Raw genomic sequence first — 57,671 nt, 5'->3', positions numbered from 1 at the left:
AACAACCAAATTCCGTGGGATGACTGGCGTGCTTTTGAGTTGGTCGCAAAAGCAATGAAACAAGCGGCAAAAGAGATGGAGCTGCCACTGCAATGGGGCGGAGACTGGAAAACCTTTAAAGATGGCCCGCATTTTGAACTGCCGAGAGAAATCTACCCATGACCAACTTACGCTGGGTATCCGGTATTGCTAAAACCGTGCTGTCACTGCTGGTGGTCGCCGTCGCTATTTGGATGGTCAATCTTGGCCGTGAACTGGAACAACTTAATCAGGAGAATAATGAACTCAACCGGCAAATAGTGAATCTCGGTGACATTAATAAGCGACTTAATAGCCAAATATTGGCGACAACAACCCAACTGCAAAAAGTTCAGGAATTGGAACGGATAAGCAGTGAACTACAGCAGCGCCTACAGACAGTCCAAAAGGGCCTCCCTTGTGTTGATGAGCCTGTGCCTGCTGATGTTATCCGCATGCAGCAACCCGCTATCAGTAGCGGTAAATGAGTACTTAACTTTGCCGTTGTAATAATCGCCGCGAGTCTGCGCGTTTTTTTACAACAGCAAGATCCTTTATTTAAGGAATAATATTATGCCGAAAACGTTATTTACTTCACTTTGTGAACAGACCCCCACCCTCACCATCAGCGATAACCGCGGGTTGGCGGTTCGCGCACTGGCTTATAACCGCACCAATGCCAATGATGTTGCCGATGAACTTATTAGCCGCAATCGCTATAACCCACTGGGGCAACTGATTGCCAGCCGTGATGCGCGGCTTGAAATCGATAACTTCCGTTATCAGCACAACCTCGGTGGCGCGGTGTTGCGCACTGAGGGCGTCGACAATGGCCACTCAGTGCAACTCACTGATATTGAAGGCCGAACGGTAGAGAGTTTGGATGCCAAAGGCACCCGCAGTTGGCTGACTTATGAGCCGGAACTGGGCCGCCCACTTGAGCATCATCAGCAAACTGAAAATGGCCTGAAAACCATCACCGACCGCTTTTTCTATGGCGATAATAGCCCTGAACATACAGCCGCCAATCTGAACGGCCAATGTATTCGCCATTATGATACCGCCGGATTACAGCAAATTGTTAGCCTGTCCATCACTGGCACCCCACTGCAACAACAGCGCCAGTTACTCACTGATACCCGCGGGCCAGTGGACTGGTTTGGCGAGGAGCAAAGCTGGGCATCCCGCCTGAGTAATGAGCCTTTCATCACCCGCGGTATCACCGATGCTCTCGGCCAACCCATCACCCAGACTGATGCCAAAGGCCATACCCAGCGCATGGCTTATAACCGCGCCGGGCAATTAACCGCCAGTTGGCTGACAGTGAACGGCGGCAGCGAACAAGTGATTGTGCAGTCCCTGACCTACTCCGCCGCCGGGCAAAAATTGCGGGAAGAAAGTGGCAATGGCGTGGTGACCCAATATCGCTATGAGGCTGAAACTCAACGCCTTATTGGCATTAAAACCACCCGTCCGGCACTGAAAGACCGGCCAAACCTGCTGCAAGACCTGCGCTACGATTATGACCCGGTCGGTAACATTCTCGCTATCCATAATGATGCCGAAGCCACCCGTTTCTATCGCAATCAGAAAATCGTGCCGGAAACCACTTACCGCTATGATGCTTTGTATCAATTGATTGAGGCCACTGGCCGTGAATCTGACAACAACGGCGCACAAAATGCCCATCTTCCGGCGCTAAGTTCACTCACCGACGGCAACCAATATGTCAATTACACCCGCCGTTATACCTATGACCGCGCTGGTAACTTACTGAAAATACAGCATACCGGGGCCAGTCAGTACAGCACAAATATCACCATTTCCGATAGCAGTAACCACGGCATTCAGCAGCAGGATGGCGATGGGTTAACTGCCGCCGATATCCGCAGCCAGTTTGATACCGCCGGTAATCAGCAGCAATTACAGCCCGGCCAGCCACTGCAATGGGATACCCGCGAACAGTAGCAGCAGGTCAACACCCTCAGACGCGTGGCTGAAAAACCCGCCAATGATGACAATCAAAACTATCTGTATGCCAGTGACGGCATGCGGGTGATGAAGCAAAGCATTCAGCACACCAACAGTACCCGCCAAACCAGTGAGGTCATTTACCTGCCGGGACTGGAACTGCGCACTCAATACAATAACGATAATCTGACGGAAGATTTTCAGGTGATTACCCTCAGCGCTGCCGGGCGGGCGCAGGTGCGGGTTTTATTGTGGGAAAAAGGCCAACCGGAGGGCATTGATAACGGCCAATTACGCTACAGTTTTGATAATCAAATTGGCTCCAGTTTATTAGAACTGGATAATAACGGCGATATTATTACACAGGAAGAATATTACCCATTCGGCGGCACGGCGGTATTTTCCACTCGCAACACCCTGGAGGCCAAATATAAAACCATGCGCTATTCCGGCAAAGAGCGCGATGCCACCGGCCTGTATTATTACGGTTTCCGCTATTATATGCCGTGGCTGGGTAGGTGGTTAAGTAGCGATCCGGCGGGCACCATTGATGGGCTTAATTTATATCGCATGGTCAGGAATAATCCGGTTAATTTAATAGATAACTATGGTCACGGAGCTGCACTACCAAAACAAACACAAAATAGCCCATCAACTAGAGTCACTAATCATCAGAATTATAAAAAACCAAGACCCCCAAAGATGACCCGAGAGATTGGAGTTGAATATATGCCATCAATAGCCATGAGGCTTAGTTATAAAGGAGAAAATAAAAAAGGCGTTATTTATTTAAATCACAAAAAAAGGGAAGAGTTTGAGGTAGAGGTATCTGATGATGGGCGCTTACGATATAAAAGTGGTGACAAAGAATTTTTAGATAAAGATGCGCCGACAGAAGGGGATTATACCGTTTGGAAACGATACCTTAAAGCCTATGTTATTGGGACGGATAACAAAATGTATGTTCATAACCATAAAATAGATGAATTCCATCATTCGAGTTTTTTTTCTGGAAAAAATGTTAAAGATGCAGGCATGATCGCCACCGCAAAGGGACAGATACTGTATATAAATGCGAAAAGCGGACATTATCAACCAGACAGCCGTCAAAAGTTGGCTACCACAGATTTTTTATATAATGAAAACGCCGATATGAGCCAGGCAGTTACTCACCTGAGTTTTAAAGAGGGGCCAGATTATAACAATACACTTTATAGTTTATCTGACTTTCACCTCCATAGTTTTAATATAAAACCAATTTCTAATTTCTTTACTTCAAAGTTAAGTGAAAATGAGAAAATAGAAATATTCAAAAAAGTGACACACTATAAATTACCTGCTAATAGCATAACAAATGAAAGGAGAACATTAATCAATACAATGAATTAATTATATTGGAAAAATCAAGCTTATAAGTTAAAAGAGCCATTAAAAACACTTTAATGGCTCTTTTCTCTAAAAACCTTACGCCGTACCGCCCACCGTCAGATTATCCAGTTTCAGGGTCGGTTGGCCGACACCAACAGGTAGGCTTTGCCCCTCTTTGCCGCAAACACCGACACCTTTATCCAGTGCTAAGTCATTGCCGACCATGGAAATCTGCTGCATAGCTTCAATACCGGAGCCAATCAAGGTGGCACCTTTCACCGCGTGGGTGATTTTGCCTTGCTCAATTAAGTAAGCTTCGGAAGTTGAGAACACAAACTTGCCGGAGGTGATATCCACCTGACCACCACCAAAGTTAGGCGCATACAGGCCATATTCCACACTGGCGATGATCTCTTCCGGTGTCGATTTGCCCGCCAGCATATAAGTATTGGTCATGCGCGGCATCGGCAAATGGGCATAGGATTCACGGCGACCATTACCGGTCGGCGCAACACCCATCAGACGGGCATTCAGCTTATCCTGCATGTAACCTTTCAGAATACCGTTTTCAATCAGTATGTTGTACTGACCCGGCACCCCTTCATCGTCAATGGCCAGTGAGCCACGGCGACCTTGCATGGTGCCATCGTCCACCACGGTACAGAGTTCTGAAGCCACCAATTTACCCATTTGGCCGCTGAATACAGAGCTGCCACGGCGGTTAAAATCGCCTTCCAACCCGTGACCTACCGCCTCATGCAGCAGCACGCCCGGCCAGCCAGCGCCTAATACGACCGGCATAGCACCGGCCGGAGCGGCAACGGCAGACAAATTAACCAGTGCCATTCTGACCGCTTCATTGGCAAAATTATCAGCCCGCACTTCGCCATCTACGGTTTCCAGGAAGTAGTCATAGCCGAAACGGCCACCACCACCGCTGGCACCGCGTTCGCGTTTGCCGTTATCTTCCACCAATACACTGACAGACAACCGCACCAGTGGGCGCACATCCGCCGCTAATGTGCCGTCGGTGGCAGCCACCAGAATTTGTTCATATACGCCGGTCAGACTGGCGCTCACTTCTTGCACGCGTTTATCGGCAGCACGCGCCACTTTATCGACGCGATGTAGCAAGGCGATTTTATCTTCCCGAGACAAACTTTGTAGCGGGTCGAGCAGCGGATAAAGCGCTTGATGGCGAATCTCGCCTAAGGTATGCACTTTGCCGTTGCCGGTATCGCGCACGATACTGCGCGCCGCATGGGCACTTTGCTGTAAGGCATTCAGGGTGATTTGATCGGCATAGGCAAAACCGGTTTTTTCACCGCTGACTGCTCGCACGCCGACACCCTGATCAATATTGTAAGAGCCATCTTTGATGATGCTGTCTTCCAACACCCAGGCCTCGTGGTAGCTGGACTGGAAATACAGGTCAGCATAATCGAGGCGGCGTTCAGCCAATTGCCCCAATACTGAGAACAAGTCCTGATGGTTCAGCTTGTTAGCAGCGAGTAACTGCTCACTGACAAACGAGAGGCTCATAGTTTTCACTCTTTATTTAGATGATTATCATGAATTAGATGATAGTTTATGCGACTGCGGCACCAGCGGCGGTAGGAAGCGATTATGCTGCAATACCGGCATCTGATTACGAATAGTTTCTAAGCCTTTAGTGTCAATTTTGACTTTCAAGGCAGCCACCGCATCTGGATTTTGGGCTAATATTTTACCCCAGGCATCGACTGCCATGGTGTGGCCCCAGGTACGGCGGGTCGCGCCATGACGCCCGACCTGCGCGGCGGCCAGTATCACACACTGGTTTTCAATCGCCCGTGCGCGCAATAATATTTCCCAGTGGGCCTCACCGGTCATTTTGGTAAAGGCCGCTGGGACTGAAATAATCTCGGCCCCCTGCGCCCGTAGCGCTTGGAACAAGCCGGGGAAGCGCAAATCATAGCAAACCGCCATACCCAAGCGGCCGACCGGCGTATCCACCACGGTCAGCTGTTGCCCCGGCTGATAGGTATCCGACTCACGATAGCGGCCATGGGCGTCGTTTATATCCACATCAAACATATGGATTTTGTCATAGCGCGCTTTCAACTCGCCTTGGTTGTCAAACAGCAAGCTACTGGTGGTGATAAGCTCCGGTGATTCCCGGCTTATCATCGGCATTGAACCCACTTGAATCCAGACACCATATTTGCGCGCCATCTCGCGGACTTCTTGCTGCAATGGCCCGTCATTATGCTGTTCAGCATGGTGTCGGTATGAGGCGGCATTGGCAAATAGCAATGCATTTTCCGGCGTCATAACCAGTTGAATGCCTGAGTTTAACTGTTTGATCTGCTGCTCAATTTGAGCCAGATTGTCACGGGTATTTTCACCGCTGCATAACTGTAATAATGCAACATTGGCATTTTTCATGGCGCCTTACTCTCCTTTAGTTGGCGTAATACTTCATGGATAGTTGGTTGATCCAAACTACCGGTAATCTGGTAGCGAATCAGCGAAACCTTGCTCCATAACGGCCCTAAAATCTTCGAGGCCGCAAAGACTGCCGCCCCGACCACCGGGTTAATGGCAAAAGCAGTTGCAACACCGACAGTGGCAGAAATCTCTGGCGTAATAACCGCTTCCATGGCTATCTGGCGTTGCGCCAAATCGACATTACCGCTCATGGCAATATCAGCCGCTAGCCCATCAGCAACTAAATCATTGGTATGCATCACGCCATTTTTGATATTGGCAGTGCCGCGAATAGAATCAAACGCGAAGTCACGACTGAACGTATCACTAAAATCGAGCTGGAGTTTACGCAATAGTGCGTCAAAACTGACCAGCCGCAATAGTTGGCCCGCACGCCCGCCACCAAGATCCGTCAGTAGCCCTCTACCCAATTTACCCTTTAATGTGCCATTGAGGGTATTTATCTGCGGTTGCCACGGAACACCATGCCAATTGACATCAGCATTGATATCAAATGAAGCCTCTTTCATTGGCGTCGTCAGGCCAAAGAACGAGATAGTTTCGTCAATTTTTGGCCCCGTCAGTGCCACATTGAGCGCGGTTTTATCACTGTCACCCTCTTGTTGCCATTGCCCGGTAACTTTAGCCCGCCCATTACCCGCCTCAATAAGGCCATTGGTCAGCGCCAGAATATTGCCTTTCGGGGTCAAATCCGCATTAACCCGCCCAACATTCTGCCCCAAAATCCAACAGGATTTACAACGCAATTGCAGGGCTGGCCAGTCATGGAACGAAATTTTACTGGGGCTTTGTGGCTCCTGCAATGCCGCTTGCGCCAGTGGGGTTTTCTCTGCACTTGCCGCCCATTGCGGGTTGTAATAAAGATAATCGAAGTTAGCCTGCCATGGCCCAAATTCAGCCATTAGCAAACTTCCGTCCACTTCCTGACCTTTTGCCGTGACTTTGGTCCCCGCAGGCAACGGCTCTACCATTAAAGCCAGATCGTGCCAGGCTTGCCCACCAATCAACAGCTGCGGAGTCTGCAATGTCAGCCGTTTAGGGAGAATGACATTGGATTCGCCGCCTTTTAGCGTCGGTTGAGCGGATGAGGCAAGAGGCGCACTGACTGCCGCAAGCTCAGGCCCGAGCAGAGTCAACCAGCGCTCGCCATCAAGGGCCGGTAATTTGAGGACTAAACCTTTATCCTCCGGCAATGGCGGTATTTTTTTGCTATCTGTTTTACTCTCTGTTTTCAACATCGCGGCGGTCTGCCAGATTGCGCGAGCTAACTCCACCTGCTGTTTTTGCATCAGCCACTGGCTGTTAAAGGCATTATTACCGCCCGCCGTGCCCGATAAGGTAAAGCTCTCCAGCCCACCGACCGCCTGTATCTGTAGCGGTAAAGATTGACCACTTGATTTATCTAGCGGTGACGGTAAGTGACTGCTCACTTTCTTGAGGTCAGCGGTGACATCAATCTTATAATCTGGTTTACCCTGTTTGGGTAATTGCACCGCGACTTTACCTTGCCAGTTGGCGCTGCCACTCAGCAATTTCGCCACATCGGCGGGTATGCCCGGTAATTTAGCCGGTAACCAATCGCCGTGTAGCCCAACATTGACCAAAAAGTTTTTGGGCTGTTCTTCGGTAGTAAAATCAACAGTTAGCGGTTGCCCAAACCAGTTGGCTGATAAAGTATCACTCTCAAGATTGCCATCATTGAAGCGGAATTTACCGCTGATATTCTCCAATTGGCTTTGCAGCGGCTTCACCAACAGGCTGTTATTTTTCAGTGTTACTTCACCGCTGGCATGCGTAATGCGGTTTTCTTCCAAGGGAATATCGAGGTGTAAGCGCCCACTAACATTACCCCCGACCTGCAATTCTTGCAGTGTTTCCGCCACTGAATCCTTAAGGGGGGTGTCAATAAAGTAGTCATGGACGGCGCGCCCAGCACCGGCAACTTCAGCATCGACATACAGTTTTTCTTTCAGATAATCTGGAATGATAGCGCTGATATTACTGCCGGTAACCTTGCCCAGCATGGCGTGAGGCGCGTTCATCCACAGACCTTCATTGAGGAAATTGAGGTCAATCGCTAAATTGTCTAATGCTGGCCAATCGGGTTGGAACTGGAAAGTGGCGTTACGCAGCGGGACATAAACCTGGAACTGGCCTTCTTTATGTTTATAAGGGAAATCATGGGGATTACCGTTATAAATCAACGTGGCATTATCCACTTGCCCACCCTGTAACGCCTCAGTCAGATAATCGGCCAGTTTCTCGCCCATTAACGGCACCGGGAAGTAGCGCCAGGCATCAGTAGCATCATACAGGCGGATACCACTCAGAATCTTGAGCCACGGCTGACCACTATTTTGCTGCATATAGTTTGGCTGCATATAGTGGAAACTGCCATTGCCCCACAGTGATTTAGCCCGGACATCCAGCTTATCACTCCACAACTCCCAGCCTTTATCATCAACTTGCCAGTTCACTGCACCGCTGGCCTGACTCACCTCCAGTGGGGCGCGGAACATATTACCATAAGGTAATAGGCTGTTTTTTAAGTTGATATCTAGCCGCCCTTGCTCGACAGAGCCACTGAGCGCACCGGCAAAATTATTTACCCCCGGCAACAGATCCCAATGCTGCCAACTGATATCGTGCCATTTGGCCTGAAAACGGGTCTTTGGCAGTTGGTTGATGGGAATATCCAATGCCAGCACATCGACGATCCCTTGGGGCTGCAAATCAGCCAAATGATTCATTAACTCAGGAGTAAAAAGTGACAACGTGGGCAATATCGGCCCCACTCGCTCTAGCTGAAGATTAGTGGCACGAATTCGTAACTCTTGAGATTGGTCTGGCCCAATAAACTGAGTATTTTCCGGCAACCACAGCGCAGACAGATGCCCTTTTGGCCAAGGTTGGCCGTCAGTTTTGAGACTCAATTCCGGCGCATCAATTTGCCAGCCATTACCATGGCGACGGCCTTCCAGTACAAAATTATCCACCGCGAGTTGATGGGATTCGCCCCCCACCGTCCAATTAGCCTGCCCCTGACTGAGCAGCACATTGCCACTGTAGATTTCGCCATTTTTGATACTCAACCAGGCCGCCAGACTGAACTCGGCACTGTCTAACCCCGTATTATTATGCAGCCAACGGCTAATCCAAGGTTTCAAATCAATATTATCGGCCTGCATATAAACAGTGCCGTTGCTCAAAATCCCCTGATTATCATGCAGATCCATCCGCACCATCAGCACGCCGTGCTGACCATTGATGGTCGACAGACTGATTTGCCCTTCAGCGCGATGCCGGCTTGGGGAGTTAAGCCAAGTCAGTTGTGGGATTTCTAATTCGGCGCGGGGGCCTGAGGGGGTAAGGAATGAAATACGACTGTTGCGCAGATCAAAACTTTCTAGCTGGCGTAAGAAGATATCAGTGAGGGTGCTGGCTTCAAAATTGCTGCCATTGCTTTGCTGCCGATCCAATGTGGTGTTGAGGTCCAACTGCAACTGATAGAAAGTCATATCGCGGAATTGCCAGCGCCAATGCAGCAATGACTGCCATACATCAAGCGCCAGGGTCACCCGCTGCACCTGCCAATTGGCTTGCGGCAATTGAGCGCGAATATCACGCAATTCCAATGTTGGGCCAAAGGTTTCCCACGTCCCTTGCATGAACCCCACTTCCAGTGGAATACCGCTAATGGACTGAACCTTGGCCACGATTTGTGCGCGATAATCGTTGATAAGAGGCAGCATCATGCGTAGCCCACTGACCAACAGTGCCACCACAACAATTATTGTGGCGCCTGTCGCAAACATTATCTTGGGCAGTCGCCTCACACTTCTCTCCTTGCCATCCGCTGCATGTGTGTCAGCGGAGATCGATAGATCCCATACCCAAAGACCAGGGGGTGCTTACATCATCACCACATCAAACTGTTCTTGGTTATACAGTGGCTCAATCTGGACTTTCACTTGCTTACCGACGAAGATTTCCACTTCAGCCAGCGCATGAGACTCTTCGCCTTTCAGCGCTTCACCCACTGCCGGAGAAGCATAAACCAGGAAGCGGTCAGAATCATAAGCATGGTGAACACGGACAATCTCGCGCAAGATTTCATAGCACACGGTTTCCACTGATTTGACCGTGCCACGGCCACGGCAGGTCGGGCACTCATTGCACAGCACATGCTCGATGCTCTCCCGCGTGCGCTTGCGGGTCATTTCAACTAAGCCTAGCTGAGAGAAACCGTTAATACTGGTTTTTACCCGATCTTTACTCAGCGCTTGTTCCAGTGAATGCAAAACGCGCCGACGGTGTTCTTCATTGCTCATGTCAATGAAATCAATAATGATAATCCCCCCCAGATTCCGCATCCGCAACTGGCGGGCGATAGCTTGAGTGGCCTCAATATTGGTATTGAAGATAGTTTCGTCAAGATTACGGTGACCAACAAATGCACCGGTGTTGATATCCACGGTGGTCATAGCTTCTGTCTGGTCAATAATCAGGTAACCGCCTGATTTTAATTCAACTTTTCTTTCTAAAGAGCGCTGTATTTCATTTTCGACATCAAAGAGGTCAAAAATGGGTTGTTTGCCCGCATACAGCTCCAGTTTCTCAGTCATTTCTGGAATATATTCACGGGTAAACTCCACCAGCAAATCATAAGTCAATTTGGAGTCGACACGGATTTTATCCAGCGCAGCACCAGCAAAATCACGGAGTACCCGCTGTGCCAGTGCCATTTCACCATATAGCTTATATTTGGTGATATTGCGTTTTTTACGTTCCTGAACTTTCGCCCATAAGCGCTTAAGGAAGGCGGCATCAGCGGCCAGCTCTTCTTCACCAATCCCCTCCGCGGCGGTACGGATAATAAAACCGCCTTGCTCATCACAATACTCTGCCACGGTTTTTTTCAGGCGTTCGCGTTCAGCTTCACTTTCAATACGCTGGGAAACACCGACATGGGCAGCCCCTGGCATTAAGACCAGATAGCGGGAAGGTAGCGTGATATCGGTGGTCAAACGTGCGCCTTTGGTGCCAAGCGGGTCTTTCACCACCTGCACCATTAAATCCTGCCCCTGACGAACCAGTTCAGCGATATCGCGCACATTGAAATTTTTCTGCTCATCCCCTGCCACGCACTCGGTGTGGGGCATGATATCGGAAGCATGAAGGAAAGCGGCCTTATCCAGCCCGATATCGACAAAAGCCGCCTGCATGCCCGGTAATACCCGGCTAACACGGCCTTTGTAGATATTGCCGACGATGCCTCTTTTCGCTTCGCGCTCAATGTGAATTTCTTGTAAGATGCCACCATCAATGTAGGCAACCCGCGTTTCAGACGGTGTGATATTGACCAGTAATTCAGCTGTCATGACTTCCTCTCACATTACGCAGCGCAATGAAATGACTTAGTAATTCATGGGTTTCAACTAACGGCAGCCCCACCACAGCATGGTAACTGCCGCTAATGGTTCTGACGAAACAACCACCTTTCCCCTGAATACCGTAAGCGCCCGCTTTGTCCATGGGTTCACCGGTAGCAATATAGTCACTGATTTCCAACTGAGATAACACGCGGAATGTCACATCTGTCACCACCATGGTAGATAACACCTCTTGTTTATCCGCCAGTGACACCGCAGTGATCACTTGATGTTGCTGCCCGGACAGCGCACTGAGTATTTCCTGCGCATGGGCTTTATCTCGTGGTTTTTCTAATACTTGCCCATTTAACACCACAATGGTGTCTGCTCCAAGTACCGGCAGATCCCGTGGAGCGACCATCACCCCTGCTCGTGCTTTGTCCTGTGCCAAACGCTGGACATATTCTTGCGCACTTTCCTCTGGTCTACGCAGCTCTTCAACTTCTGTTTTCAGCACCTCAAAAGGGACATCAAGCAGGGTCAGTAATTCACGGCGGCGTGGAGAACCAGAGGCGAGATACAGGGCGGTCATGAGTCTTAAATCCTTATTGCACCGTAAATCGACGGCGAATTTTACGCATTAACAAAAATAGCCACGGCCATAGAATACCGTTGACCACACTACTCCAGAAGACTTCGGGGCGGAATGAGACATTACTGACTAAAAACTCAGACCAAAACACCACGACATCCATGGTCAGTGACAGTAATATCACAATGAGCGCCTGTTGCCACAGCGCCATATTGCGAAATAGCTGAAACTTAAACGCGACCAAATAAGCAATAATACTGAGTGCCAGCGCCCGCACCCCGAGAGTAGACCCCAAAATAAGGTCCATAATCAGCCCGAGAATGAACCCCGTTCCCACATTCACCCGGTGCGGTAAGGCCATCACCCAATAAATTAAGACTAATGCTAGCCACGAAGGCCGGAACATATAAATTTGTTCGGGCCACGGCATAATTTGCAACACCATGGCAATCAGGAAAGATAACCAGATAACCCAACGGCCATTGCTGCTGTAGCGGTTCATGGTGATACTCCCGGAACAGTCACTGCTGTTGGTGCCGTGTTTGCAGGCGGTGCCGGAGGGCCCATCTCATCGGCGGCAGGCAATACTTGCGACATCATGGGAGCCAAACGTTCATTCGCGACCCGGCGAACTTCATCGGGGGGGAGTGGAGTATCGCCATTGCGATCGGCGCCCCACAATAACAGCAGATAACGTAAACGTTGCAAATCGGCGGTCGGGCGTGCCTGAATCACCGTATAAGCGCGCTGGTTATCAACTTTGACCGAAGAAACCACGGCTACCGGATAACCCTCTGGGAAACGTCCGCCCAAACCGGAGGTCACTAATACATCACCAACACGAATATCTGTATTGCTAGGTAAGTGCTCTAATAATAAGTCATCGGTGCAACCGCTACCGGCGGCAATCACCCGAATATCATTTCGCAGAACCTGAATAGGAAGCGCGTGGGAGGTATCACAAATCAATAAGACGCGGCTGGTTAATTTACTGACCGCAACAACCTGGCCCACGACCCCCCGGTCACTGATAACCGGCTGGCCTTCATACACGCCATTGTTAGAGCCTTTGTCGATAACGACTTGGTCACTATAAGGGTCTGTCCCGCTGGACATCACCTGAGTCACCATTTTTTGTTCATCCTGACGCAGCGGAGAACCGAGTAATTCACGTAACCGGTTGTTTTCCTGCTTAAATTGCCCAAGCAACTGTAGGTCAGTATTTTTTAGCAATAGCTCTTGGCGTAACGCACGGTTTTCCAGCTCTAACTGCTTATGAGTAGCCAGAGTTTCAGAAACGTTGTCGAGAACTTTACGTGGCCCATTGGCCAGAAAATAGAAAGGGCTAACGGCGGTGTCCATGTAGGTACGGATTTTAACAAATGTACCTAATCGGCTATCCGCAATAACCAAAACAATGGCTGCAAGAACGGCAAAAAACAACCGCAGTTGCAGAGATGGACCCCGGCTAAAAATCGGCTTCATAAATTATGCGTATTCCTTGGCGGCATGAAGGAAAAAGCGCCAAATCTAAATCTCCCTTTCGTACTTGACGTTACAGCACTCTGCACGGCTTTCACTCACTCGAACAACTGACCGGTGTCAGCGCATCCGAATTCGTTCCTTTGCCTGGCTGCAACGCCAATGACTTTTACCTTGGGTATAGATTTATCCGACCGGCCCTTCTCCCTTTGGCTAACTATTCTTCGCTGAACAAATCGCCGCCATGCATGTCGATCATTTCCAACGCTTTACCACCACCGCGAGCGACGCAGGTCAATGGATCTTCTGCCACCACCACTGGGATGCCGGTCTCTTCCATCAGTAGGCGATCCAGGTTACGCAGCAATGCGCCACCACCGGTCAACACCATACCGCGCTCAGAGATATCAGATGCCAATTCTGGTGGGCACTGTTCCAGCGCCACCATAACTGCACTAACGATACCGGTCAGTGGCTCTTGCAGCGCTTCAAGGATCTCATTGGAATTTAGCGTAAAGCCACGTGGCACACCTTCTGCAAGGTTACGGCCACGGACTTCAATTTCCAGAACTTCATCACCCGGATAGGCAGAACCGATGCTGTGCTTGATACGTTCAGCTGTCGCTTCACCAATCAGAGAACCGTAGTTACGGCGCACATAATTAATGATAGCTTCATCAAAGCGGTCACCACCGATACGCACGGAAGAAGAGTAAACCACACCGTTCAGAGAGATAACGGCCACTTCTGTGGTACCGCCACCAATATCCACAACCATTGAACCGGTTGCTTCAGAAACCGGTAAACCTGCACCAATTGCCGCAGCCATAGGCTCTTCAATCAGAAACACTTCACGGGCACCTGCGCCCTGAGCTGATTCACGGATCGCACGGCGCTCAACCTGAGTTGCCCCGACCGGTACGCACACTAATACACGCGGACTTGGGCGCATAAAGCTGTTGCTGTGAACTTGCTTGATAAAGTGTTGCAGCATTTTTTCAGTGACAAAGAAATCGGCAATAACACCGTCTTTCATCGGGCGAATAGCTGCGATATTGCCGGGGGTACGCCCAAGCATCTGTTTGGCATCATGGCCTACAGCCGCAACGCTCTTCGGTGAACCGGCACGATCCTGACGAATAGCAACCACTGAAGGTTCATTCAGTACAATGCCTTGTCCTTTAACATATATAAGGGTATTGGCGGTACCCAAGTCGATGGACAAGTCGTTGGAAAACATGCCACGAAATTTCTTAAACATAACGAAAGGATAATCCTGCAAGCTGGGGGCGAAAAATAAAATCCGCCTACTTTACCAACCACACGAAGCAGCGACAAGGCGCAAAAACGTCCTGATTCGGTGAAAAAGTAGCTGCGTTATTGACATCTCGTTTCATTCAGCCCCCATGTTGCTTGAAAAGGTTGAATAAACCCTCGACACAACACAGAATCTGCGCAACGACCGGCGTAACACAGCACATAAAATCTAACATTTAACCTGATTCTCGTCGGAAGTAAGTGCCCACCAACGATTTACGGAAATGACTAACACATTCTACGTTAATTTTTGCTCAACGATCAGGCTAAACATAGCCCTAATACGAATATTTTTTCTTTCCGGGGTTTAAAAGCGTTGGCGGAGCAAAAAAATTGCCCTGTCCACCGTAAACACCCTTTTCCTTCAGCGTTTGCCATTCTTCACGGGTAAGAACTTCTGCCGCAAAAACTTTTGCATGCGTTCCCGCACAGGCACCGGTCAGGCTTTCGACAAACAGCTGATTTTCATAACGTAAATTAATGCTTCTGACTAATCCTGGATGAAGTTTAATCATTTCAACCCGGAGAGACTTAATGTATGACGTACTGACAACTGTCAATCCGGCCTGTGACACCATAACCTTGCAGCCTACACCGAGTAACAAACGCATCATCGGACGGATTTGGCTGATATATTGACACACATCTGCCTCTGCAAGTTCAAAGATAATTCGCTCTCGATCAGATTTTCTGCATTGCAACAGCGTATCCCGCAGCCAGCGCTGGAAAGGACGCTGCAATAATGAATCAACGCTGATAGAAAATGCCAGAGTTTCGTCCGGCCATAAAGCTAATAAAGGAATTATCCGATCAATTTTTTGACGGTCATATCGCTCACCCAGACCGAATAATTGTACCAGCGGTGTAAATTCCGCAGCCCGTAATTCTTGTTCACCATCATATATGCGGCTCATTATTTCACGATGGTGAATTTTACCATCAACGGTAACAACCGGTTTCTGATAAAGCCGTGGGCCACCATTAGCCAGTGTTTGTTCCAACAAAGTGCGCCATTTGACACTGCCACGCCCTTTTTCAGCTACTTTGGTATCGTAAACATACCAGCCATTCCCCCCATACATCGCCGCATTTTTGGTCGCTTGTCCAGCATTATCCATTATTTGTTCGGCTGAATCGCCATTGCGATACGCCACAATACCAATATGCAGCAATGACTCACGGTCAATAACATGTGGCTCGGGTAACGACCCGACCGCATGAACTAATTGTGCGGCCATAACTGCAGCATCTTTTAGTGTTTTATGGGGCAGTAAAATCGCGATGTCACTCTGATGGTAACGCGCCAATAATACAGAAGGATTGCGAGTAACAAAGGTAGAAAGCAGGTTAATCAGCGAATGCATCAGTTCTTGAACCTGCTGGTGATCACCCGTTTCAATTAGACTATCAAAGTCCGGCAACTGTACCATCATAACCACCCCATGAGCGCCGGATTCCTCCATTTGAGTCGTCAACTGATTATCAAAAAATTGGCGATTACTGAAGCCGGTTTCGGCATCCTGCGCGGCAAAAGCACGAATCAAAGTATCAACACGATTACGCTCTTCCCGAACTTCTATCAGCTCAGCCAATAGATGATCAATTGCGCGGCTGGCGCAAGGTGGCCATTCATGACCTTCGCTATGAATAGCGTGTTCACGTTCGCCATTCAGAATACGTTTGGCCCGCCACTCAAGTTTTTCCTGGCCTGCGGTCTGCTCACGCAGCCAACGGAAACTTAGCAGGAGCGTCATCGCAACAATCACGACCACCAATGACAAAATCGCGACAGCATAAAGGGAGCGGGCATAGCTGCTTAAAGGGTCAATATAGCTGAAATGCATGGAAGCCCCTGGTTGATGCAACATAGGTACCACCAGGCTACGGTAGCGGCTTTGACTGTTCCAGGGAGCATAAATGGCGGGGAGTTTTAGTTGATACAATGTGCTGTTTTCATTCTGGACGCTAACTTCCAACACGCCCAGCGTTCGCATCATGATAGGCAGCCATTCACGTTCTTTATCAGCAGGTTGCAGCAACAATGACTGATCATAAGCTGTCACGATGCTCTGGAGGCGATGCTCCATTTTTTTCTGACACAAATAGAAAAAACTGGCCGTACTGCCCAGTAACACTAAACACATAGCCAATACGACCAGCAAGGTCATAAACACAGAAAGTTTGGTTGTAAATCGCATCCTTTAACCTTGCGAAGCGCAATTCAGTGAAAAAAATGCCTCTGTTCCTTCGAGGAAGACACTATATGACAAACCGCCATCATAGTACTGATTTTTTACCTCATAATACGACCAGAACCCTATAACTCAGCCTTTTTCCCAGAACTTCGGGTAAATCCTCTTTCAAGGATAGTCACGGACGAAATCATCGGCCTCATTTTTGTTCTTGATCAGGCTAGAAGGTTGATGTTGTCGCTATATTGGCTCACTCTTAATCCATACCTTTCTGCATTCATACTATCTATAGGTGTTATATGCGAGCGCTTGTTCTTGAGCAAACTGAAGGCCGGACTACCGCAGAAGTGCGCGAAATATCCCCATCACAGTTGCCAGCCGGTAATGTCACCGTTGATGTTAATTGGTCCAGCTTGAATTATAAGGATGCACTGGCTATCACGGGCAAAGGGAAGATTATCCGTGAATTTCCCATGGTACCTGGTATCGATTTTGCCGGCACCGTCCACAGCAGTGAAGATCCGCGTTTTCATGTCGGCCAGTCGGTTTTACTGACAGGTTGGGGCGTGGGGGAAAATCATTGGGGCGGATTGGCAGAGCAGGCTCGTGTCAACGGCGACTGGCTGGTGCCTATGCCTGACGGGTTAGAGCCGCGTAAGGCTATGATTATTGGTACGGCTGGTTTTACCGCAATGCTGTGTGTCATGGCGCTGGAAGAAGGTGGCGTGACACCAGAAAGTGGCGAAGTGGTGGTCACCGGGGCCAGCGGTGGCGTCGGTAGCACAGCAATCGCCCTACTTGCAGCTCTGGGTTATAAAATCGCCGCCATTTCTGGCCGTGACAGTAACAGTGACTATCTAAAAGGCCTCGGCGCTCATCGAGTATTGTCACGTAATGATTATCTTGATGCTTCCCGCCCATTGGAAAAACAGTTATGGGCGGGTGCCATTGATACTGTTGGCGACAAATTGCTGGCTAAAGTCTTGGCTCAAATGAATTACAACGGCACCGTGGCCGCGTGTGGTTTGGCTGGCGGCTATTCGCTCCCGACGACCGTGATGCCCTTTATTCTGCGCAATGTGCGGTTGCAAGGGGTGGATTCAGTGATGACACCGCAACATCGCCGTCTGCAAGCTTGGCAACGTTTACAGCAAATTTTGCCTGAAAGCTTCTATCAACAAGCTTCGCAAGCTATCACACTCGCCGATGCCCCGACCATCGCTGCTCGCCTATTGGCGAATGAAATTACCGGTAGAACCTTGGTAAAAGTTCGCTGATTCACCGCCACTGGGGGGCATGCTCCCCAGCTTATTATTCGTATTGTAATGATTTTCAAATTTCTCTCCGCCCCCTAGCACTTGTCCCTATAAGCCGCCATGATTAATATCAATAAAGTCGATATGCTTCCCCCTGTTTGATGGAGTCATTTTATGCGCAACTTTTCATCCCATTCCCTGCGTAATGCTGCCACGCCACGCAAGCTAACCGAAGCGGATGTCACCCCAGAAAGTGTTTTTTATCAGCGCCGTAAGGTATTGCAAGCATTGGGAATTACTGCTGCCACACTGGCATTGCCTACATCTGCACAAGCTGATTTGCTGGCATGGTTTAAAGGGAATAATCGCCCCAAAGCCCCTTCTGGCAAGCCGCTGGATTTCACTCAATCAACGGTTTACCACCCAGATTTGGCGCTAACACCGGAAGATAAAGTCACCGGCTATAATAATTTCTATGAATTCGGCTTGGATAAAGCCGACCCTGCCGCCAATGCCGGCACACTGAAAACCGAAGGCTGGCAGATAAAAATCGACGGTGACGTCGCCAAGCCCATGACACTCGATATTGATGACCTGATAAAACGCTTCCCATTAGAGGAGCGCATTTATCGGATGCGCTGTGTAGAAGCCTGGTCAATGGTGGTGCCGTGGATTGGGTTTGAATTGGGCAAATTGCTTAAGCTGGTTGAACCCACCAGCAATGCTCGCTATGTCGCATTCCAAACACTTTATGCGCCGGATCAGATGCCGGGGCAGCAAGATCGTTTTATTGGCGGCGGCTTGAAATACCCTTATGTCGAGGGATTGCGGCTGGATGAGGCAATGCACCCATTGGCCTTTATGACACTGGGCGTGTATGGCAAAGCCCTGCCGCCACAAAATGGCGCGCCGCTAAGGCTCGTCACCCCGTGGAAATACGGTTTTAAAGGCATAAAATCCATTGTTCATATTCGCCTGACTCATGACCAGCCCCCAACCACTTGGAACCTGAGTGCGCCCAACGAATATGGTTTTTATGCCAATGTGAACCCTCATGTCGACCATCCGCGCTGGTCGCAAGCAACCGAACGCTTTATTGGCTCAGGCGGTATCCTGGATGTTCAGCGCCAGCCGACACTGTTATTTAACGGTTATGCCGATCAAGTCGCATCACTCTACCGTGGCTTGGATCTGCGGGAGAATTTCTGATGCGGCTCAGTTTACGGCAAATTAAGTGGCTAAAAGTGGCTATTTGGTTGGCGGCCACACTCCCCTTTCTGTGGCTAATTTTATCTGTAGATCAAGGTTGGTTCAGTGCCGACCCGGCTAAAGATATTCAGCATTTCACTGGGCTAATGACCCTAAAATTATTATTGGCGACACTGCTGGTCACGCCACTGGCGCGCTATGGCAAACAACCGCTGTTAATCCGCTGCCGCCGGTTGTTGGGTTTATGGTGTTTTGCCTGGGGAACACTACATTTGGTCAGTTACTCGGTACTGGAACTTGGGCTGAGTAATATTGGCTTACTGGGGCGTGAGCTGGTCACCCGCCCTTACCTGACATTGGGCATAATAAGTTGGTTATTGTTACTGTCACTGGCGGTGACATCCACCTTGTGGGCGCAACGAAAAATGGGAGCCAACTGGCAAAAATTGCATAATTTGGTGTATGTTGTCGCCATTCTTGCACCAATTCATTATCTTTGGTCGGTCAAAACGCTATCGCCATTCCCAATTATTTACGCGGTGATAGCAGCAATATTATTGGCGCTACGCTATAAAAAATTTCGCCAATGGTGCCGCTAAAAACCTGAACTTTTCATTGGTCATTATCTTTTTCTATTGAATATCTTCGCTGATAAGACCAGTATTTAGCTGCTAATTGCTACGATATCATTATAATGCCCGACCTTAATGCCGATCGCAGTGTCAAATTCGTCGTAAAAAGGTGACAAATCGGTGACATCAGGTTATTTTTTACGATGATGGACTAATTGCCGGAGATACCAGCACAATGTCGGATAAGTTTCACATTTTGCTTCTGAATGGCCCTAACTTGAATCTGCTTGGAACACGTGAACCGGAAAAGTACGGTGACACCACATTGGCTGATATTGTCAGCCAATTAGAGACTCAAGCTCAGGGAATGGATGTGGTGCTATCCCATTTGCAGTCAAATGCAGAGCATGTGCTGATCGATAGAATTCACCAGGCACGGGGTAATACTGATTTTATCTTGATCAACCCGGCAGCGTTTACACATACCAGTGTTGCACTGCGCGATGCATTGTTAGGTGTGCAGATCCCGTTTATCGAGGTCCACTTGTCTAATGTGCATGCCCGGGAGCCTTTCCGTCATCATTCATATCTCTCTGATATCGCGGTTGGCGTAATCTGTGGACTTGGCGCAGATGGCTACAACTTTGCTTTACAGGCAGCGGTAAATCGCTTGTCAAAATCCAACTAGACCCGAAACAGATGGGTATAATTGCAACACACAAAGAGTACGGAATCACACTCATGGATATTCGTAAGATTAAGAAACTGATCGAACTGGTTGAAGAATCCGGCATTTCAGAGCTGGAAATCTCAGAAGGCGAAGAGTCAGTACGCATCAGTCGTGCTCCTGCCGCACCAAACTACCCAATGATGCAACAGCCGTATGCTTTTGCTGCTCCACAGCAACAACCTGCTCTGGCCGCTGCCGTCGCTCCAGCACCTGCTGAAGCCGCTGCCCCTGCTGCTATCAGTGGCCATATCGTGCGCTCCCCAATGGTCGGTACTTTCTACCGCACCCCGAGCCCGGATGCTAAATCCTTCATTGAAGTAGGTCAGAAAGTTTCTGTTGGTGACACTCTTTGCATCGTTGAAGCGATGAAAATGATGAACCAAATCGAAGCAGATAAATCCGGTACTGTAAAAGCCATTCTGGTTGAAAACGGTCAACCGGTTGAATTCGACGAGCCTCTTGTCGTCATCGAATAACGAGGCGTTCCATGCTTGATAAAATCGTAATCGCTAACCGCGGTGAGATTGCGCTGCGTATCCTGCGAGCTTGTAAAGAGCTGGGGATCAAAACTGTGGCAGTTCACTCTGTTGCAGACCGTGATCTTAAACACGTGTTATTGGCTGACGAGACTGTCTGTATCGGTCCCGCACCTTCTGTTAAAAGCTATCTGAACATTCCGGCAATCATTTCTGCTGCTGAGATCACTGGCGCGGTGGCTATTCACCCCGGCTATGGTTTCTTGTCTGAAAATGCTGATTTTGCCGAACAGGTAGAACGTTCAGGTTTCATCTTCATCGGCCCACGTGCCGAAACCATTCGCCTGATGGGTGACAAGGTTTCTGCAATAAATGCCATGAAGAAAGCTGGCGTACCTTGTGTACCTGGCTCTGATGGCCCACTGGATGACGATACCGCCAAGAATAAAGCCTTTGCCAAACGAATCGGTTATCCGGTCATTATCAAGGCATCAGGCGGTGGTGGTGGTCGTGGTATGCGTGTGGTTCGTCACGACAAAGATCTGGAGCAATCCATTAACATGACCCGTGCGGAAGCCAAAGCGGCTTTCAATAACGACATGGTTTATATGGAAAAATACCTGGAAAATCCACGCCATATCGAAATTCAGATTTTGGCTGACGGTCAGGGTAATGCTATCTATCTGGCTGAACGCGACTGTTCTATGCAGCGCCGCCACCAGAAAGTGGTTGAAGAGGCACCAGCGCCAGGTATCACCAGCGAAATGCGCCGTCATATCGGTGAACGCTGCGCGAAAGCCTGTGTGGAAATCGGCTATCGTGGTGCGGGGACTTTCGAGTTCCTGTATGAAAACGGCGAGTTCTATTTCATCGAAATGAACACCCGTATTCAGGTTGAGCACCCGGTTACCGAAATGATCACCGGTGTCGATTTGATCAAAGAACAGCTGCGGATCGCTGCGGGCCAACCTCTCTCCATCAAACAAGATGAAGTGAAAGTCCACGGCCACGCAGTAGAGTGCCGTATCAACGCCGAAGATCCGAATACCTTCCTGCCGAGCCCGGGTAAAATTACCCGTTTCCATGCGCCGGGCGGTTTTGGGGTGCGTTGGGAGTCTCATATTTACGCCGGTTATACCGTGCCACCATATTATGACTCCATGATCGGTAAGCTGATCACTTACGGTGAAAACCGTGATGTGGCGATTGCCCGTATGAAAAATGCGCTGGCAGAACTCATTATCGATGGCATCAAGACCAACGTTGAGTTACAGCAGCGCATCATGAACGACGAGAACTTCCAGCACGGTGGCACCAATATTCACTATCTGGAGAAAAAACTCGGGTTGCAAGAAACCTAATTTTTTCGCCTTTCATGCGCTTTACCTTTTATATCAAGGCCGGTTAATCATCGGCCTTTTTTCTTTTTAAGCTTTGTTTATGCTTTTATACCCAAAATCATGGGCATTACAACCTGCTGACTAACAACGCTGTAGCGCTAAAGAGAAATGACCCAAAGTAATTGGTGCTACAGCTAGGCTGCAAATGAGCTTATCCCGATGAGCTTACATAAGTAAGTGATTCGGGTAGGCGAGAGCAGCTAACAACGCTGTAGCGCCAAGTATGAAGGGGATTGGAGAAAATATGGATACAAGATTCCTACAAGCCAATAAAGAAGCGCGCTGGGCCTTTGGCTTAACCCTGGCTTATCTGGCTGGGTGGATAATAACGGCTTATTTACCGGGCAATATCCCCGGTATAAGCGGCCTGCCAGCTTGGTTTGAAGCGGCTTGTATTGCATTGCCACTGCTGTTTATTGTGCTGTGCTGGCTAATGGTGCGTTTCGTCTTCCGTGATATCTCGCTGGAGGATGACAATGCAAACTGATGTCATTCTGCCATTAGTGGGCTATCTGGCCATGGTATTCGGCTTATCCGTTTATGCTTATACCCGCCGTAAAACCGGGAATTTTCTTAACGAATACTTCATCGGCAACCGTTCGATGGGCGGATTTGTCCTGGCAATGACCTTGACCGCCACTTATATCAGTGCCAGTTCATTTATTGGCGGGCCGGGTGCCGCTTATAAATACGGCCTGGGCTGGGTGTTATTGGCAATGATTCAATTGCCCGCGGTGTGGCTGTCTCTGGGAGTATTGGGTAAGAAATTTGCCATTCTAGCGCGCCGTTATAATGCCGTGACCCTCAACGACATGCTGTATGCCCGTTATCAAAGCCGCCTATTAGTGTGGTTGGCCAGCATCAGTTTGTTGGTGGCGTTTGTCGGGGCCATGACGGTGCAGTTTATCGGTGGCGCGCGCTTGTTGGAAACCGCAGCGGGCATCCCTTATGACACTGGCTTATTGATTTTCGGTATCAGTATCGCGCTATATACCTCTTTTGGTGGTTTCCGCGCCAGCGTGCTGAATGATGCCTTACAAGGCATGGTGATGTTGGTCGGTACCATTTTACTGTTGGTGGCGGTTATCCATGCCGCAGGTGGGCTGCACAAAGCCGTCGAGACTCTACAGCATATTGATCCGGCGCTGGTCTCCCCTCAGGGTGGCGATCAAATCCTCGACTTGCCGTTTATGGCATCATTCTGGATCCTGGTGTGCTTTGGGGTGATAGGTCTGCCGCATACCGCCGTGCGTTGTATTTCGTATCGTGATAGTAAAGCCGTGCATCGCGGCATAATCCTCGGCACCATTGTGGTGGCTATCTTGATGTTCGGTATGCATCTGGCCGGTGCATTAGGCCGGGCGATCCTGCCGGATCTGAAGATCCCGGATCAAGTGATCCCCACACTGATGATCACCGTGCTCCCGCCCTTTGCCGCTGGGATCTTTCTGGCCGCACCGATGGCGGCGATAATGTCGACCATCAATGCCCAGTTACTGCAATCCTCCGCGACTATTGTGAAAGATTTATACCTCAATCTGCGGCCGGAAGAGCTGAAGAATGAACGTAAGTTAGCGCGTATTTCCAGCATGTCGACACTGATCCTCGGGCTATTATTGCTACTTGCCGCCTGGCGGCCACCCGAAATGATTATCTGGCTGAATCTATTGGCCTTTGGCGGTCTGGAGGCGGTATTCCTCTGGCCATTGGTGCTGGGGTTATACTGGGAGCGCGCCAATGCCCACGGTGCCCTTAGCTCAATGATTGTCGGCGCGGTATGCTATACAGTACTGGCCAGCTTCGATATTAAGATAGCCGGCCTGCACCCAATCGTGCCCTCGCTGGCGCTTAACCTGCTGGCGTTCTATATCGGGAATCAGTTTGGCGACAGGGCACGAGCGCAACAGCCCGTGGTTGCCAGCACTGAATAAATGACTATTTGCAGGTATTATTTACCGAAACCCTATTGATAAAAACCGATCGTGAGACCTCAGTTGAAGATCGGTTTTGGAAGAGAAAGCTATGCCTTGGATCCAACTAAAACTAAACACCACCGGTAACCAGGCCGAATCTCTTGGTGATGTCCTAATAGAAAGTGGCGCGGTCTCTGTGACCTTCCAGGATACCCACGATAATCCGGTGTTTGAGCCACTGCCGGGGGAAACCCGCCTGTGGGGCGATACCGACGTAATTGGCCTGTATGATGCAGAAACCGATATGGCGGAAGTGGTCGCTACGCTGGAATATAACCCGCAACTCGGTCAAGGTTTCATCCATAAGATTGAGCAGTTGGAAGATAAAGATTGGGAACGTGAATGGATGGATAATTTCCACCCAATGCGTTTTGGTGAGCGCCTGTGGATTTGCCCTAGCTGGCGTGATGTGCCCGACCCAACAGCCGTGAACGTGATGCTCGACCCCGGTTTGGCATTTGGTACCGGTACTCACCCGACGACCGCATTGTGTCTGCAATGGCTCGATAGCCTCAACCTACAGGATAAAACCGTTATCGATTTCGGTTGCGGCTCCGGCATCCTGGCGATTGCAGCTCTAAAACTCGGTGCTAAGCGCGCTATTGGCATTGATATTGATCCGCAAGCCATTCAGGCCAGTCGTGATAACGCGCAGCGTAACGGCGTTTCAGAGCGTTTGGAGCTGTATCTTGCCAAAGATCAGCCAGCCGACTTATCCGCTGACGTGGTAGTCGCCAATATCCTGGCAGGCCCATTACGGGAACTCGCGCCGTTGATTAGTGTTTTGCCGGTTGCGGGCGGCCATCTTGGCTTGTCAGGTGTGCTGGCAACACAGGCAGAGAGTGTCGCACAAGCTTACGAGGATAAATTCGCTCTCGACCCAGTGGCTGAAAAAGAAGAGTGGTGCCGCATCACCGGTATCAAGAAGTCATAGCGACTCCGCCAATAATAGCTATCCATGTTGTAGGCGTTGCAACACTCACGGTTGTAACGCCAAATTCGCAGAATGCACTAGCATTTCCTGGTAGCAGCTAGCAATCCATCAAGCACTTTTTTTAACTGAAATGAGATGTCTGACTCATTTATATCTGTTCTTTATCATTGATTTGATGAATAAATCAGCATTATCAACCTTAACCATGTTGCATAACTAGTCGAAAATTATGTTGTTTAGTAGAAAAAACTAAAGCGCACAAATTAATCATATTAACTTAACCTAATGTTATATATGAATAAATAATTAATTATCCAAGATTAGTCTGCAATTTATCGCGCTTTTTTCATCAATTGGTCAAAGTTTGGCCTTTCATCTGAGCGCAAAAATGCGTAATATACGCGCCCTTACGGACACAGTGTGGTCATTCTTTGTCTATGCGTATTGGACACATCCAGCTTACAAATTGCCTGATTGCCGCCCCGATGGCGGGCATCACAGATCGCCCATTCAGAGCGCTATGTCATGGTATGGGGGCTGGGATGGCTGTATCTGAAATGCTCTCCTCTAATCCAGAGGTATGGCGGACGGATAAGTCGCGTTTGCGCATGGTTCATAGTGATGAGCCGGGGATTCGTGCCGTGCAGATTGCTGGTAATGACCCGGATGAGATGGCAGCAGCCGCCCAAATCAATGTGGCGAATGGTGCACAAATCATCGACATCAATATGGGATGTCCGGCCAAGAAAGTGAATCGCAAACTGGCAGGATCCGCATTATTGCAGCATCCTGAATTGGTCAAACAGATCCTCTCCGCAGTCGTTAACGCGGTAGATGTCCCAGTAACGTTGAAGATCCGGACGGGTTGGTCGACCGAACACCGTAACTGTATAGAAATTGCCCAATTGGCCGAAAACTGTGGTATACAAGCCCTGACGATTCATGGCCGAACCCGTTCTTGTTTGTTTAATGGCGAGGCGGAATACGACAGCATTCGGGCAGTTAAGCAGATTGTTTCCATTCCCGTTATCGCGAATGGTGACATCACTGACCCGCATAAAGCCAGAGCGGTACTGGACTACACTGGGGCTGATGCCCTGATGATAGGACGTGCCGCTCAGGGAAGACCTTGGATCTTCCGGGAAATCCAGCATTACCTGGACACTGGGGAGCTGCTGCCACCGATGCCACTTGGCGAAGTGCAGCGCTTGTTAAACGGGCATATACGGGAATTGCACGACTTTTATGGTCCAGGCAAGGGATTTCGTATTGCACGTAAGCACGTCTCTTGGTATCTCCAGGAGCACGCCCCTAACGACCAGTTTCGGCGCACATTCAACGCCATTGAGGATGCCAGCGAACAGCTGGAGGCGTTGGAGGCATATTTCGAAAATCTTGCGTAAACAGAAAAAAGAGCTGACAGAACTATGTTCGAACAACGCGTAAATTCTGACGTACTGACCGTTGCAACCGTAAACTCACAAGATCAGGTGACTCAAAAGCCTTTGCGTGACTCGGTAAAACAAGCACTGAAGAACTATTTTGCTCAACTGAATGGTCAGGATGTGAGTGACCTGTATGAGTTGGTACTGGCTGAAGTTGAACAGCCATTGTTGGACATGGTGATGCAATACACCCGTGGCAACCAAACCCGTGCTGCCCTGATGATGGGCATTAACCGTGGCACGCTGCGTAAGAAATTGAAAAAATACGGCATGAACTGATACTAGTCAGTTAAGTTGTTGTTTAAAAAGGCGTACTCCACACGGAGCGCGCCTTTTTTGTTAGGTGATTTCTAGGCTACTTCTACCCAATTGCGGCCCTGCTGCTTCGCTCGGTATAAAGCTTCATCCGCCCGCTTCAGCGCATCCTCTGGTGTCCCGACCCCATTCCAGAATGCTACCCCCAATGAAATCGTGATAGGTCGGATGCCCGGCATCACCATCATTTCTACATTGTGCCGCAGCCGGTTAGCAACCTGTATAGCAACATCCGGCACAGTACCCGGCAGCAACATCAGAAACTCTTCACCGCCACTGCGGCACAGAATATCGCTGTCACGGGAGCTATCACGAATTTGTATTGCCAATTGCTTGATAACCTCATCACCGACATCATGACCATAAGAGTCATTAATTGATTTAAAGTGGTCAATATCCAGTGCAATGACAGAAAAATGCTGCCCGAGCTGGGCGATAGGCTCAAGCGTCGTCGCCAGCCCGCGCCGGTTATACAGGCCAGTCATGGGGTCGGTATGCGCTTCGAACCTCAATTTGCCTATTTTCTTTTGCAATAGACTGATGCCTATCAACAAGGCCCGTTTAAGCTGCGTCGCCTCGAAATACCATGAGGGAATTTCTTTGATGCTACTGGCAATATCCGGCTTATCCATATCATTGGCGCTGCCTGCCAGTAACCACAGCGGGCGAGCAATTAAGCGCGATAATAACCAAACGCCCAACAATGTGAGTAACGCCAGCGGCGCAATGTGCCCTAGCCCTTTCAACATCAACCCTTCCAGCGGCTTCAAAGTGGAGGATTCTGGCCGCAGGGTAATAATTTCCCAACCTGACGGCTCCACAACGGCATAGCCCGCCAGCATCGATTCGCCATTGGTGCTGGTCACCATCAAGCTACCATTGTCACTTTTTTTGGCCGCCTCCGTAATCGGCTTCGGCTCGAGTATCTCCCCGATACGATTAACATCACGGTGATAAAGAATGCGCCGATCGCCGTCGAGCACCACAATGTAAGAACCATCGCGATAGTAATGTTCACCCAGTAACTCATTTAAAATACTTTGCTTACGCAGATAAATAGTCCCACCTATATATCCGCGATAGCGTCCATCCGCCGTGATAATGGGTGTCGATATATTGATAACCAGATTGTTAGCTGCTGATACATATGGCTTGCTGATAATAGGGCGCCGGAGCTTGAGTGCCTCCGCCGACCCTGGTGATGTGAGAGTGTGCCCCAAGAGTTGGAGGCTGTCTGGCGACGTAGCGCGGATAATGCCATGGGCATCAGTTATCACCACCGAGTTAAAACTGTCCGTCTGATATTTAAGCCGTGCAGTTTCCGCTTTCAGAATGGCCTGATCGTCAAAATGCTTTGCGGCGATCATGCTGCTGTAGTGAAGCTGCTTTTGTGCACTCCGCAGAAAAATCTCCGTACTGGACGCCAGCTTAGCGGCATAAACACGGTTAGCTTCCAGTGTATTATCGATCAATAGCTGCCGTTGAACCCGATAACTCGCATAGAAACTGTTTGCCAGCGTCACAAAGGCGCTCATGACAGCCAGAATAAGGATTAAGCGACCTAAGTCGAGGCGGAAAATCTTGGTTGAAATCATCGAGCGTAACAAGACAACATTCCTGAAGATATAAATGGGCGGTAATTAGCCATGACGGTAACATGAAAAGTCAGCAGGAACTCGCCTATCTCTATAGGCGCTTATTATTTATCTCCTCAAATGAATCATTATCACGCTATAGTCATTGTTAACAGCTATCTATACCCTAAATAATTCGAGTTGCAGGAAGGCGGCAAGTGAGTGAGTCCCGATGAGCTTACGGTGTTGTAAGTGATTCGGGTGATTGAACGTAGCTAACGCACATGTAGCTTGAAGTATGACGGGGATATGGCTTTAGTGATTGTTAGCTGACGTCTGACTTATACTGATAATTAGGGGTTAATTATGAATAAAATGATCATTGCCGTAGCACTCGCGGCGACTGTATTAAGTGGATGCGCCAACAACAGAACCGCGTCGGGTGATACCTTTACCGCCGCTCAGGCACGGCAGGTACAAACCGTCACTTATGGCACCGTAGTTTCCGCACGTCCGGTCACCATTCAAGGTGGCAGTGAAAATAATGTAGCGGGTGCTATTGGCGGGGCCGTAGTCGGGGGCTTCTTGGGTAATACAATCGGCGGAGGCCGAGGTAACAGCCTGGCGACAGCAGGTGGTGCCGTTGCCGGTGGTGTGGCGGGTCAGGGCATACAAAGCGCCATGAACCGCAGTGAAGGTGTACAACTGGAAATTCGTCGTGATGATGGCAGCAGCATTGTTGTCGTGCAGGCGCAAGGGCCAACCCGTTTCAGCGCAGGTCAACGCGTCATCATTGCCAGCGATCGCAGCGGCACTGTGACAGTTTCTCCTCGTTAAACTTAAACGCGCCGGGGGATTCGCCCCGGCATTTAGCGCTTGAATACAAAAAAATGCGCCGTTTTGTTTATTGTCCTAATTGACTGTTTCGTAACATTAAAATGACGTCGATTTATACGATTTTAGAGCAAGAAACTATTGACACTAGCTATAATAGTCAAATATTAGGTTGCCACGGGGAATGTGTTGTGGTTAAATAGCTTCATCGGTTTGGAACACAGACCTTATGAAAGCAGTTTTAGTAAAGCAGTCCTCAGTTCAAGCGCTATCCATAGATATCCCTTCTCCGTGAGTCTCCTCCTAAGTGCCCAATAAGTTATCCTCTGAAAAACAGACCACGTTCGCTACGTTATTGTGGCAAAAAATAATTGAAGGAAGTATCTCTATGTCTAATAAAATGACTGGTTTAGTAAAATGGTTTGACGCTGGTAAAGGTTTTGGTTTTATCACTCCTGCTGATGGCAGCAAAGACGTGTTCGTTCACTTCTCTGCTATCCAGAGCAATGATTTCAAAACCTTAGATGAAGGCCAAAAAGTTGAGTTCTCTATCGAGAGCGGCGCTAAAGGCCCATCAGCGGTAAACGTAGTCGCTCTGTAATTCAGTGTGATTAGGGGAGCTGGCTACCGACAGCGATGACGGCCAGGCCCGAGCAGTGTAGCCGCTCCCCAAGTAAATGAAAAAGTAGTACCCGGTTGACAGTAACATTTATGCAAGCAGTTTTAGTAAAGCAGTTCCCCGTATTAGCGCTATCAGACAGATACCTCTTCTCCGCGAAATTCCTTCTAAGTGCCCCATAAGTTGTGCCCAAGCCTATTCGCTCGCCTATGGCGGCAATCAAAAATAATTGAAGGAAGTATCTCTATGTCTAATAAAATGACTGGTTTAGTAAAATGGTTTAACGCTGATAAAGGTTTTGGTTTTATCACTCCTGCTGATGGCAGCAAAGACGTGTTCGTTCACTTCTCTGCTATCCAGAGCAATGATTTCAAAACCTTAGATGAAGGCCAAAAAGTTGAGTTCTCTATCGAGAGCGGCGCTAAAGGCCCATCAGCGGTAAACGTTATTGCTCTGTAAGAGTCAATAATAAGTACCGAGGTCTTCGAAGCTGTAGCTTCAAGATCTCAGGTATATCGGAATGATTTACGATAGCGATGAAGGTGATAGTCCTGAGCAGTTAAATCACTCTGAATAAAAATAACCCGCCTTTGTGCGGGTTTTTTGTTATTGGGAATAAGGTCTATCCTTAACAATATAAACTCCCACCATCCCATAATGAAATATTTAATACACGAAATTTATACGCCATCATTATTTTTAACTAATGCATTCAAGTTTTATAAATCACAAAAAAAAACACTATCATATTGTAAATTAAGGATAAATAACGCTTACTTAATAGATTAAACCCCGTAAAATATAATTAATAAAGTAAAGTAATCGCCAAACCTTGTCTGAATTACTCAGATTAGAACAATATATCCCTCTCGCCGCACTTTCCCACTCCGTATAATACAAAAATAACTTTAAACAAAATGATGGCATTATTTTCCTTATACAGTTGCCTCATATAATTACAACATTAATAAGTTAACTATTTTCTATTACTGCTGGCGAAGATTGCTGTATACAAAATAGCTTCAGGGTAAATAATCATGTCGATACTCAAAACACGTATAGGAAGAATGCTGCTTATCCTATTAATTGGGATAAGTATCTGGTTTAGCCCAGTACCAGAATCTATTGATCCACGTGCCTGGCACCTCATGGCGGTCTTTGCCGCGACAGTTATTGGCCTGATTATCTCGCCTTATCCATTAGGCGCCCTGGCGATATTCAGCCTGACAGTCGTCGCAGCCACCGGCTTGTTGAGTATTAAAGAAGTGCTCGCCGGCTTTGCTGACCCTATAATTTGGATGATAGCCTGTGCTTTCTTTATCTCACGCAGTTTTATTAAAACAGGTTTTAGCCGCCGAGTAGGCTACTTATTTATCAGTAAGTTAGGCCATAGCTCATTGGGTCTGGCTTACGGTTTGATACTCACCGATTTACTGTTTGCACCCGCGATGCCATCAACTGCTGCTCGTTGCGGTGGCATCATTACACCGCTATTTCGCTCGATATCTGATGTATATGAATCAAATCCCGAGCAAAGCACTGAACGCAAAATCGGGGCTTTTCTGGTGCAATGCATTGTTCAGTGTGATGCCATTATTTGTGCCATGTTTCTGACGTCAATGGCCGGTAACCCGATGATAGGTAAGCTGGCTGGCGAGATGGGAATAACCATTACCTGGGTCAGTTGGGCGCTGGCCGCGATTGTCCCAGGTTTACTCTCTCTGACGATCATCCCATTGCTGCTGTATCGCTTTTATCCGCCGGAACTGAAGAAAACCCCGGAAATGCGCACACTGGCCCTCGTGAAACTGAAAGAAATGGGGCCAATGAGCTGGTTTGGGGCCTCAATTGCAGGTTCAGTACAGGGTATGAATTGGCTGCCGATGATGGGGATTCTACTGCTGGCGTACTATTACAGCCACTATATGATGGCCAGCGCCATTGCCCATATCAGCGCCATGTATACGATTTTTGTTTCTATCACCATTGCCGCGGGTGCACCGCCAATGCTGACAGGATTGGTGTTTGGCATGTTCAGTAACCTGTATATGGCGACCACACATTACTCCGGTGGCCCTGCCGCGATACTATTTGGTTGCAACTTTATCCCCCTCACCACCTGGTGGAAAATCGGTTTTCTGATCAGTTTGGTGGTCATTCCTATCTGGCTGATTATCGGTAGTGCCTGGTGGAGTGTCTTGGGTTTCTGGTAAAAATATCAAACAGATAGCCGCGCTGTTATACCGGTGCGGTGTATAAACAACATCTTCGGCCCTCATCTTTTTATATCATTTACCGCGGTTATGATATAATTGGCGAAAAGCTCACCTCGCTTACCGATAGCCCCTCTTTTGTGACCATTCACTACGCGAACACCGCTTTTAATGTAAATATTGCGTCAATTATCGTATTCACGAAAACAATAATTGACCTAGGGTGTCTGAAGATATGTATCGCTATCGAGTTATATCCTTATGCGTTACAAGCTCGCACTTAACGCATAACGATAGAGTTCATATGATAAAGCCGCAGAAATTCCATATTTCACTGCTCCACCCGCGCTATTGGCTAACTTGGTTTGGCCTTGGCGTACTGTTTCTATTAGTCCAACTGCCCTACCCGCTGCTCAATAAATTGGGAATTTGGCTCGGACGTAGCTCAATGCGCTTTCTCAAGCGGCGGGTTTCCATCGCCCGACGTAACCTCGAACTGTGCTTCCCTGAGATGGACACAATCACCCTCGAGCGCACGATTGTGGGTAATTTCGAATCCTTGGGCATGGGGTTGCTGGAAACAGGTATGGCATGGTTTTGGCCCGATGCGCGCGTCAAGCGCTGGTTTACCGTCTCCGGTCTGAATAATCTGAAAAAAGCGCAGGAAGGCAAACGCGGTGTCTTGGTGATTGGCGTCCATTTTATGTCGCTGGAACTGGGTGGCCGAGTCATGGGCCAATGCCAACCGATGATGGCAATGTACCGCCCACACAATAATAAAGTGATGGAATTGGTACAGACTTGGGGCCGAATGCGCTCCAATAAGGCGATGTTGGATCGTAAAGACCTACGCGGCATGGTGCACGCACTAAAGAAAGGTGAAGCCGTTTGGTTCGCCCCAGATCAAGATTACGGCCCACGTGGCAGTGTTTTTGTGCCCTTGTTTGCCGTTGATCAAGCCGCCACTACCAGCGGCACCTTTATGTTGGCCCGCCTGGCAAAACCGGCATTGCTGCCGTTAGTGTTATTGCGCAAAACAGATGGCAGTGGTTATGACCTGCTTATTCAACCGGCATTGGAAGATTATCCAATAGATGACGAATTAGCCGCCGCCCGTTACATGAATAAAGTGATTGAAAAAGAAATCATGCGCGCACCCGAGCAATATCTTTGGTTGCACCGCCGCTTTAAAACCCGCCCTGTGGGTGAAGCGTCACTCTATTAAGTACAACATAATAAAAAACCCGGTCTATGCCGGGTTTTTTATTACCTAAAATCCGCTCAATCCGCCGCCACCGCTGTCTCTGTCTGCGCTGCATTTTCTATTACAACGAGATTTCGCCCCGGCAATGTTTTACAAGCCGCCCCACCAATCGGGGGAGCTGTGGTCGGATAACTCTCTTTTGGTGAGATATAAACTGGCGTGGTTGCGACAAAACCATCACTGAAAGTTGCCTCAACAAAAGTGGCCTGCCACCCAGAGGCTGGTGCAGTCAGCGCAATCTCAAGGGTATTTTCCGGGGTTACCGCCAGTGGGAATGCGGCGTAGCTCACATCACAGGCATAGCGGAAGTCACGCGCCTCATTATTTGCCGCAGTCCATAGCAGCACTTTATTCGGCGTCTCGGACAGTTTTACCGTCAATGTTTGCAACTTTTCTTTCATTTCGATGCTGCTATCCACTTGCGGCAAGGCCGTGGATTGCCGTAGGCGATTAACAAAGGGAATCAATGACTGTTCGCTGAAAGCCTTAATACCATAGTGGCTGGAATTGGGTGCCACTCGCAATACTTTCTCGCCTGGTAATTTATCGTAATAAAAATCTGTATTATCAGGCACATAAAAATCGTCGCCACTGGCATTGATAATATATTTCGGAATACTCAGCCGGGATTGATACTCAGTTCCCATATATTGCATGGGATCAATAATCTGCATCAATTTGGAAAAGCCAGGTGTCTCCAACTTTTTATCAATTTCGTCCTGATAATAAGGAGTGAAGGCTATGGGCCAATTTCCCCCATAAGATTTATACATATGTTCCAATGCAGCGCGAGTATCAAGCAGATCAATAACAAAGGGCACCATGGCCACAACCCGGGTATCAGCAAGTGCCGTGAGCCAGGTTGTCCAACCCCGTTTGGATAAGCCGGTAACAATAAAACTGTCTAATGCCTTTTGCGGCAAAGCTTGTTGGGCCAGAGTCATGGCCTGAGAAACTGCCGCCGCCATGGGGACCTGCAAGGGCAAGGTAGAACGAGACTCCGGTGCATCCATAAATAAAGTCCAGCTACGGGCGACACTGAAATCCTCCTTGCGTGGCACGCCATCCTGCTGATATTCAAGATATTGATTGGGAATAGTGCTGATTGATATCACCAGGGTATCCGTTTCCCGGGCAATTTTTTGCAATAAGTCGATGGAGAAATCAGTCGGGCCAGAGGCAGGATCCGTGCTGGTTGCATGGTTAATACCATTATTAATCACCACCAGCGCTTGCGTCGAGGTACTGCCAGTCGGAATAAAGATCTCTACTTCATGCTGCCAGGCAGCAGGGGAGACCAAATTCTCAGGTGCCCACTGTTGAGAAGTCAGTTGGTAACGACGCCATTCTAGCCCCGGTAAATTCTCCTGACTCAGTAAATTGTAAATAAGCGGCTCGCTGGACAATTTATCCTTATAACAGGATAAAACCTGAGAAAAATCCGGATTGCTGCATTTTGTTGTTTCGACATCCGCTTGTGCCAAACAACTGCCGGTGAACAACCAGGGTAATCCACAAATCAAAGGCGTTAAGTAATGAGGCATAATCCCTTTCCTTTTATCTAATATACGAGGTAAAAACTTTCTCAGAGGAATTAGATAACGAATTGGGAATTCAAAAAATCCGAATTTCACCGGTATATGCAGTTTTTTATATTACGACCCTGACAAAATACGGGCCTCAATCTTATTCAACCTTTCTATTGATAGGGTTATTTTTATGCATCGCGGAAAATTATTGAGTAAACACCGATAATTTTGGCTCCGATTATTCACTCATCCATAATGAGTTATTATCATTACCACAGCACGTGCCCAATCAGCGGTGCGCCGATAACGGTAATAATACCGGCCAGCATCATCACCAGGCTGGATACCACACCCTCTTGCTGCCCCATCTCATAGGCTTTGGCAGTACCCGCCCCGTGGGAGGAGGCCCCAAGGCCCGCGCCTTTTGCCAATCCGCTGCGCACAGAAAGGCGCAGAAACAGCAAATCCCCGACCGCCATGCCGAAGACCCCGGTAATCACCACAAACAGCGCGACTAAATCCGGCTGTCCGCCCAACTGCTTGGCTGCTTCCAGCGCAAACGGTGTGGTAATCGAGCGCACCGCTAAACTGCGCTGCACTTCTTCCGAGAGAGTCAATAACTTCGCCAGCCACACCGAACTGACCACCGCCACGGTTATCGCCGTGATAACGCCCGCAGTGAGAGACAACCAGTGACGGCGGATAATCGACATATTCTCATAAACCGGCACGGCAAACGCGATAGTCGCCGGCCCTAAAAGCCACAGTAACCAATGCGTCTCACCAATGTAATCCTGATAAGAGATATGGGTGACCACCAACAGCAACACCAGTACCATCGGGGTTAACACCAAGGGCATCAGCAGCAATGATCGGCGGCGGCGATAGAGTTTTTTGTTGGCGAAGTAAAGTCCCAGTGTGGCCAGGAAACACGCGATGCTGATAATAAAATCATTCATGATGATTAGACTTGCGGCGTTGCAGCCACACCTCAAAACGGTAAACCCGGTCAACCACTAAGCCCGTCGCCGCGAGTGTCAGTGTGGTACTGACCGCGATGACAGCAAAAATTTTCCAGCCATCCACCATAATCAATTGCGCGTAATTCACCACCGCCACCACCGCAGGAACAAAGAACAGCAGCATTTCAGCCAACAGCCAGCGCGAACCGGCTTGAACCCAACGCACCGGCAGGATCCGCAGCATAATCATAGCCAACAGCAATAACATGCCGACGATATTGGCGGGCAACGGCAGGTGGAAGAGACTCACCAGTTGGTCAGCAATAATAAACAGCCCGGCATACAGCGCCACCTGAAGCGGCACTTGTAAACGCGAGAGAACAGACGGCGCAAAACTGCGTAACGCCAATGACATGAGAAACCCCAGTGCGAAATTTTACCAGTGCTCAGTATAGGCCGCAGGAAACCTTGCGAAAAATGAATTAAAATCATTGGAATCATGCCTAAATGGCATACTTTGCGCCTCCAGGCCTCACTCATTGATAGGAAAACTGATGGATATCAGAACATTGCGTTATTTCGTCGAAGTGGTGCGCCAGCAAAGCTTCACTCGGGCGGCGGAGAAGCTGTTTGTCACCCAGCCCACCATCAGCAAAATGCTACGCAATTTGGAAAATGAATTGGAGTGCAGTTTACTGACTCGTGAAGGGCGACGCCTGCATTTGACTGACAGCGGACAGGCGGTTTATCAGCGCGGGCTGACTATCCTCGACCAATTTCAACAGTTGGAAGCGGAGCTGGAAGACATCAGCTCATTGAAGAAAGGCAAGTTACGGCTGGGCATTCCGCCAATGGTCGGCACGCAAATGGCGGTACTTATCAGCGAATTTCGCCGAAGTTACCCCGGTATTGAGCTACAAATTGCCGAATTCGGTGGTCTGACCGTACAACAAGCGGTGTTATCCGGTGAGCTTGATTTAGCCCTGACCGCCCTTCCTGCGGATATCAATTTGCCGCTGACATCATTGCCGCTGTTCAGTCACCCATTGTGTGTGGTGGTGCCGCGCACTGCATTTTGGCTTAACCGCACCACCATTAGTATCCCCGAGTTGGCGAACCTTCCTATCCTGATTTATAACGAGGATTTTGCTCTTTACCGTCAGTTAATGGATGCTTTTACCACCGGTGGTTTTACTCCCCAAATCGCCGTGCGCAGCGGTCAGTGGGACTTTCTTGCCGCCATGGTGCAAGCCAATATTGGTATCGCCATTTTGCCAGAACCTATTTGCCAGCGGCTGGATAAAAACGCGCTGTTATGGCTCCCATTGGAACCGCTGATGCCCTGGCAGTTAGGATTGATATGGCGTCAAGGAAGTTATCTTTCTCACAGTGCTCAAGCATGGATTAGCCGCTGCCGTGAATTTTGGCCCAATGGTTCATTGGTTGAGATAAAACCGGCCACTGATGAGTGGCCGGATTAAGGCGAATTAACCTTCTTTTTCGATTAACAGCGCTTCCAGCAAATCTAAATCATGCAGCAGTTTTTGCAGGGTTTCGTTGCTGATTTTCTGTGTGGCGCGCAAGTGATATAGCTCGCCACGTTCGGCCCGCAGAGCCGTTAAGCGGAAACGCCGCTCCAGATTTTCTATCAATAACGTGTTCTCGATTTCATCTTTGCTGCCAGTTCGCCGTCGTAGAGTACCAATCACCCGTGAACTGACTTCTTTCAGTAATTCAGGGTCGATATTCTCCTCACTGCTGGCGGCCAGGCGCTCTTCCATCTTATTCAAGCTGACAATCGCCACTTCCGCCGCCGCCGCCCGCGCCAAACGAATCTCTTCGCGGCTGGCACTTTTATCGGCCATCACCACACCGCGCAGCAATGGTGGCAAAGCAATGACCCCGACAATGACTGATAGCAAAATCACGCCGGTGGCGATGAATACCAATTGGTAACGGGATGGGAAAGCCGAGCCATCACTGAGGAATAACGGAATGGACAGCACACCGGCCAATGTAATTGCCCCGCGCACCCCGGCGAACGAAGCCACCCAGAGTTCACGGGTGGTGTAATGACTAAATTCCAATGGACGCTTGGTCAGCACTCGCTTGCTGATTTTCTTCATCGACCACAACCAACTAAACCGCAGCACCAGCAAGGCACCATAAATGATGGCGACATCAGCGAACAGGTTCCAGGTTTGAATCGTCGGGTCCAGTTCCGCCTGCACAATCGAGGTTTCCAGAATGCCCGGTAATTGCAGGCCCAGCAGGATAAACACCATGCCGTTAAACACGAATTCTAGCATCGACCATACACTGTCGGCGCGTAACCGCATGGTCAGCGGCGCGTTACGGATCACGCCAGACTGACTGATGGTCATCCCCGCGGCCACTGCGGCCAAAATGCCGGAAACCCCAATATGCTCGGCAATCAAGTAAGAGGCGAACGGCAACAGCAGCAGCAAGACGATTTGTGTTGCCGGATCATCACCACTCCAGCGGCTCATCAAACGCAGCGATTTACTGTAGAGCCAGGTGACAGCCACACCGGCCAACAGCCCACCAATCGCCACTTTCAGGAATTCTAGCGTCGCCCCGGAAACCGTAAACACCATGGTGCCCATCGCCACGGCAATGGCAAATTTCAGCGCCACCAGACCGGAAGCATCATTCATCAATGCCTCCCCTTCCAGTACGCCCATAATCGATTTAGGTATGCGCCCTTTCCCCACAATACCGGACAACGCCACGGCATCGGTTGGCGACAATACCGCCGCCAGCGCAAAGGCGGCGACCAGCGGAATACCCGGCACCATCCAGTAAATCAGGTAGCCGACCCCCACCACCGTGACCAACACCAAGGCCAGGGCCAGACCAAATATTTCCCGCCCATGGTGAATAAATTCCCGTGTCGGTGTTTTCCAGCCGTCAGCAAATAACAGCGGCGGAATAAACAGCACCAGGAATAATTCCGGGTCGAAATCAACATGCAAACCAAAGTGGGGAAAAGCCAATAAGGCACCACAAACAATCTGCATCAATGGGAGGGGGATTTGAAACGGCAACATCCGAGTGACAACGCCGGAAAGCGACACCACCAAAATCAGGATGAGGATTGTAAAAAAGATTTCCATGCTTTCCTTAGACTCGACTCAACTTAACTCAATTTATCTCAACTTAAAACCTGAGCGCCTCCCATAGACAGGGCCGGAGCGTAGCTTTTGATAGTAGATCAATTTGTTGTGGAACGGGGAAAAAAATCGCGGACTGAAGGCAGGAAAAATAAAGAAAGTAGGGATATTAGTCTGGTGACAATATTGGGGGCAGGATACCCCCAATATCAGAGAGCTTAGATTGCCCAGCCGCCAGCATAGAATGCCACCAGCGCCACCGCGATAATCACGGTGCCGAGGTTCAATTTACGCCATTCACCAGAGAAAATGCGGCCAATCACCAGTGAACTGAAGCCCAGCATAATACCGGTGACGATATTACAGGTCAGCACGATAAACACCGCGCAGAGCAGGCCGGACATTGCATCAACGAAATCTTCGAAATCCAATTTCGCGACATTGCTCAACATCAACAAACCGACATACATCAGCGCCGGTGCCGTCGCATAAGCCGGAACCAAATAGGAAAGTGGAGAAAGGAACAGCATAAACAGGAACAAAATACCGACGACAGTGGCCGTCATACCGGTTTTGCCGCCCGCCGCCGTGCCAGCAGCGGATTCAATGTAAACAGCCGCAGGTGCCGCACCAACCAAACCGGCGAAAATGCTGCTGACGGAGTCAGAGGTCAGCGCTTTGCCGCCACTGATAATCTGGCCTTCTTTATCCAGCAAGTTAGCTTGCCCGGCTACCGCGCGAATAGTGCCGGTAGCATCAAAGACCGCCGTCATCACCAACGCCAACACACTCGGCAGCACCACAGGATTCAGTGCGCCCATGATATCAAGACTGAAAATCAAGGAGTTACCGTTAGCATCTGCCAGACTTGGCATGGCGAACAGCCCTTGGTAAGTCACACTTGGGTCAAAAATCAGGCCGATAATTGAGATGGCAATAATCACCAACAGAATACCGCCCGGCACCCGCAGTTTTTCCAACCCGAAAATCACCGCCAAGCCCAATAACGTCATAATGACTGGGAAAGAAGTAAAAGCGCCCAGCGCCACTGGCAAACCTTCAATCGGGTTTTTGATGACCAAGCCGACACCGTTCGCGGCAATGAGCAGCAAGAACAAACCAATACCAATGCCGGTACCGTGCGCCACGCCCATCGGCAAATTACGCAATATCCACGAGCGGATACCGGTGACGGAGATAATGGTGAACAGCACACCCATCAGGAATACCGCGCCCAAGGCGACCGGAATACTGATATGCTGGCCCAATACCAAGCTAAATGCTGTAAACGCCGTCAATGAGATGGCGCAGCCAATGGCCATTGGCAAGTTCGCCCACAACCCCATCAGCAAAGAACCCAAGCCAGCAACCAGACAGGTAGCAACAAACACCGCGGTTGGGGGAAAGCCCGCTTTACCTAACATGCTCGGTACAACAATGACCGAATAAACCATGGCAAGAAAAGTCGTCAGGCCGGCCAGCACTTCCTGGCGTACATTACTGCCACGTTCACTAAGCTTGAAAAACGCATCAAGCGAACCTTTTGGCTTGGCTGCCTGGTTCGCCTGAGGATTGGTGCTAGACATGGTTATGTCCCCTGTGTGTCATTTTAAAGTAGTCAACAAGCCCGCGCCCTTGCCAAACGTAATCGTTTCCGTCCCTGCCGATTAACTCGTCAATTCCCCCAACACTGATATGACGGAGAAAATAGCAAACGATTAGCTGGAAACACGCATGACTGAAAAAAATCGAAGAAAAACTACAATAAGCGTCATTGTTGCAGGCAGTTTGGACGCGGCCAGCGCGCAAAAACCAGAGCGTACACTCGGTACGTGAGGATTTTTAGCACTGCCCAAGTTCAAAATGGCAAATAAAATAGCCTTATTGTAAGGCAAACGATTATCTAGCTATTCGTAGCGACTAATCAACATCAGAAAGCGACATTTAATGCATTTTCTTACATTAATTTGTCTGGGAGCATTAATTGTGACGGGAAATGAAAGTGTGAGCAGCCTCACACCCATTGTTCTTGCGCGGCTCTTGATAGCCCATTGTAGCTTTATCCATTTTCTAATTTGAAAGCGCCGCCCTTTTCAATCGCCTGCTGATAAGCCGGGCGCTGATGGATACGCACCAAGAAATTTTGCAGTTTTGGGAAGCCCTCAAGCCCATTGCGGGTGTTGATGGCCTCGAGAGGAAAACTCATTTGAATATCTGCGGCACTGAAATCACTGCCTGCAAACCATTGATTTTTTGCTAAATGTTGTTCCAGATAATCGCGATGAGTGGCTATTTGCTTATTCAGATAACTTTTTTGTACTCCATCACCCAATGCCTTGGCTACCGGGCGAATAATCCACGGCACTGGCGGCCCACCAAAGCGGCTGAAAATAAGCTTCATCACCAGCAACGGCATCAATGACCCTTCGGCATAATGCATCCAATAACGGAATTGTTGGCGATCATAATGGCCGGTGGGCTTAAACAAACCCTGTGCATCATAGGTTTCCTGTAGATACTCGATAATGGCCCCTGATTCCGCCAGTGTCAGGTCGCCATCAGTAATCACTGGCGATTTCCCCAACGGATGGATTTTTTTCAACTCCGGTGGTGCCAACAAGCTGCCGGGGTCGCGCTGATAGCGCTTTAACTCGTAGGGAATCTGTAACTCTTCCAGCATCCACAGGATTCGTTGCGAACGTGAATTATTCAGATGGTGAACAATGACCATATCAAGCTCCATATGATGAATGACCGAGAAAGTTATAACAGTACAGAAGTTAGTATAGTCGAGTGCCCGATAACGCTTTATTATTCTAATATTACCGTTAAAACAGCCTTTAGTCTGTAACAGACAATAACACCTTAAAGACTGTATTTTTCAATTACAATCTAAAGGCTGTATTTATTATTTACAACTTATAGCCTGTATTTTGCTTTTACAACTTATTAGCTGTATTGTGGAATTACAGTTTATACGCTGTATTATGCTATCGCGCCCAATTCCCTGCCGAGAGGTCTTGATGGACTATCCCATTAAAATTTTGAGTCAATTGCGCCCTACGTTGATTGGCTTTCGCAAGAATAAAGGGCTGACTCAGGCCAATCTGGCACAGCTGTTAGGCATCACCCAGCAGTCCTATGCAAAGCTTGAGGCTGATCCCACGTCGGCCAGTGTTGAACGGCTTTTTAAAGTATTACAACTTTTAGACGTAGAACTGATCCTCAGTGAGAAAAAAAACGCCAGGCCGCATCCCAGTAAAACCCACCAGCCCAAAAATAGTCCGACGATAAACTTACCGTCAAAACAAGAGGATTGGTAATATGGCTCGTCGCATTCAACGGCTCAATATCTGGATGAACGGTCAGCGCGTTGGCTACTGGGAAAAAAGCCGGGGTGAAGAATCACTGGTTTATGCTCAGGAATGGCTCGAAAACGAGCAAGGCCGCCCGCTGTCATTATCATTGCCTTTTACTGCTAATAATCAGGTTTATCGAGGCAATATTGTCCGGGACTATTTTGATAATTTATTACCCGATAGCGATGATATCCGGCGGCGTCTGGCAACCAAATATCACGCTGACAGCATCAACCCTTTCGATCTACTCTTTGAATTAGGGAGAGATTGTGTCGGTGCAATACAATTACTGGCCCATGATACCCCCCCCTCCGATCTGTTCTCTATCCAACAACAGCCACTAACAGAGAATGATGTGGCTCGCATCCTCCGAAACTCATTGTCTGACCATGCATTTGTGCGCCCTGAGCACGATGAGGACCTCAGATTATCTATCGCCGGGGCACAAGAAAAAACAGCGCTTTTATTTCACGGCGACCGATGGTGTCTCCCTTTGGGCAGCACTCCTACAACCCATATCTTCAAACTTCCGTTGGGCTTAGTCGGCAATATGCAAGCTGATATGAGGACCTCTGTTGAGAATGAATGGCTGTGCGCGAAAATTCTGGAAAGTTATAACTTGCCGGTTGCCCGTTGTGAAATTGGCCAATTTGAAGACCAAAAAGCATTGATTGTTGAACGTTTTGACCGACGACTATCGAATGATAGCCGCTGGATTGTCAGGTTACCGCAAGAGGATATGTGCCAAGCGACTGGGACTTCTCCCTTAAAAAAATATCAAACGGACGGTGGCCCCGGTATTACAACCATCATGGAGATTTTAAGTGGCTCGGATAATGCCAGTGAAGACAGAAAAGTCTTCTTTAAAGCACAAATTATTTTCTGGTTACTGGCAGCAACGGATGGACATGCAAAAAATTTCAGCATTACACATCTGCCCGCCAGCCATTACCATCTCACCCCACTTTATGATGTGCTATCAACCCATCCGATTATCGGGGCGGGCCGTAATCAAATTGCGGCCCAGAAAACCAAGTTAGCGATGGCGGTGCAAGGGAGTAAAAATTACTATTTAATTAACCAGATACAGCGACGCCATTGGCGAAAACAGGCTGAGCTTGTTGGGTTAGGAGCCGCTCTTGCTGACACTATTATTGATGACGTTATTGCTGCAACGCCACCTGTTATCACCCAGATACAGGCTCTACTTCCCGCTGATTTTCCAGCTGACTTAGCAGAAAGTATCCTGACAGGTCTTCAGCGACAATGTGACAGAATAGCGGCGATGCCTTGACTGGTCAGCATAAAAAACCCAGCTATTACACTGGGTTTGATTTCTCTGTTTTAAATGATAGGGATCAGAACGGAATATCGTCGTCAAAATCCATTGGTGGCTCATTGCCGCCTTGTGGCTGTGCCGCTGGAGCAGACTGAGCTGGCCGCGAAGTCTGGCCGCCACTGAACTGATTGCCACCTTGTGGTTGCTGAGGTTGGCCCCAACCGCCTTGTGCGCCGCCCTCTTGTGGTGCACCACCACCCGCCGGAGCGCCACCGCCTTGACGGCCACCCAGCATTTGCATGGTGCCGCCCACATTAACCACAACTTCTGTGGTGTATTTCTCAACACCAGCCTGATCTGTCCACTTACGGGTCTGTAGAGCACCCTCAATATAGACCTGAGAGCCTTTGCGCAGATATTCACCCGCGACTTCTGCCAGCTTACCGAACAACACCACACGGTGCCATTCCGTTTTTTCTTTCTGCTCGCCAGTGGCTTTATCACGCCAGCTTTCGGAAGTCGCCAGGGTGATATTGGCAACAGCGCCGCCATTCGGCATGTAGCGGACTTCCGGGTCTTGGCCCAAATTCCCGACCAAAATCACTTTGTTTACGCCTCTGCTGGCCATGTGAACTCTCCTGATGAAATAAATTTTGTACAGTATAAACGAGTAAGTTTAACACGCTAATAGGTAAACGGCACAACTGATCATAACTGCGGAATGCATAGCAGATTTATCGCAATAACAGCCTTGATTGCACCCGGACACTGGATATCCATTCAGGTTTTTTTGTGTCATAATTATCCGTTTCGTACTGGCTGTGTCCTTTTGGGGTGTTGCAAAATACACCGATATATCACCCAAAATAGGCGCAGTGAGAGGCTCAGTTTACATCCGGGAAGTGTTTGAATGGATAATATCGAAGTTCGGGGCGCTCGCACCCATAATCTTAAGAATATCAACCTGATTATCCCGCGCGACAAACTGATCGTGGTCACCGGTCTATCGGGTTCAGGCAAATCCTCACTGGCTTTTGATACCCTGTATGCCGAGGGGCAACGCCGCTATGTTGAGTCTCTCTCCGCCTATGCTCGCCAATTTCTGTCGCTGATGGAAAAACCGGATGTCGACCATATTGAAGGCCTCTCTCCGGCGATCTCCATCGAGCAAAAATCAACCTCCCATAACCCGCGCTCCACCGTGGGAACTATCACTGAAATCCATGATTACCTACGTTTGCTGTTCGCCCGTGTCGGCGAGCCGCGCTGTCCGGATCATGATGTCCCACTGGCGGCCCAAACGGTCAGCCAGATGGTGGATAACGTCATCAGCCAGCCAGAAGGCCGCCGCCTGATGTTACTGGCACCAGTGGTAAAAGATCGCAAAGGCGAACATACCAAAACGCTGGAAAATCTGGCGATGCAGGGCTATATCCGGGCGCGGATCGATGGCGAAGTTTGCGATCTATCTGATCCACCGAAATTAGAGCTGCAAAAGAAACACACCATTGAAGTGGTGGTCGATCGCTTTAAAGTACGTGAAGATCTGGCACAGCGCCTGGCCGAATCATTTGAAACAGCCTTGGAGCTTTCCGGCGGTACTGCCGTGGTCGCCGATATGGATGATCCACACGCCGAAGAATTGTTATTCTCCGCCAACTTTGCTTGCCCAATTTGCGGCTATAGCATGAGTGAGCTGGAACCCCGCCTGTTTTCCTTTAACAACCCAGCCGGTGCTTGCCCAACCTGTGATGGTCTGGGCGTGCAGCAGTTCTTTGACCCAGACCGTGTGCTGCAAAACCCAGAGCTGTCACTGGCGGGTGGCGCAATTCGTGGCTGGGATCGCCGCAACTTCTATTACTTCCAGATGCTACGTTCATTGGCGGATCATTATAAGTTTGATATCGAAGCGCCATTTAACTCGCTAGATGCCGCAACACAGAAAGCTGTGTTATACGGTTCTGGAAAAGATACCATTGAATTCAAATACATAAATGATCGCGGTGATACCACCGTGCGCCGCCACCCTTTCGAGGGGGTGCTGCACAATATGGAGCGCCGTTATAAAGAGACCGAATCTAGCGCGGTGCGTGAAGAGCTGGCTAAATTTATCAGTAACCGCTCCTGTACCTCATGCCACGGCACGCGTCTGCGCCGTGAAGCGCGTTATGTTTTTGTCGAAAAAACCACATTGCCGGAAATCTCGGAACTGAGCATCGGCCATGCGCTGAGTTTCTTCCAGAATATGAAACTGAGCGGCCAGCGGGCGCAAATTGCCGAGAAAATACTGAAAGAAATTGGTGACCGGCTAAAATTCCTGGTGAACGTCGGGCTGAATTATCTGTCACTGTCCCGCTCGGCGGAAACCCTCTCCGGTGGTGAAGCGCAGCGTATCCGTCTGGCCAGCCAGATTGGGGCCGGTTTGGTTGGCGTCATGTATGTGCTTGATGAGCCGTCCATCGGCTTGCATCAGCGCGATAATGAGCGTTTGCTGGAAACATTGATTCACCTGAGAAATCTGGGTAATACCGTCATTGTGGTGGAGCATGATGAAGATGCTATTCGTGCCGCCGACCATGTGATTGATATCGGCCCAGGTGCCGGTGTACATGGCGGAGAAGTGGTTGCAGAAGGGACGGTGGATGACATTATGGCCGCCCCTAATTCATTAACAGGTCAGTTCCTGAGCGGCAAGCGAGCAATCGCTATTCCGGCGCAACGTGTTGCTGGTGATCCGAGCAAAGTGTTGAAGTTAATTGGTGCCAGCGGCAACAACCTGAAAGATGTAACGCTAACCCTGCCGGTCGGGCTATTTAGCTGTATTACCGGGGTTTCTGGTTCCGGTAAATCCACTCTCATCAATGATACTTTATATAGTATTGCGCAGCGCCAGTTGAACGGGGCGACCAGTAATGAACCGGCTCCGTATCGTGATATCCAAGGGCTGGAGCATTTCGATAAAGTTATCGATATCGACCAAAGCCCGATAGGCCGGACTCCGCGCTCTAACCCGGCAACTTATACCGGCATCTTTACCCCCATTCGCGAGCTATTTGCCGGCGTACCTGAGTCACGCGCTCGAGGTTATACGCCGGGCCGCTTTAGCTTTAACGTCAAAGGTGGCCGCTGCGAAGCCTGTCAGGGTGACGGGGTGATTAAAGTTGAAATGCACTTCCTGCCGGATATTTATGTCCCTTGCGATCAATGTAAAGGTAAGCGCTATAACCGCGAAACACTGGAAGTGAAATACAAAGGCAAAAGTATTCACGAAGTGTTGGCGATGACTATCGAAGAGGCGCGCGAGTTCTTTGATGCAGTTCCAGCATTGGCGCGTAAGCTGCAAACCTTGATGGATGTGGGTCTGTCGTATATTTGTCTGGGCCAGTCAGCTACCACTTTATCGGGCGGGGAAGCGCAGCGAGTCAAATTATCACGCGAACTGTCAAAACGCGGCACCGGCCAGACGTTGTATATTCTGGACGAACCGACCACCGGCCTGCACTTTGCTGATATTCAGCAGCTATTGGCAGTCTTGCATCAGCTGCGCGATCAAGGCAATACCATTGTGGTCATTGAGCATAATCTGGATGTGATTAAGACCGCAGACTGGATTGTCGATTTAGGGCCAGAGGGCGGCAGTGGCGGCGGCGAGATATTAGTTTCCGGCACACCAGAGACCGTCGCAGAATGCGCGGCATCACACACGGCCCGATTCCTCAAACCGATGTTGCAACGTAAATAGCACATCAGACTAGCACTCTGGGGCAGGAAACTATCTGTCCCAGAGGCTCTTTTTAGCCCTCAGACTACCAACTCCTGTCTTCTATGCTCCGGTAATCCCTGCAAAACCAATTGATAAGAGCGGTCAATGAGTGAATAGAACTGTGAATTCGGTAATTCTCCATCCAGAAACACCGTGTTCCAGTGCGCTTTATTCAAGTGTTCACTCGGCACGATCTCCGGATGTTGATCTCTTAAGCTTTCTGCTAATTCAGGGCTGGTCTTCAAGGAGATAGAGGGCCGTCCGCCGGTGTCGCACACCATAGCAAACATGACATCGGCCACTTTAATCTGATTTGCCTGCCACTCCTCGTGGTCACTCTGTTCTGCCCCCGGTTTGGACATACAGTATTCCAGTAATGCCGAATGATTCATGGGGATATCTCCTGTAATGGGCCGGTAGCGTCTCGCACAAGGGCCTCATAAGTTGTTTATTCCATAAAAACTTCATTTCATCAGTTACAGCAACAGACTGAATTGCTAGCTTGCGCCTATAGCAATAGATTTACTGTGAGTGATGAATGATCGTTTGGCATGTATCTACTACATTAATTAGTATATTCTTTAATCGATTTACAGCCATTGGCCGTGGAGAAAACAAGCGGAATATGGAGATAAGTCGCGGAAAGGTGGCGAAAAAAACAATAAAAAAAGGCGATATTGCTATCGCCTAAGGTTATTGACAAAGTGCCCGCAGCGGTGAAAACAGGCAGATCGTAAAGACGCCGTCAATACATCCTTGTAGGCTCGAGCCGCGCCATCCCTGGCGCGGACGCTTTACTCTTCTGCCCGTCCTCACCACCATAGATCGAGTCGTCGGGGTTTGTCAGCAGTCTGAAGCGATATTGCTATCGCCTTAGATTGCTGACACTGTCAAATGAAGGAGAATCGTGCCGTGGGGGCCGTAGTCGCGTAAGCGACCGGAGCGCCCCTAGGTGCGGTAAATCCTTCACTCACAGGGCGATAAATCACGCAGATATGATATTACTGCACCGCAGCAAACGCCGCCGCGACGCGCTGAACATTGCTGTGATTGACGCCCGCCATACACATCCTGCCGCTGGCAATCAGATACACACCAAACTCTTCACGCAGACGGTCCACTTGTGCTGCACTGAAACCGGTGTAGCTGAACATGCCGCGCTGTTGCAGCAAGTAATCGAAATTACGATGAGGTAATGAAGCTTTCAAAGCCTCGACCAACGTGCTGCGCATTTCAATAATACGCAAACGCATTTGCTCCACTTCAGCCTGCCATTGTGCTTGTAATTCAGTGTCATGTAGCACTTTAGAAACCACTTGCGCACCAAAATTTGGTGGACTGGAATAGTTACGGCGAACAGTGGCTTTCAGTTGCCCTAATACACGGCCTGCCGCTTCTTCACTTTCACACACTACAGACAAGCCACCGACCCGCTCGTTATACAGGGAGAAAATTTTAGAGAAGGAGTTACTGACTAAACAGGGCAATTCTGCTGCCGCCATCGCGCGGATAGCATAGGCATCTTCATTCAGCCCGGCACCAAAACCTTGATAAGCAATATCCAGGAACGGGATCAGATCCCGGCCCTTAGCCACTTCAATCACTTGATCCCATTGCGCATTAGTGAGATCCGATCCCGTTGGGTTATGGCAACAAGGGTGCAATAACACAATGCTTTTGCCCGGTAACTGCTGGAGTGTTGCCAGCATTTGATCAAACTTTACGCCCAGCTTGTCATTATCAAAATACGGATAGGTATTCACTGTAAAACCTGCGCCGCTAAAGATAGCAACGTGGTTTTCCCAAGTAGGGTCACTGACCCAAACCTGCGAATCAGGGAAATAATGATTCAGGAAATCAGCACCGACTTTCAATGCACCAGAGCCACCCACGGTTTGAATTGTCGCCACCCGCTTTTGTGCCAACATAGGATGTTCTGCACCAAATAATAGCTGCTGGATAGCACTACGATAAGGTTGTAAACCTTCCATCGGCAAATAGACCGGTGTACCGTGTGGCTGAGTGCTCAATTGCGCTTCGGCAGCTTTTACTGCCTGCATCAATGGGATTTCGCCCTGCTCATTGTAATAAAGCCCAATGCTCAAATTCACTTTATGTGCGCGGTCATCGGCTTTAAAACTTTCCATCAGCGACAGGATCGGATCACCTGCATAGGCGTCAACATTTTGGAACACGGCGCTACTCTCCTTTATCGGTAATAATTATCCAGCTTACCTTATTCGCCCAAATATTCCATCGCCACACGGGAGGTCAGCTTAGTAATCAATTCATAGGCGCTGATACCGGTCTGTGCCGCGATTTTTTCAACCGGCAGTTCAGCCCCCCACAGCAACACTTCGTCACCCACTTTATCTGTAGCGTCCGGCCCCAGATCAACAGAAATCATATCCATTGAAACCCGGCCAACAATACCAACCTCGCGGCCATTCAGCCACATTGGCGTGCCCGAAGGGGCGCTGCGTGGATAACCATCGCCATAACCAATCGCCACCACGCCCAGACGTGTGTCCCGCTCACTGACCCAAGTACCGCCATAGCCAACAGGTTCACCGGCTTTATGCTCACGAACCGCAATCAAGCTGGATTTCAATGCCATTGCGGGCAACAAATCAAAGTGGCTGGCATAGGGTTCGTCCATCGGCGAAACCCCATACAGTATGATACCGGGGCGAACCCAATCACGGTGCGCCTCTGGCCACAGCAAAATCCCGCCAGATGCGGCAATAGATTGCTTGCCGGATTTATCAGCGGCAAAGGTATCAAAACAGTCAAGTTGCTGGCGGGTGGTCGCCACTTTTGGCTCATCTGCACGGCTAAAATGGCTCATAATATTGACTGGCTGGATGACATTGCGGCACGCGCTTAAGCGCTGATAAAAAGCCTCCGCTTGTTCCGGGCGCACGCCCAGGCGGTGCATGCCGGTATCCAGTTTCATCCAAACATGAATGGGGGCCGAAAGATTAGCCGCTTCCAGCGCTTCCAGTTGTTCAATGCTGTGTACCGCGGTTTCAATGCGGTTAGCCACCAGAATCGGAAGATCTTCTGCGGCAAAGAACCCTTCCAACAGCAAAATCGGTTTAACAATTCCGCCGGATCGCAACATTAGCGCTTCGCCGATCCGCGCAACACCGTAGCAATCAGCATCCTGTAAGGTATGCGCTGTTTCTAATAACCCGTGGCCATAAGCGTTTGCTTTCACAACAGCAATCAGGCGACTTTGCGGCGCCATACGCCGAACCTGTTGCAAGTTATGTCGCAGAGCGCGGCGGTCGATTACTGCTGTTGCCGCTTTCATTTCTTATCCTTAAAGAGAGGTTATGCCCAAACAGATAGGCCGCAAGCTAATAATCCTGCGGCTTCAAGTACTAAAGGGGATATTATTCGTCGTCGTATTGCGGGCCAGCGTAATTATCAAAGCGCGACCATTGGCCATTAAACTTCAGCCGGACGGAACCGATCGGGCCGTTACGCTGTTTACCCAAAATAATTTGTGCAATCCCTTTTTCATCACTGTTTTCGTGATAAACCTCATCACGATAAATGAACATGATTAAGTCAGCATCCTGCTCAATAGAACCTGATTCACGTAAGTCGGAGTTAACCGGCCGTTTATCGGCACGTTGCTCCAAACTACGGTTAAGCTGAGACAGCGCCACCACCGGCACTTGTAGCTCTTTTGCCAATGCTTTCAGGGAACGTGAGATTTCAGCGATTTCCAAGGTGCGGTTATCCGAAAGCGACGGCACCCGCATCAATTGCAGGTAGTCGATCATAATCAAGCTCAACCCACCGTGTTCGCGGAAAATACGCCGCGCACGGGAGCGCACTTCCGTCGGGGTCAGGCCGGAGGAGTCATCGATGTACATATTGCGCTTTTCCATCAATATGCCCATGGTGCTGGAAATCCGCGCCCAATCCTCATCATCAAGCTGGCCAGTACGAATGCGGGTCTGATCGACATGTGACAAGGACGCCAACATACGCATCATTATCTGATCGCCGGGCATCTCCAAACTGAAGATTAATACCGGTTTTTCCTGCATCATCGCGGCGTTTTCGCATAAGTTCATCGCAAAGGTGGTTTTCCCCATTGATGGACGCGCGGCGACAATGATCAAATCCGATTTTTGTAGCCCGGCGGTCTTTTTATCGAGATCAGTAAAGCCGGTCGAAACCCCGGTAACCCCATCATGTGGCCGCTGATAGAGCTGTTCGATCCGCGCAACAGTAGCTTCGAGGATCTGATCGACACTTTTCGGCCCTTCATCTTTACTGGCCCGGCTTTCGGCAATTTGGAATACTTTAGATTCCGCCAGATCCAGCAGATCTTCACTGCTACGCCCTTGCGGATCATAGCCGGCATCGGCGATTTCATTCGCCACCGAAATCATTTCACGAACCACCGCACGTTCGCGGACGATGTCAGCATAAGCCCCGATATTCGCGGCACTTGGCGTATTTTTTGATAACTCGGCCAGATAGGCAAAGCCCCCCACCGAATCCAAATCACCTTTTTGTTCGAGCGACTCGGACAAGGTGATCAAATCGATCGGTTTGCTGTTTTCCAGCAAACGCTGCATTTCAGTAAAGATCCGGCGATGCGGGCGACTAAAAAAGTCATTGCTGGCTACGCGCTCAGAGACGTTATCCCAGCGCTCATTATCCAGCATCAAACCGCCCAACACGGACTGCTCTGCCTCCAGCGAATGAGGCGGGAGTTTCAGCCCTTCCATCTGGCGATCGCGTGGCTCTGTCATCTTGTTGGTTGGTTTTTTTGCTGCCATGAAAAGTGCTCTTTACCTCTGTTGCGATAGGATAATTGTAACGATAGGAAAATAGTGCCGCCTAGTATACGCGATGATACCCGATGGGTAATTATGAATTCCCTATTACTTATCGGTATTAGCAAGAAGTGGGCACCTCGTGTAGAACTCTGTAAGGTGAAAATACACTTATTGTGAGGAGCTAACATGGCAAAGCATATTCAATTTAGCACCATTGGCGGGCCGGAAGTATTGCAATACCTTGATTTCACGCCGGTGGACCCTGCGGCATATGAAGTTCAGGTAGAAAACAAAGCTATCGGTATTAACTATATCGATACCTATGTTCGTACTGGTCTCTACCCACCGTCACAGTTCCCCAGCGGCTTAGGAACTGAGGCTGCCGGGGTGGTCACTAAAGTCGGTTCGGCGGTTAACACGATAAAAGTGGGTGACCGAGTAGTATACGCTCAATCAGCCCTTGGCGCTTACAGCGAAGTCCATAATGTCGATGCGGATAAAATCGCCCTGCTCCCTGTGGAAATCTCTTTCGAACAAGCTGCGGCCTCTTTTCTTAAAGGGCTGACAGTCCAGTATTTATTACGCCAAACCCATGAAATCAAACCCGGCGAAGTGTTCTTATTCCACGCGGCGGCAGGCGGTGTCGGGTTGATTGCCTGCCAATGGGCAAAAGCTCTGGGCGCAAAACTGATAGGCACCGTTGGCTCCGATGAAAAAGCTGAATTGGCAAAAGCCAAAGGGGCTTGGGCCACCATAAACTATCGCACCGAAAATATCGCCGAGCGAGTGGCGGAGCTGACCAATAGCGAAAAAGTGAGTGTGGTATATGATTCGGTTGGGAAAAGTACCTGGCTGGATTCGCTTAATAGCCTTAAACGCAGAGGGTTGATGGTGAGCTTTGGTAATGCCTCTGGCCCAGTAACCGGGGTAGACCTTGCCATACTGAATCAAAAAGGCTCATTGTTTGTGACTCGCGCTTCCTTAAACGCCTATGTGACTAATCGGCAAGAGTTAGAAAGTGCTAGCCGTGAGCTGTTTTCATTGATTATCAGTGGTGCCATTAATGTGGATGTGGCTAAAGCTCAACAATTCCCCCTGAGTGATGCGCGCCGCGCCCATGAAATATTAGAAAGCCGCCAGACAACCGGCTCTAGTCTGTTAATCCCTTAATCCCCTGCTACAATAATGGATAATAAATATTATTATCCATTATAAATTATTAAAAAGTTATTTTTTTATTATTTTCAGACCGCTGACAACTGAAGCCCAATTGCTCTAACTGCATTATCTATATACTCTCAACGTGTAATACTGAAGCAACATTATTCATTACATATACTGAGGTTTTAATTATGCATGATTCAGAAATTAATAGAGATATAAAGACACTATTGAACGCTTTTTATTGTGATAATAAAATCAACAATGAAGAATTCCAGATACTGCGAGATTTTGCTGATGAAAAGTTTGATTTATTACTCAATAAATTAAACAAAAACAACAATTTGTCGGCATTTCAAAAATCTGCTGATGTTACCGTTCAATTGATGCAACAAAGTTTCTTTGATGTAAAAGAAAAATGTCAAAATGAAGAAGATAAGAAATTGGCCAAAGAAGCATTTGTCGCACAAATAGTTTATATTATCGCCAACTACAATCGATTTTTTACTAACCTTTAATATTAGTGATCGATTCTTTCATTTCTGCCGTTAAATTATTCAATATATTGACTATTCCTCATTTGATATTTATATACTGAGTATCTGGTCATCTATCTTACGCTATAAAAGTAATAATCAGAGCCTCTATTATTCGAGGCTCTGATTTTACTGTTTCATTGATGCACTTGTAGGGGTACGGCTAGGTATTCTGTCAGAGCCATGTTCACTTAAATGAACCTGCCGTTTATACGGCTATTTTACCTCTGACAGGGATGAAAATGTGATAACAAATCGTGTCGGGTAGCATCCTAGCAAGCCCGTTTAGGAAAAAACACGTTTTCCTAACAATTCACGCAACTAAACTTTCAGCCTGTGATCACTCCCGCAAGAAAGCAAAATAATCAGTAACGGCGTATTGCCGGTTTCTGCATTGAACGCCAGATCCAGACCACCACCACGGCTAAAATCAACCATGGCAACAACTTAATCATCATCACAAATAAGCCGCCCAACATCATAAAAGCAGCGGCTACCAATAATGCAGCGAAAATACCCAACAAGGAGATGCCGGTTGCCATCAACATGATGAAAAAACCAATAACAAAGAGAATTTCTAACATGGCTAGCTCCTTAATTGCTGTTTAATTCCCTGTAAATGCATCACCCACACAGTGATATCGACAGAGATTTTATCAACGGTTTTACCAAGATACAGTACAAGAAACGTGCCAACCTAAAGAAAGTAGATAACAGATTGAATTTATTACTTATAGACAAAAACGTGCCTGCCAGAGAAATAGGCAGGCATGGTCAATTTCGCTAACTTATAGCTAATTTTATTACAGTGAATTGTGCTGCGGGCGGGTCACTAGGGCTAGCGCCTGTTCTACCACAGAAACATCAGCACCGTGTTTATGCGCATTTTCACTCAGATGACGACGCCATTGGCGTGCGCCAGGAATTCCTTGGAAAATACCCAGAATATGGCGGGTTATATGGCCTAGATAAGCACCGCGTGACAGCTCTTGTTCAATATAAGGATAAAGCGCTTCGATGGCTTTCACACTGTCAACTACTGGCGCATTCGGATCAAACAGTTCGCGATCAACTTGGGTCAAAATGCTCGGGTTTTGGTAAGCTTCGCGCCCCATCATCACCCCATCAAGATGCTTAAGATGTTCTTTGGCTTCAGCCAGCGTTTTGACCCCACCATTAATGGCAATGGTCAGTGCCGGAAAATCACGTTTAAGCTGATAAACCCGCTCATAATCCAGTGGCGGTACTTCGCGATTTTCTTTCGGGCTGAGTCCTGAAAGCCAAGCTTTACGAGCATGAATAGTGAAAATATCACACTCACCACGGCCTGCGACGGTTTGCACGAATTCACACAAGAACTCATAGCTATCCAGCTCATCAATCCCAATGCGAGTTTTCACCGTTACCGGAATAGAAACCACATCACGCATTGCTTTAATGCAATCAGCGACCAGATTGGCCTCCGCCATTAGGCAAGCCCCAAAACGGCCATTTTGCACCCGATCAGAGGGGCAACCGACATTGAGGTTTATTTCATTATACCCACGCAGCTCTGCCTGTTTAGCACAATACGCTAATGCCTGAGGATCACTGCCACCCAGCTGTAATGCCACGGGATGGTCTTGCTCACTATAAGCCAGATAATCCCCTTTGCCGTGGATAATGGCACCGGTGGTCACCATTTCGGTGTACAACAACGCCTGTTTAGTTAACAAACGATGAAAATAACGGCAATGGCGATCTGTCCAGTCGAGCATCGGCGCGACGGAGAAACGTTGTAGGGGGTAATTGCCTGTAGAGTCGGTCTTTACGCCTGTTACGGCTGAATCTGTGAATGTGTTATTTTCGTGCATTCTGGGTCATTCTGTCGTATTTTTTCTTTATCAGCACCCCATACAGCCCCCCTAATACATGGGGTTCTGAGATAGGACAAGGGAAAAGCATGGCCTACTATAGCATAGAAATGTATCCACCAATCTGGCTTTGCTCCTCTGCCCAGGACAATATATTCCCGTCAATTCGAGTCTGTTTTAGGCTTTTCAACAGGAATTTGGCCTAAAACTAACTTGGCTCCGGCATTAGAAAGATGGCTTCCTTGATTGTATAACCCGCCACTTCGATTAATAATCAGACAGTTATGTCCCTCACAAAGACTATCGACAGGATTAATAATAATTAAGTTAGGGTTTGGTTTAATGTAACTATTTAATTTTTCACTTAACGAGATTACTGCGTTATATCCTTTCGTGCTTTTATCATAGACTTTTCCGACATTGCCGTTGCTAATATTAAGCAATCTGAAATAGTCTCTTTTGACATCTGTCCGAACAGTCGGAATGGGGTAAACCAAAACCACCCGATGCCCCATTGAAAGAAGTTTATTAATGTTATCAGCTAAAGATATCCATACTAATTCGTCAGCCGCGATGGGTACAGAATCCATACTTTCCGACTGACCATCAACCAATTTGGTATCTTCAAACTGAGCATAATTAGCTGCAATAAGGAATGTCTTTTTGTCTGAGAAAGCTTTAATGACACTCCAGCGCCGACGATTAATTTCCGGACACTCAGGAGCCGTCCCAAACCATAAATTGTCAGAGACGAAAGAACATTGCTCATATGTAAGTGATATTATTCCCTTCCCCTGAGTGGCCAATTCTGTCTGCAATGCATATTCAAAAGAGGCAGCATAACTATCTCCTATAACAACCCAACTTTCATCACCGAAGCGGCAGGCATCAGCAGGATCTCTATTCCCACACCAAGAGGTGGCTTCGCCTGAAAGGTAATTTTTCCCTTTTGTTGCACTTTCTAATCGTCGAAATTCTGGCACTTTAAAATCTTCATACATCTTTTTAGCCAAGGGTGTTAATCGTTCACCTGCCGAACCAACAAAACCATTTTTAATAATGGCCAGCCCGGAGAAAACGATCAAAATCACTACAAAAATAGACATGACTGCCCATTTCCATGGCACAAGCCGTTTTTTCCTAAAGGGTTTCTCTATAAAATAGAATGAAATAATTGCGAGAGCCACAGAGAGAAAAATAAGCACTATTGATGCTTGAAGATCTATACTTCCCACTTTTACTCTGTAGAAAACAAATAATGGTTGGTGCCAAAGATAAATAGAATAAGAAATTGCCCCAATGAAAATAATAGGCTTAACAGACAGCAATGATGTGGCGATATCTTGTTGACGTGAGAAGTATATAACAATGCACGTCCCAATAATGGGAAGTGCTGTAATAATAGAAGGATGAATTATTTTATCGTCAATAAAAAAAATTGAACACATAATAATAACTAACCCTACAGGTGGCATTATCTTATAGTACAACTTATTAAAATTTAACTTATTCTCCATTAAGAGAATTGCAACCACACTCCCTGCCAGTAATTCCCACATTCTCGTTGGCAATAAATAAAAAGAGAAGTTTGGTTGCCAGAATGACAAAGCCTGAGCTAGCAGTAAAGAAGATGACAATAAAGAAAGAATAAATTTTAATTTATTGTCTTTGAAG

48 protein-coding genes and 1 pseudogene (1 of these 49 running past the window's edge) are annotated in these 57,671 nt (G+C 48.6%); 25 read left to right on the top strand and 24 right to left on the bottom strand.

Translation table 11 applies throughout. The features are described from left to right. The 3 genes and pseudogenes from FTA91_RS15865 to FTA91_RS15855 form a co-directional block, all read left to right on the top strand. A protein-coding gene (locus FTA91_RS15865; RefSeq protein WP_050116510.1) for a M15 family metallopeptidase crosses the window boundary here: on the top strand, positions 1 to 162 show its final stretch. 240 nt of this gene lie to the left of the window's left edge; only the last 162 of its 402 coding nucleotides appear in the window; its start codon lies off the left edge, out of view; its stop codon occupies positions 160 to 162. Then, positions 159 to 506: a serine--tRNA ligase gene (locus tag FTA91_RS15860; RefSeq protein ID WP_050116511.1), complete on the top strand. Its 348-nt coding sequence runs from the start codon at positions 159 to 161 to the stop codon at positions 504 to 506. The genes FTA91_RS15865 and FTA91_RS15860 overlap by 4 nt, the downstream gene beginning before the upstream one ends. An 85-nt stretch (positions 507 to 591) precedes the next feature. Further along, positions 592 to 2,587: pseudogene (locus tag FTA91_RS15855) on the top strand (RHS repeat-associated core domain-containing protein); the annotation flags it as partial. Between the two features lie 866 nt (positions 2,588 to 3,453). Here FTA91_RS15855 and tldD read toward each other — a convergent pair. The 9 genes from tldD to csrD all read right to left on the bottom strand — a co-directional run bounded on the left by tldD (position 3,454) and on the right by csrD (position 16,808). After that, positions 3,454 to 4,899, bottom strand: a complete 1,446-nt coding sequence (gene tldD, locus FTA91_RS15850; protein ID WP_050115908.1) for a metalloprotease TldD — start codon at positions 4,897 to 4,899, stop codon at positions 3,454 to 3,456. 27 nt (positions 4,900 to 4,926) lie between these two features. Further along, positions 4,927 to 5,784 carry a deaminated glutathione amidase gene (gene nit1, locus FTA91_RS15845; protein WP_050115906.1) on the bottom strand — a complete coding sequence of 286 codons (858 nt, stop codon included), beginning with the start codon at positions 5,782 to 5,784 and terminating at the stop codon, positions 4,927 to 4,929. Further along, positions 5,781 to 9,683 carry an AsmA2 domain-containing protein YhdP gene (gene yhdP, locus FTA91_RS15840; protein ID WP_072082708.1) on the bottom strand — a complete coding sequence of 1,301 codons (3,903 nt, stop codon included), beginning with the start codon at positions 9,681 to 9,683 and terminating at the stop codon, positions 5,781 to 5,783. Before yhdP ends, nit1 begins: the two co-directional genes overlap by 4 nt. Positions 9,684 to 9,758: 75 nt before the next feature. Then, the gene (gene rng / locus FTA91_RS15835) at positions 9,759 to 11,228 is read right to left on the bottom strand and encodes a ribonuclease G (RefSeq protein ID WP_050115902.1); all 1,470 of its coding nucleotides are present in this window, start codon (positions 11,226 to 11,228) and stop codon (positions 9,759 to 9,761) included. Further along, positions 11,218 to 11,811, bottom strand: a complete 594-nt coding sequence (locus FTA91_RS15830) for a Maf family protein (protein ID WP_050115901.1) — start codon at positions 11,809 to 11,811, stop codon at positions 11,218 to 11,220. Before FTA91_RS15830 ends, rng begins: the two co-directional genes overlap by 11 nt. 13 nt (positions 11,812 to 11,824) lie before the next feature. Continuing rightward, positions 11,825 to 12,313, bottom strand: a complete 489-nt coding sequence (gene mreD, locus FTA91_RS15825; protein WP_050115899.1) for a rod shape-determining protein MreD — start codon at positions 12,311 to 12,313, stop codon at positions 11,825 to 11,827. Next, positions 12,310 to 13,296 carry a rod shape-determining protein MreC gene (gene mreC, locus FTA91_RS15820; RefSeq protein WP_050115898.1) on the bottom strand — a complete coding sequence of 329 codons (987 nt, stop codon included), beginning with the start codon at positions 13,294 to 13,296 and terminating at the stop codon, positions 12,310 to 12,312. Before mreC ends, mreD begins: the two co-directional genes overlap by 4 nt. Positions 13,297 to 13,510: 214 nt before the next feature. Beyond that, entirely contained in the window at positions 13,511 to 14,554 is a 1,044-nt protein-coding gene (mreB, locus tag FTA91_RS15815; RefSeq protein ID WP_002228205.1) for a rod shape-determining protein MreB, read from the bottom strand. 334 nt (positions 14,555 to 14,888) lie between these two features. After that, on the bottom strand, positions 14,889 to 16,808 hold the full coding sequence (gene csrD / locus FTA91_RS15810) for an RNase E specificity factor CsrD (protein WP_050115897.1): 1,920 nt from the start codon (positions 16,806 to 16,808) through the stop codon (positions 14,889 to 14,891). Between the two features lie 293 nt (positions 16,809 to 17,101). On the opposite strand from csrD, the gene acuI reads away from it, so the two are divergent. The 11 genes from acuI to fis all read left to right on the top strand — a co-directional run bounded on the left by acuI (position 17,102) and on the right by fis (position 27,076). Continuing rightward, a complete protein-coding gene (gene acuI / locus FTA91_RS15805; RefSeq protein WP_050115895.1) occupies positions 17,102 to 18,079 on the top strand; it encodes an acrylyl-CoA reductase (NADPH) in 978 nt (325 codons plus the stop codon). Between the two features lie 153 nt (positions 18,080 to 18,232). After that, a complete protein-coding gene (gene msrP / locus FTA91_RS15800) occupies positions 18,233 to 19,267 on the top strand; it encodes a protein-methionine-sulfoxide reductase catalytic subunit MsrP (RefSeq protein ID WP_050115893.1) in 1,035 nt (344 codons plus the stop codon). Further along, positions 19,267 to 19,866, top strand: coding sequence for a protein-methionine-sulfoxide reductase heme-binding subunit MsrQ (gene msrQ, locus FTA91_RS15795; RefSeq protein WP_050115891.1), 600 nt, complete (start codon positions 19,267 to 19,269; stop codon positions 19,864 to 19,866). The genes msrP and msrQ overlap by 1 nt, the downstream gene beginning before the upstream one ends. Before the next feature lie 208 nt (positions 19,867 to 20,074). After that, complete coding sequence (gene aroQ, locus FTA91_RS15790) at positions 20,075 to 20,527, top strand: type II 3-dehydroquinate dehydratase (protein WP_145534166.1); 453 nt, start codon at positions 20,075 to 20,077, stop codon at positions 20,525 to 20,527. A 53-nt stretch (positions 20,528 to 20,580) separates the two neighbouring features. Beyond that, positions 20,581 to 21,045, top strand: coding sequence for an acetyl-CoA carboxylase biotin carboxyl carrier protein (gene accB, locus FTA91_RS15785; RefSeq protein ID WP_004392389.1), 465 nt, complete (start codon positions 20,581 to 20,583; stop codon positions 21,043 to 21,045). Between the two features lie 11 nt (positions 21,046 to 21,056). Continuing rightward, on the top strand, positions 21,057 to 22,406 hold the full coding sequence (gene accC, locus FTA91_RS15780) for an acetyl-CoA carboxylase biotin carboxylase subunit (RefSeq protein ID WP_004392390.1): 1,350 nt from the start codon (positions 21,057 to 21,059) through the stop codon (positions 22,404 to 22,406). Positions 22,407 to 22,689: 283 nt separating this feature from the next. Continuing rightward, positions 22,690 to 22,932 carry a YhdT family protein gene (locus tag FTA91_RS15775; RefSeq protein WP_004392391.1) on the top strand — a complete coding sequence of 81 codons (243 nt, stop codon included), beginning with the start codon at positions 22,690 to 22,692 and terminating at the stop codon, positions 22,930 to 22,932. Further along, complete coding sequence (gene panF, locus FTA91_RS15770) at positions 22,922 to 24,376, top strand: sodium/pantothenate symporter (protein WP_050115887.1); 1,455 nt, start codon at positions 22,922 to 22,924, stop codon at positions 24,374 to 24,376. The genes FTA91_RS15775 and panF overlap by 11 nt, the downstream gene beginning before the upstream one ends. 91 nt (positions 24,377 to 24,467) lie before the next feature. Then, positions 24,468 to 25,352, top strand: a complete 885-nt coding sequence (gene prmA, locus FTA91_RS15765) for a 50S ribosomal protein L11 methyltransferase (protein ID WP_145583595.1) — start codon at positions 24,468 to 24,470, stop codon at positions 25,350 to 25,352. A gap of 437 nt (positions 25,353 to 25,789) precedes the next feature. Further along, on the top strand, positions 25,790 to 26,755 hold the full coding sequence (gene dusB / locus FTA91_RS15760; protein ID WP_050115885.1) for a tRNA dihydrouridine synthase DusB: 966 nt from the start codon (positions 25,790 to 25,792) through the stop codon (positions 26,753 to 26,755). Between the two features lie 24 nt (positions 26,756 to 26,779). Further along, positions 26,780 to 27,076, top strand: coding sequence for a DNA-binding transcriptional regulator Fis (fis, locus tag FTA91_RS15755; protein ID WP_002210061.1), 297 nt, complete (start codon positions 26,780 to 26,782; stop codon positions 27,074 to 27,076). Between the two features lie 71 nt (positions 27,077 to 27,147). Here the strand turns inward: fis and FTA91_RS15750 are convergent, their stop codons facing one another. After that, on the bottom strand, positions 27,148 to 28,707 hold the full coding sequence (locus tag FTA91_RS15750) for a sensor domain-containing diguanylate cyclase (protein WP_050115884.1): 1,560 nt from the start codon (positions 28,705 to 28,707) through the stop codon (positions 27,148 to 27,150). Positions 28,708 to 29,052: 345 nt separating this feature from the next. Between FTA91_RS15750 and FTA91_RS15745 the strand changes: the two genes are divergently transcribed. The 5 genes from FTA91_RS15745 (at position 29,053) to lpxP (ending at position 33,577) form a co-directional block, all read left to right on the top strand. Beyond that, positions 29,053 to 29,523 carry an outer membrane lipoprotein gene (locus tag FTA91_RS15745; RefSeq protein WP_038638593.1) on the top strand — a complete coding sequence of 157 codons (471 nt, stop codon included), beginning with the start codon at positions 29,053 to 29,055 and terminating at the stop codon, positions 29,521 to 29,523. A gap of 385 nt (positions 29,524 to 29,908) precedes the next feature. After that, the gene (cspE, locus tag FTA91_RS15740) at positions 29,909 to 30,121 is read left to right on the top strand and encodes a transcription antiterminator/RNA stability regulator CspE (protein WP_011817288.1); all 213 of its coding nucleotides are present in this window, start codon (positions 29,909 to 29,911) and stop codon (positions 30,119 to 30,121) included. Between the two features lie 264 nt (positions 30,122 to 30,385). Further along, a complete protein-coding gene (gene cspG / locus FTA91_RS15735; protein ID WP_050115883.1) occupies positions 30,386 to 30,598 on the top strand; it encodes a cold shock protein CspG in 213 nt (70 codons plus the stop codon). A 578-nt stretch (positions 30,599 to 31,176) separates the two neighbouring features. Then, complete coding sequence (locus tag FTA91_RS15730) at positions 31,177 to 32,352, top strand: DASS family sodium-coupled anion symporter (RefSeq protein WP_050115882.1); 1,176 nt, start codon at positions 31,177 to 31,179, stop codon at positions 32,350 to 32,352. A 304-nt stretch (positions 32,353 to 32,656) separates the two neighbouring features. Continuing rightward, positions 32,657 to 33,577, top strand: coding sequence for a kdo(2)-lipid IV(A) palmitoleoyltransferase (gene lpxP / locus FTA91_RS15725; RefSeq protein WP_050115880.1), 921 nt, complete (start codon positions 32,657 to 32,659; stop codon positions 33,575 to 33,577). Positions 33,578 to 33,633: 56 nt separating this feature from the next. Here lpxP and FTA91_RS15720 read toward each other — a convergent pair whose 3' ends face one another. The 3 genes from FTA91_RS15720 to FTA91_RS15710 all read right to left on the bottom strand — a co-directional run bounded on the left by FTA91_RS15720 (position 33,634) and on the right by FTA91_RS15710 (position 36,522). Then, entirely contained in the window at positions 33,634 to 35,160 is a 1,527-nt protein-coding gene (locus FTA91_RS15720; protein ID WP_145583593.1) for a PhoPQ-activated pathogenicity-related family protein, read from the bottom strand. A 254-nt stretch (positions 35,161 to 35,414) separates the two neighbouring features. Then, complete coding sequence (locus FTA91_RS15715) at positions 35,415 to 36,104, bottom strand: LrgB family protein (RefSeq protein WP_050115878.1); 690 nt, start codon at positions 36,102 to 36,104, stop codon at positions 35,415 to 35,417. Beyond that, positions 36,097 to 36,522: a CidA/LrgA family protein gene (locus tag FTA91_RS15710; protein ID WP_050115877.1), complete on the bottom strand. Its 426-nt coding sequence runs from the start codon at positions 36,520 to 36,522 to the stop codon at positions 36,097 to 36,099. The genes FTA91_RS15715 and FTA91_RS15710 overlap by 8 nt, the downstream gene beginning before the upstream one ends. A gap of 139 nt (positions 36,523 to 36,661) precedes the next feature. On the opposite strand from FTA91_RS15710, the gene FTA91_RS15705 reads away from it, so the two are divergent. Further along, positions 36,662 to 37,588, top strand: coding sequence for a LysR family transcriptional regulator (locus tag FTA91_RS15705; RefSeq protein WP_050115876.1), 927 nt, complete (start codon positions 36,662 to 36,664; stop codon positions 37,586 to 37,588). A 6-nt stretch (positions 37,589 to 37,594) separates the two neighbouring features. Here the strand turns inward: FTA91_RS15705 and FTA91_RS15700 are convergent, their stop codons facing one another. From FTA91_RS15700 to FTA91_RS15690, 3 genes are all read right to left on the bottom strand, one after another. Further along, positions 37,595 to 39,244 carry a Na+/H+ antiporter gene (locus tag FTA91_RS15700; protein WP_050115875.1) on the bottom strand — a complete coding sequence of 550 codons (1,650 nt, stop codon included), beginning with the start codon at positions 39,242 to 39,244 and terminating at the stop codon, positions 37,595 to 37,597. Positions 39,245 to 39,459: 215 nt separating this feature from the next. Beyond that, positions 39,460 to 40,827, bottom strand: a complete 1,368-nt coding sequence (locus FTA91_RS15695; RefSeq protein ID WP_050115873.1) for an NCS2 family permease — start codon at positions 40,825 to 40,827, stop codon at positions 39,460 to 39,462. A 473-nt stretch (positions 40,828 to 41,300) separates the two neighbouring features. Next, complete coding sequence (locus tag FTA91_RS15690) at positions 41,301 to 41,972, bottom strand: glutathione S-transferase family protein (RefSeq protein WP_050115872.1); 672 nt, start codon at positions 41,970 to 41,972, stop codon at positions 41,301 to 41,303. A 292-nt stretch (positions 41,973 to 42,264) separates the two neighbouring features. Between FTA91_RS15690 and FTA91_RS15685 the strand changes: the two genes are divergently transcribed. Both FTA91_RS15685 and FTA91_RS15680 read left to right on the top strand, forming a co-directional pair. Continuing rightward, on the top strand, positions 42,265 to 42,564 hold the full coding sequence (locus tag FTA91_RS15685) for a helix-turn-helix transcriptional regulator (RefSeq protein WP_050115871.1): 300 nt from the start codon (positions 42,265 to 42,267) through the stop codon (positions 42,562 to 42,564). Between the two features lies 1 nt (position 42,565). Further along, positions 42,566 to 43,894 (top strand): type II toxin-antitoxin system HipA family toxin, encoded by a 1,329-nt coding sequence (locus FTA91_RS15680; protein WP_145583591.1) that lies wholly within the window; start codon positions 42,566 to 42,568, stop codon positions 43,892 to 43,894. A gap of 64 nt (positions 43,895 to 43,958) precedes the next feature. Here FTA91_RS15680 and ssb1 read toward each other — a convergent pair whose 3' ends face one another. Beyond that, positions 43,959 to 44,507 (bottom strand): single-stranded DNA-binding protein SSB1, encoded by a 549-nt coding sequence (gene ssb1 / locus FTA91_RS15675; protein ID WP_004711194.1) that lies wholly within the window; start codon positions 44,505 to 44,507, stop codon positions 43,959 to 43,961. 282 nt (positions 44,508 to 44,789) lie between these two features. Between ssb1 and uvrA the strand changes: the two genes are divergently transcribed. Then, positions 44,790 to 47,621, top strand: a complete 2,832-nt coding sequence (uvrA, locus tag FTA91_RS15670) for an excinuclease ABC subunit UvrA (RefSeq protein WP_050115868.1) — start codon at positions 44,790 to 44,792, stop codon at positions 47,619 to 47,621. A 59-nt stretch (positions 47,622 to 47,680) separates the two neighbouring features. On the opposite strand, the gene FTA91_RS15665 is transcribed toward uvrA, so the two are convergent. The 4 genes from FTA91_RS15665 to dnaB form a co-directional block, all read right to left on the bottom strand. Further along, the gene (locus FTA91_RS15665) at positions 47,681 to 48,034 is read right to left on the bottom strand and encodes an MmcQ/YjbR family DNA-binding protein (protein ID WP_050115867.1); all 354 of its coding nucleotides are present in this window, start codon (positions 48,032 to 48,034) and stop codon (positions 47,681 to 47,683) included. A gap of 609 nt (positions 48,035 to 48,643) precedes the next feature. Beyond that, positions 48,644 to 49,837, bottom strand: a complete 1,194-nt coding sequence (locus FTA91_RS15660; RefSeq protein WP_145534182.1) for an amino acid aminotransferase — start codon at positions 49,835 to 49,837, stop codon at positions 48,644 to 48,646. Positions 49,838 to 49,878: 41 nt separating this feature from the next. Beyond that, positions 49,879 to 50,958 (bottom strand): alanine racemase, encoded by a 1,080-nt coding sequence (gene alr, locus FTA91_RS15655; protein WP_050115865.1) that lies wholly within the window; start codon positions 50,956 to 50,958, stop codon positions 49,879 to 49,881. Between the two features lie 82 nt (positions 50,959 to 51,040). After that, positions 51,041 to 52,447 carry a replicative DNA helicase gene (gene dnaB / locus FTA91_RS15650; RefSeq protein ID WP_038638544.1) on the bottom strand — a complete coding sequence of 469 codons (1,407 nt, stop codon included), beginning with the start codon at positions 52,445 to 52,447 and terminating at the stop codon, positions 51,041 to 51,043. 186 nt (positions 52,448 to 52,633) lie between these two features. On the opposite strand from dnaB, the gene FTA91_RS15645 reads away from it, so the two are divergent. After that, complete coding sequence (locus FTA91_RS15645; protein ID WP_050115864.1) at positions 52,634 to 53,617, top strand: quinone oxidoreductase; 984 nt, start codon at positions 52,634 to 52,636, stop codon at positions 53,615 to 53,617. Between the two features lie 182 nt (positions 53,618 to 53,799). Continuing rightward, positions 53,800 to 54,126: a hypothetical protein gene (locus FTA91_RS15640; protein WP_050115863.1), complete on the top strand. Its 327-nt coding sequence runs from the start codon at positions 53,800 to 53,802 to the stop codon at positions 54,124 to 54,126. Positions 54,127 to 54,509: 383 nt separating this feature from the next. Here the strand turns inward: FTA91_RS15640 and pspG are convergent, their stop codons facing one another. The 3 genes from pspG to FTA91_RS15625 all read right to left on the bottom strand — a co-directional run. Next, a complete protein-coding gene (gene pspG / locus FTA91_RS15635) occupies positions 54,510 to 54,728 on the bottom strand; it encodes an envelope stress response protein PspG (protein ID WP_050115861.1) in 219 nt (72 codons plus the stop codon). Between the two features lie 219 nt (positions 54,729 to 54,947). Next, positions 54,948 to 55,997 carry a tRNA dihydrouridine(20/20a) synthase DusA gene (gene dusA, locus FTA91_RS15630; RefSeq protein ID WP_050115860.1) on the bottom strand — a complete coding sequence of 350 codons (1,050 nt, stop codon included), beginning with the start codon at positions 55,995 to 55,997 and terminating at the stop codon, positions 54,948 to 54,950. A gap of 161 nt (positions 55,998 to 56,158) precedes the next feature. Beyond that, on the bottom strand, positions 56,159 to 57,671 hold a 1,513-nt coding region (locus FTA91_RS15625; RefSeq protein ID WP_145583589.1), incomplete at its 5' end, for an acyltransferase family protein.

It is taken from the genome of Yersinia thracica (assembly GCF_902170565.1).
GTDB lineage: Bacteria > Pseudomonadota > Gammaproteobacteria > Enterobacterales > Enterobacteriaceae > Yersinia > Yersinia thracica.
The sequence above is the reverse complement of the archived record's forward strand: the minus strand, read 5'-3'. Positions and strand labels throughout refer to the sequence as shown.

Excerpts from the sequence above, each read along its gene's own strand:
- FTA91_RS15860 (WP_050116511.1), top strand. The coding sequence starts at position 159 with ATGACCAACTTACGCTGGGTATCCGGTATTGCTAAAACCGTGCTGTCA.
- tldD (WP_050115908.1), bottom strand. The coding sequence starts at position 4,899 with ATGAGCCTCTCGTTTGTCAGTGAGCAGTTACTCGCTGCTAACAAGCTG.
- nit1 (WP_050115906.1), bottom strand. The coding sequence starts at position 5,784 with ATGAAAAATGCCAATGTTGCATTATTACAGTTATGCAGCGGTGAAAAT.
- rng (WP_050115902.1), bottom strand. The coding sequence starts at position 11,228 with ATGACAGCTGAATTACTGGTCAATATCACACCGTCTGAAACGCGGGTT.
- FTA91_RS15830 (WP_050115901.1), bottom strand. The coding sequence starts at position 11,811 with ATGACCGCCCTGTATCTCGCCTCTGGTTCTCCACGCCGCCGTGAATTA.
- mreD (WP_050115899.1), bottom strand. The coding sequence starts at position 12,313 with ATGAACCGCTACAGCAGCAATGGCCGTTGGGTTATCTGGTTATCTTTC.
- mreC (WP_050115898.1), bottom strand. The coding sequence starts at position 13,296 with ATGAAGCCGATTTTTAGCCGGGGTCCATCTCTGCAACTGCGGTTGTTT.
- mreB (WP_002228205.1), bottom strand. The coding sequence starts at position 14,554 with ATGTTTAAGAAATTTCGTGGCATGTTTTCCAACGACTTGTCCATCGAC.
- csrD (WP_050115897.1), bottom strand. The coding sequence starts at position 16,808 with ATGCGATTTACAACCAAACTTTCTGTGTTTATGACCTTGCTGGTCGTA.
- acuI (WP_050115895.1), top strand. The coding sequence starts at position 17,102 with ATGCGAGCGCTTGTTCTTGAGCAAACTGAAGGCCGGACTACCGCAGAA.
- msrP (WP_050115893.1), top strand. The coding sequence starts at position 18,233 with ATGCGCAACTTTTCATCCCATTCCCTGCGTAATGCTGCCACGCCACGC.
- msrQ (WP_050115891.1), top strand. The coding sequence starts at position 19,267 with ATGCGGCTCAGTTTACGGCAAATTAAGTGGCTAAAAGTGGCTATTTGG.
- aroQ (WP_145534166.1), top strand. The coding sequence starts at position 20,075 with ATGTCGGATAAGTTTCACATTTTGCTTCTGAATGGCCCTAACTTGAAT.
- accB (WP_004392389.1), top strand. The coding sequence starts at position 20,581 with ATGGATATTCGTAAGATTAAGAAACTGATCGAACTGGTTGAAGAATCC.
- accC (WP_004392390.1), top strand. The coding sequence starts at position 21,057 with ATGCTTGATAAAATCGTAATCGCTAACCGCGGTGAGATTGCGCTGCGT.
- FTA91_RS15775 (WP_004392391.1), top strand. The coding sequence starts at position 22,690 with ATGGATACAAGATTCCTACAAGCCAATAAAGAAGCGCGCTGGGCCTTT.
- panF (WP_050115887.1), top strand. The coding sequence starts at position 22,922 with ATGCAAACTGATGTCATTCTGCCATTAGTGGGCTATCTGGCCATGGTA.
- prmA (WP_145583595.1), top strand. The coding sequence starts at position 24,468 with ATGCCTTGGATCCAACTAAAACTAAACACCACCGGTAACCAGGCCGAA.
- dusB (WP_050115885.1), top strand. The coding sequence starts at position 25,790 with ATGCGTATTGGACACATCCAGCTTACAAATTGCCTGATTGCCGCCCCG.
- fis (WP_002210061.1), top strand. The coding sequence starts at position 26,780 with ATGTTCGAACAACGCGTAAATTCTGACGTACTGACCGTTGCAACCGTA.
- FTA91_RS15750 (WP_050115884.1), bottom strand. The coding sequence starts at position 28,707 with ATGATTTCAACCAAGATTTTCCGCCTCGACTTAGGTCGCTTAATCCTT.
- FTA91_RS15745 (WP_038638593.1), top strand. The coding sequence starts at position 29,053 with ATGAATAAAATGATCATTGCCGTAGCACTCGCGGCGACTGTATTAAGT.
- cspE (WP_011817288.1), top strand. The coding sequence starts at position 29,909 with ATGTCTAATAAAATGACTGGTTTAGTAAAATGGTTTGACGCTGGTAAA.
- cspG (WP_050115883.1), top strand. The coding sequence starts at position 30,386 with ATGTCTAATAAAATGACTGGTTTAGTAAAATGGTTTAACGCTGATAAA.
- FTA91_RS15730 (WP_050115882.1), top strand. The coding sequence starts at position 31,177 with ATGTCGATACTCAAAACACGTATAGGAAGAATGCTGCTTATCCTATTA.
- lpxP (WP_050115880.1), top strand. The coding sequence starts at position 32,657 with ATGATAAAGCCGCAGAAATTCCATATTTCACTGCTCCACCCGCGCTAT.
- FTA91_RS15720 (WP_145583593.1), bottom strand. The coding sequence starts at position 35,160 with ATGCCTCATTACTTAACGCCTTTGATTTGTGGATTACCCTGGTTGTTC.
- FTA91_RS15715 (WP_050115878.1), bottom strand. The coding sequence starts at position 36,104 with ATGAATGATTTTATTATCAGCATCGCGTGTTTCCTGGCCACACTGGGA.
- FTA91_RS15710 (WP_050115877.1), bottom strand. The coding sequence starts at position 36,522 with ATGTCATTGGCGTTACGCAGTTTTGCGCCGTCTGTTCTCTCGCGTTTA.
- FTA91_RS15705 (WP_050115876.1), top strand. The coding sequence starts at position 36,662 with ATGGATATCAGAACATTGCGTTATTTCGTCGAAGTGGTGCGCCAGCAA.
- FTA91_RS15700 (WP_050115875.1), bottom strand. The coding sequence starts at position 39,244 with ATGGAAATCTTTTTTACAATCCTCATCCTGATTTTGGTGGTGTCGCTT.
- FTA91_RS15695 (WP_050115873.1), bottom strand. The coding sequence starts at position 40,827 with ATGTCTAGCACCAATCCTCAGGCGAACCAGGCAGCCAAGCCAAAAGGT.
- FTA91_RS15690 (WP_050115872.1), bottom strand. The coding sequence starts at position 41,972 with ATGGTCATTGTTCACCATCTGAATAATTCACGTTCGCAACGAATCCTG.
- FTA91_RS15685 (WP_050115871.1), top strand. The coding sequence starts at position 42,265 with ATGGACTATCCCATTAAAATTTTGAGTCAATTGCGCCCTACGTTGATT.
- FTA91_RS15680 (WP_145583591.1), top strand. The coding sequence starts at position 42,566 with ATGGCTCGTCGCATTCAACGGCTCAATATCTGGATGAACGGTCAGCGC.
- ssb1 (WP_004711194.1), bottom strand. The coding sequence starts at position 44,507 with ATGGCCAGCAGAGGCGTAAACAAAGTGATTTTGGTCGGGAATTTGGGC.
- uvrA (WP_050115868.1), top strand. The coding sequence starts at position 44,790 with ATGGATAATATCGAAGTTCGGGGCGCTCGCACCCATAATCTTAAGAAT.
- FTA91_RS15665 (WP_050115867.1), bottom strand. The coding sequence starts at position 48,034 with ATGAATCATTCGGCATTACTGGAATACTGTATGTCCAAACCGGGGGCA.
- alr (WP_050115865.1), bottom strand. The coding sequence starts at position 50,958 with ATGAAAGCGGCAACAGCAGTAATCGACCGCCGCGCTCTGCGACATAAC.
- dnaB (WP_038638544.1), bottom strand. The coding sequence starts at position 52,447 with ATGGCAGCAAAAAAACCAACCAACAAGATGACAGAGCCACGCGATCGC.
- FTA91_RS15645 (WP_050115864.1), top strand. The coding sequence starts at position 52,634 with ATGGCAAAGCATATTCAATTTAGCACCATTGGCGGGCCGGAAGTATTG.
- FTA91_RS15640 (WP_050115863.1), top strand. The coding sequence starts at position 53,800 with ATGCATGATTCAGAAATTAATAGAGATATAAAGACACTATTGAACGCT.
- pspG (WP_050115861.1), bottom strand. The coding sequence starts at position 54,728 with ATGTTAGAAATTCTCTTTGTTATTGGTTTTTTCATCATGTTGATGGCA.
- dusA (WP_050115860.1), bottom strand. The coding sequence starts at position 55,997 with ATGCACGAAAATAACACATTCACAGATTCAGCCGTAACAGGCGTAAAG.